The organism is Amantichitinum ursilacus (assembly GCF_001294205.1).
GTDB classification, from domain to species: Bacteria; Pseudomonadota; Gammaproteobacteria; order Burkholderiales; family Chitinibacteraceae; genus Amantichitinum; species Amantichitinum ursilacus.
Map to the genome: position 1 here is coordinate 286,578 of NZ_LAQT01000002.1, position 57,671 is coordinate 344,248.

Here is a 57,671-nt window from a genome sequence, read left to right on the forward strand (position 1 = left end):
TACACACTCCACCACCGACTATCGCCGCGCAACGGCTTAAAACTGCCGTTTGAAACGAACCAGGGCTTATCGCAATAAACCGGTTACTGCCTTTGTGCGTTAATACGTCGCCCGCGCTCGCGGCGGCAGTACCCGCAATAACAAATAAACGCGTTTTGAAGGACTTACCCCTTGTTGACCCAATCCACCGTAATTCGCGCAGTGGGCGCGCTGGCCATCAGCCTGGCATGCGCACTGCCTTCCATGGCGCAAGCCGATACGCTTGAAACCATCAAATCGTCTGGCGAAGTCAAAATCGGTTATCGCGAATCGGCGCAGCCGGTATCGTATCTGCCCAAAGGTCAGACCGAGCCGACCGGCTTTGTGGTGGCGTTGTGCAAGCAGATCGTGGCTACCAATATCAGCGAGGCCGTCAAAAAGCAGGTCAAGATCAAGTGGGTGCCGGTGACCGCGCAAAACCGTCTGAAGCTGTTGATGGATGGCTCCATTGATATGGAATGCGGCTCCACCACCATCACGCAAGACCGCCTGAAGCAGGTGGATTTTTCGTTGGTGACGTTTGTAACCACGTCGCGCATGGTCAGCCTGGCCAGCACCAACGCCGCATCGCTGAAAGGCCTGGCCGGGAAGACGCTGGCGGTAAAGAAGGGTTCCAGCCACGTTGATCTGATCGCGCGCATGATCAACAACGTCAAAGTGATGGAAGTGACTGACGCCAAGCAAGGCGTCGAGGCCGTCACCGCGGGTACCGCTCAGGCTTATCTGGACGATGAAGTGCTGATCCAGAGCGCCATTCGCAAAAACGAACAAGACCCGAAAAACTTTGCCTTCAGCACGCCATTCTCGGTGGAGCCGTACGGCATTGGCCTGCGTAAAGGCGACGAGGCATTTGCCAAGCTGGTGAACGCCGGTCTGCGCAGCACCTTTAACCGCTCGGAAAAAGCCATCGCCATGTTGGAAACCTATACCAACGAGCTGGGCATTCCGGTCAACAACCTGACCCGCGATGCCATCCGCAGCCCCAGCAAATCGCGCCAGTGCAGCTTGCTGGAACAAAGCGGCTGCTAAGCGCGCGCTGAATACCGGGTTTTACCGACGGGCCAATCCAGCTACGCAATGCGTGGCGGGGTTGGCCCGTTTTGCATGGTGGACTTGCCTGGCGCGGAACGTTTTTATGCGATGCTTGCCCGAAACTGAACCCAGCCCCGCGCTGCTTTTAACAGGAAGCCGAACGCATGAATGATCCGATCGAACAGGCGCGCCGCTTGTTGGCGATAGCCCAGACCGGGCTGCATTTTGCCAAAGACAAGTTTGATCAGCAGCGTTACCGCGAAATCGAACAAATGGCGCACGACCAACTGGGCCAGATGGCCGATCTGCCCGGCGAACAAGTGGCCAAGCTGTTTGCGCACGAAACCGGCTACGCCAACCCCAAGCTGGATGTGCGTTGTGCGGTGTTTAACGAACAGGGCCAGGTTTTGCTGGTGCGCGAGGCGGCCGAGGGCTTGTGGTCATTGCCGGGCGGCTGGGCCGATATCGGCTCAACGCCGGCGGAATGCGCCGCGCGCGAAGTGTTGGAAGAAAGCGGTTATCGCGTGCGCATTACGCGTTTGCTGGCCGTGTGGGACATGCGCAAGCATCCGCATGACCCGCAGTTGTTTCATATCTGGAAGCTGGTATTTGCCGGCGAAATTCTTGAAGCGGGCGAGGGCGACGGGCTGGAAACCGATGGCGTCGGTTTTTTTGCGCTGGATGCGCTGCCCGCGCTTTCCACCGGCCGCATCTTGCCGCAGCAACTGCGCCAACTGGCCGAATTGCATGAGCTGGGCGGTACGGTATTCGATTAAGCGGGGTGCGCACGTGGTCGCGCTTTCTGGCGGCGGTGGCCCGCATCGACGATAATCGCCGACCTTGCCTGTGCCGTTGTCAGTGATCATGTTCCGATTTTTGTTTGCTTTTTGCCTGTGCGCCGCCCGCGTGGTGCACGCGGACCCCGCCGCCGCGCCGATTCCGCCCGTGCGCTTTATCCTGACCTTTGATGACGGCCCCAGCTTGTGGCGCAGCGCGCCCACCGCGCGCATTGTGCAGCAGCTGCAAGACAACCCGGTCACGCCCAATATCAAAGCCGTGTTTTTTGTGCAGACCGCGCATCCCGCGCATGGTGGCAGCCCGGCGGGCCAGGCGCTGGAACGCCAGAGTTGCCAGCAAGGCCATCTGCTGGGCGTGCATTCCGGCAGCCCGCGCGGGCATATTCCGCATCCGCTGATGTCGCCCGAAGAATTGCTGCAATCGTTGCAGCAAGGCATCCGCGATATCGAGGCGCAATGCGGCACGCAAGCGGGCGTGGTGCGCCCACCCGATTGGGAATTTAACGACAGCACGCTGGCCACCTATCGCCAGGCCGGTCTGGCCATGTTGCAGACCGACGTTAGCGCCAACGACGGCAAGATTTATGGCTGGAATATCAGCCTGCGCCGCCGCAGCCATATGCATGACGCGTTGGCGGTGGTGCTGCGCGCGTGGCAAGCGGGCAAGCTGCCGGTGGTGGAGGGCGTAACCCCCGTCATCGCCGCCTTCCATGACGTTAATCCGTATACCGCCACGCACATGACCGAGTACTTGCAGATTCTGGTGGAAGAATCAAAGAACGTAGGTTTGCCGCTGGATGCGACGCCGTTCTACACCAACACCGAACAGTTGCGTGCGGCCACACTGGCGCGCGCCAATGGGCCGGGTTATGTCTGTGATGGCGCATCGCGCAGCGTAACCCTGCGCGAGCGCCTGTTTGGGCCGCCGGAAGCGATGACCAAAGGCTGCCTGCCGTAGCAGTTCGGTTGCCGCAGCGCGCCGCCCCCGACACGGCCTTGTTGATGCCGGCGACGTGCCACGCCGTCACAGGCTGGCGCGATAGCTGGCCTCCCGCTGGGCAACGCGCGGCAGCGGCTGGTTTTCAAACTCCGGCTGCAAGGTGCGCTGCGCGGTGGCCACATAATCGACATGCTTTTCGCGCGCATGGGCATCGACGTCGGGCGGCGGAGGCAGATTGCCGATCAGCTGCGCGATGGCCTGCAGGATGGTCTGCGCCTGGTGATCAAAAAAGTAGGTCAGGTCATGCTGGTCGGTTTCGGTGTACTGATACGCCAGGCCGTACTGTTTGGGCTTGGCCTTCAGTTGCAGGCTGATCGAGATATAGCGAAACCAGCGATACCGATGCTTGAGTACAAACCAGTAAAACAAGGCGCGCGCGGTGCGGCCGTTGCCATCGCGAAACGGATGTTCGTACGCCAGCATAAAGTGCAGCGTCATCGCCTTGATCACGTTGTCGATACACAACTCAGGCCCCGCCAGGATGCGCGCGGTGTGGTCGGTGTTGGCAAAGTCGCACAGCGCTTTCAGGCGCTGTTTTAGCTGGCTGGCCGGTGTGGGGCGATAGTGGCCTTCCGGGTCGCCCACATCAATATCGTCGGTGGTGCGCAACACGCCCGGTTGCACGTCATTGCCGGTCGTACCCGTGGTGGCGATGCGGTGCAGTCGCAAGATCAGCGCCAGGGTCAGGCGCTCATCGCGCATCTTTTCCACTTCGCGCAGCAGCATCAGATTGTTAAACACCATTTGTTCGTCTTCGGTGTGCGGCTGACGGCCCTCGGCCAGCATTTTTTCTGCATCGGCGCGCGTGGTGGCCGCGCCTTCCAGCTGGGCGCTGCTGATGGCTTCTTCCTTGTCGAATTCAGTGCAGTCGTCGTCCTCGGCGTTGATGGGCCAGCGGATATGCTCGTCGCGCACCAACTGGTTGATGTGATCCAGCCGCAACGCCAGCCGTGGATGCAGGCACCAGGTAAAGGGCTGGCCGTTTTGCGCCAGTAGCGGCAACGGCTGGCTTTGCAGCGCGCGTTTAAAGCGGATGGCCTGCCAGACATCGCGTGCCCTGGCGCGCGGCAAGCGCCATTTCAGTTGGCACCACGGTAGATAGCGGCCCTGGTGGTCAATGATCTGATGCTGCGCCAGCCAGGCGGGCAGATCGGGCAGTTGTTGCAGCCGGGCCAGATCGACCGGTGGCGCGACTTCGACGCGGGGTTTGCTCATAGGTGCGGCCTCGTGTTTTTCGGATTGTTACGATGGCAAAGCACGCAGCCTAATCCAGGGGCAAAGCAACGCGTCAAAGGCATTACTGCGCTGGCGAAAATAAAAAACCGGGTCCCCTTGCGGTGGACCCGGTCATTACTACAACAGCAAGTACCTCTCGTTTTTACCAGCCGATGCCAAACACCATATGTTCCGGTGTGGGCGACATGATGGTCGAGCTTTGATCCGACACGTCGTCATAGGCAAAGCCGTACGCCAGACCGCCCACGCTGTGGCTATGCCAGAACTTCGCGTAGAAGTTGGCCGGCGCCGCGCTGTACCACGCGGACGGGGTGGCCCACTTGCTGCTGTCTTGCATGATGTGGCGGTTAAACGCCGCGCAAATCTGGGCTTCAAGGGCCAGCTCGACCGAATTGCCGGTGGCCAGCGTGCCTTTGCCTTCCAGAATGTCTTGCGTGGTGGGTTTGCTGACGTTGTACGTGCCACCCTGATACGCGCCGTTGCCCAGATTGACTTCGGTGAACACCAGCGTATTACCTTGCACGCGGCCGCTGAAGCGACGGCTGCCGCCCCACATGTCCACGGTCAGCGTGTTGCTGGTGTAGTAGGTCCACATCTGGTTTACATAGCTATCAAAGTAGTTGCCGTTGGCCTGGCCGACATCAAACGTCGACTTGCCCGGGGCCATGATGCGCGGCAGGGCAGGGGTCGGCGTATGGAACTCGGCCGGGGTCTGGCTCACGTACTCGTTGTACAGCGCCGACACCGATTCGGTGATGCCGGTTTGAGCGTGGAACGTCTGGTTGGCGCCGTATACATCCAGCAGCAGCGGCACGCCGAATTCATCCACCTGGGTGGTGTTGATCCACAAACCCGTGGTGTTGTAGGTGAATTCATACCAGTCAAAGTTAACGGCGATATTGGGGTCGGTCGGGTTCAACGGATTGGGCCCGGCATAACCGATATTGCCGTTTACATCGCTCAGTACCTTCAGATAAACCGGTTCGCCCAGCGAGATGAAGACACGGCCGGAATCCATTTTCGGCAGTTTCAGCAACTTGCTTTGCGCCAGCGTGAAGGCGTAGTTGGGATAGTTGACGCCATTCTTGATCAGATGGCCGTTTGCATCGTTATCGGCCACTGCAGCATGGGTTAACGTTCCGTCCGGTTTCAGCCAACTGAACACGCCGCTGGCCGGATCGCGACCCAACACGGTCACATAGATCTGGTCATCGCGCCATGCGCCTTTGGTGTTGTTTTGCAGCTCGGTGCCCACAAAGCCCGGATAGACCGTGTACGCCGGATTGCTCGTACCCGTGCTGCCCGAATAGACCTCGAACTCCCACAACGAATAGCCGTATTGCGTGGCGCGCTGCGTGCCATACATGCGCACATAACGGGCCGTGGTGCTGGCAAAGCTGAGGTCTTCCACGCCGCCTTTACCGGCGGTTTGGGTATAGACCGTGCTCCAGTTGGCCTCATCGTTCGAGGTCTGGATCTGATACGCCTTGCCGTAGGCGGCTTCCCAGCGCAACACCACGCGGCCCACGGTTTGCACCGAACCCAGATCCACTTCAATCCAGCCTGGATCAACAAAGGCCGAACCCCAACGCGTGCCGCTGTTGCCATCGACGGCATTGGTGCCCGCCAGCGTGCCTGCGTTTTCAGTACCGCTGACTTTCACCACCTTGTTCAGCGCAAGATTGACGCTGGCATCGGCGGTGGTGGCGGCGGACGTGCTCTGGCCGCTGCCCAGCGTGCTGCTGCTGGTGGCGGTGCTGGCCGGGGCGGTGCTGCTGCTGGCCGATGTGCTGGTTTTGCTACCGCTGACGCTGGTGGCTGCGCCGGTCTGGCTGGCGGGCCCGAACACCTGGAATTCCCACAGCGAATATCCGTACTGCGTGCCGCGCGCGGTGCCATACATGCGCACGTAGCGGCCAGATACCGTGTTGAACGTCAGGGTTTCAGTACCCCCCGCGCCATTGGCCTGGGTGTACGCCGTGGTCCAGTTGACGTTGTCGGTCGAGACCTGAATCTGATAGGCCTTGCCATACGCGGTTTCCCAGATCAAAACCACCTTGTTGATCGATTGCGTGCTGCCCAGATCGATCGTTACCCACGACGGGTCTACCACCAGCGAGGACCAACGTGTGGTGGTGTTGCCATCCGCCACATAGCTGGCATCCGAGAACGCCGGGTTTTCGTTGCTGCTGGCCGTGGCGGTATGGCCCAGCGCCAGGTTGGTGCTGCCGCTACCGCTGCCGCCAGAGACGGTTAACAAGGCCTGATTGCTGGTGGTCTTGTTGCCGCTGCTGTCGGTGACGATGACGGTAAACGCCGCGCCATTATCGGTGGCGGCAAGGGCGGGGGTGGTGTAGCTGGCGCTGGTCGCGCCATTGATCACCGCACCGTTCTTGAGCCACTGATAGGTCAGCCCGCTGCCCGAAGCCACCACGCTAAACGTGGCGGTCTGGCCCACTGCGGCGGTTTTAGCGACCGGCTGCGTGGTAATGGCCGGGCCGCTGGCGGCGCCATACACCTCAAACTCAAACAAGGAATAGCCATATTGCGTGGCGCGCGCCGTGCCATACATGCGTACATAGCGGCCTGATACGGCGTTAAAGCGCAAGTCTTCCACGCCACCCACACCGGCCGATTGCGTATAGGCCGTGGTCCAGTTGGTGTTATCGGTGGACACCTGAATCTGGTAGGCCGTGGCGTATGCCGCTTCCCAACGCAGAATCACGTGGTTAACCGATTGCACCGAACCCAGGTCAACGCTGATCCAGCCCGGATCAACAAACGTCGAAGACCAACGGGTGTTGACCGCATCGCCATCGAATGCCGCGCTGGCCGGGTTGACCGTTGCGTTTTCGGTGCTGCTGGCGCTGGCCGGGCGGTTGAGCGCCAGGTTGACGGTGCCGCTGCTGCCGCCACTGGTGACCGTCAGCGTCACCGTGCTGCTGGTGGTGCTGCCTCCCGCTGCATTCAACACCACAACCTTGTAGGTCGCGCCGTTGTCTGCGGTGGTGGTGGCCGGCGTGTCATACGCGCCGGTGGTGGTGGTAGCGACCAGGCCGCCGTTCTTGTACCACTGATAGCTGGTGGCACCCGTTGCCGTCACCGTAAAGTGCGCGCTTGCGCCCACGGCCACCGTCAGATTGGTGGGTTGCGTGGTAATGGCCGGACCGGCAATCGAAGTCCCTTGCGTGCACAACGCCCATCCCGGGAAGTTGGTAGCCACGCCGATATTGGACGTCCCCGTTGACGACACCCAGTACGCATACGTGCTGTCTTGCTCGTAGCTGGTGGAAGTCCACGTGTTCCATGCGGCCGGGAAGGCGCAAGTGGAAGCATTGGCGCCAGAAATCGCCAGCGCTTCGTCCTTGGTCGGCAGACGCCAGCCACCGCCCATATTGGCGCAGTAAGCCGTTGCCAGCGGTTGGGTAAATTGCGCACCCGAATCGCTGAGGGTGTACTGCTGGCGTTTCCAGGTCAGCCCGGTGACGTTGTCTTTCACGGTGGCCGGATCGATCACCGTATAACGCTCGCTGGCATTGCCGCAATTGGCGCCGTTGTACACCTCGAACTCGTACAGCGAATACCCGTATACGGTGCCGCGGGTCTTGCCATACATGCGGATATAACGTGCTTTCTGGGTGGGGAAGGTAAAGTCCTCGACGCCACCCGCGCCCGCATCCTGGCCGTAAACCTTGGTCCAGTTGGCGTTGTCGTTGGAAACCTGGATTTCGTACGACGAGGCAAAAGCGGCTTCCCAGCGCAGGATGACGCGGTTAAACGTCTGCACCGAGCCCAGATCAACTTCAAACCACGACGGATCAACAAACGCCGAGCCCCATTTGGTGGTGGCGTTGCCGTCCACCGCATTGCTGGCCGGGTTGCCGGCCTGGTTCTCGTAGCTGCTGGCGGTCGCCACCTTGTTCAGCGCCAGATTAACGCCCGGCGGCGCCATCTTCAGCGTGACGGCTGCGCTGGTAACGCTGCCGGCCAGGTTGGTGACGGTAACGCTGTAGCTACCCGCGTCGCTGTTTTGTACCGCAGCGATGCTGAAGGTGGCGCTATCCCCGCCAATGGCCGCGCCATCTTTCATCCACTGATAATGGAACGGTGCGGAACCTGCCGCCACCACGGTAAACGTCGCGGGCTGGCCGGGGATGGCCACCACGGGCGTCGGTTGCGTGGCAATGGTGGGTACACGCGCCGCGTTGACCGTCAGCCGTACTTGCGCCGAAGTCACCGAGTTGACCGGGTTGGTCACCGTCACCGAATACAACGCGCCGTCATCGCTCAGAGCCAGGATCGGGGTGTCGTAAGTCGGGTTGGTGGCGCCCTGGATGGCGGTGCCGTTTTTCTTCCATTGGTAAGACAAGGTGGGCGAACCGCTGGCCGTGACGCTGAAATGCGCGCTCTGGCCCACATCCACCGATTGCGCGGCGGGCGCTGCGCTGAGCGTGGGCGCCGCAGCGGCAAATACCGACAACGCAGCGGTCGACGACGTCACCGTGCCCTGGCTGTTGGTAATGGCTACCGAATACGTCGCGCCATTATCGCCAGAGGTGGTGGCGGGCGTGTCATACGTTGCGCCGGTTGCGCCGCTGATGTTGGTGCCGTTTTTCTTCCACTGGAAGGTCAACGTGGCCGCACCCGTCGCCGTCACCGAGAAGTGCGCCGGTTGGCCCAGGGTGACCGACTGCGCCACCGGTTGCGCGATGATCACCGGCGCGCCTTGTACCGGCGTGGTGTGTGTCACCGGCTGCACCACAAAGGTGGTGGTACCCGTGGTCAGACCGTTGGCGCTGGCGCTGACCGTGACTGTGCCGGTGGTGAACTGCGTGCGCAGCGCCACCTTGGTCATGCCGCCTTCAGCCTGCAGTTCGTGATCGCCGGGCGAGTGGTACGTCAGCGCCTGGCCTGCCGTCACGTATTGCTGCGTGCCGCCCATATACGTCACCGGGCCGCTGACTGCAAACGTGATGTTGTTGCTGGCGGTGGGGACGACCACACCATTGGCGTCGGTGACGCGCGCTTCCACAAAAGCGGCATCCGAACCATTGGCGGTGGTGGCAAACGCAGTGCCATCCGGCTTGACCAGATTGGGCACGACGGTCAGCACGATTTTGGCGGCCGGGCCAGCGGTGGTTTTGCTGTCGGTGGCCACGACATTGCCAAACGAATCCAGACACTGCGCCGTTACCGTACCCGATTGCCACGTCACGCCATCCCAATGCACCTGGAACGGCATTTTGGTGGTGTTTTGCGACAGGTCGGAACGGCTGTCGCTGTTCCACGGGTTGGGCGTCTGGTCTGCGCCTTGTACGGTGCCGTTAACCAGCAGACGTACTTTGGGGCAGTTGCTGAACGCGTTTACGCGCACACTGCCGGAGCGGTTCCAGTGGTGTGCCAGTGCAACGACGGGCTTGGTGGCATACGGCGTCCACGCGGCCTTGTAGATGTAATACAGCAACTTGGGAAAGCGGTTCTGATCCACCATCGACGCACCCAGCGAGCGCACGTTCGATTGCGGAATATTCAGCGCCGGGCCTTCGGCAAAGATGCTGCTTTCGCCCGGAGTATCCGCGAAATACCACTGCGCCATGCCGAAGGCGTTGACCGCGACGCCTTGCCGCCAGCTATCCAGAAAAGGCGCGGCAAAGGCCAGTTCAAAATCCCATGCGCCACGCGCCGAGCCATTGCCCCAATATTCGGAGCCCCACGCCGGTTTGTTCGGATAGGTTTGTTTGGTCAGCACCTCGCAACCCTGGTTGGTACAACCGAGGATGTCGCCATTGGCCGGGTTGGGGGTGCGGTCTGCCTGCGCGCGCGTATTGATCGGGTCCCACACTTGCGACAGCGCCTTCAGGCTTTGCGCAAAGGTGGTATCGGTGGCGCCGTTATCGGCCTCCCACGCCAGAATCGACGGGTGGCTGCGGTCGCGCACGATCATCTCGCGGTGCAGTTCGGTCTTCAGAATCTGCTTGTTGCACGGCGGGGCAGTGCAGGCGTCGGCAAAGCCGTTTTCGCCATCCCCGCTGGGCTGCACGATAAACACGCCCAGCGCATCGGCGGCATCGACAAACTCGGGGCTGGAGCTGGAATGCCCAGGCCGCCACAGGTTGCCGCCCATGGCCGCCATCTGTTGCAGATCGCGCCATTGCTGTTCTTCGGGCACCGAGGTGCCGAGCGCCGGATAGTCATAGCGCCCCGAGCCGCCCCACAAAAAGTGGCGCTGCCCGTTGATCAGCGGAAAGTCCTTGTCCCACGTGATGGTGCGGATGCCCAGCGGGCTTTGTACCGCATCGACCACCGCGCCGTTGATGCTGACGGTGTGGAACACCTTGTACATATAAGGCTTGCCGTAGGGCGAATTGTTGGGATACCACAGCGTCGGGTTGGTGACCGTCAGCGTCTGGTCAAACAATTGCGGATGCAGGCCCGGCGCCACGTTGGCGGCCACGGTTTTATTGTCTTGCGCCGTAGCGACGACATTGCCGTTGGCGTCGACGATCTGCGTGGTCAGGGTGACCTGTTGGGCCGTCGTGCCTTCGTTGACCACGTTGGTCTGCACCTCGATCTGCGCCGAGGTGCTGCTGGCGCTGACGGTGGCCACGTACGTCCCCCACGTGCCCAGCCCCGCATACACGTTCTGCGGAATGTGCACCTTGTCGGTGATGTACATGTACACCGGCCGGAACAGGCCGGCATCGGACTGGCCAAAGCGGAACGCCTGCGAAAAGCCGGGCGAGGCAAACCAGTTGGCGTTTTTGGCGACGCGGATCGCCAGTACGTTGTCGCTGCCGTCAAACTTCACATACGGCGTCAGATCAACCACCACGGGCAGGAAACCCACCACGTGGGTGGCTTGCGGGTTGAGCTGGCTGTTGCCGGGCAAGAAGGTGCCGTTGATATACACCTGCACGCCGGTGTGTGCGCCTTCCAGTTCCACCAGCACCTTGCGCTGGGCGTACTGACTGCCCAGCGTAAAGTGCTTGCGATACCACTGCGTATTACCGCTTAAAAAGCCTTCACCACCACCTGATTCGGTGTTGATAAAGGTATCCAGCTGGTCGGCCGAATACGGGACACCCACTGAAATCCAGCCGCTGTCATCAAAGCCCGGCTGATACGCCGTGGCCGGGTCTTGATCCTTGATGTATTTCCATGGCGTTTCGCCAAGATTGATGGTCACCCGCTCGGACGGGGCTAACGTCACCGCTTCTGCGGTTGGCGCTAACCCCGCGAGCACATAGACGGCAGTCAGGGCGGCGCAAAGCCGCCCCCATGCCCTGGCTCGATAGTCTTTCATAAACAACCCAGCTCCTCGTGTGATTGGTCGGCATGGCCGGGCTGCGCCGGCCTTACCTGTACTGCAACTGCAACCCCGCCCGTAATGCGGCGAGGTGGGGCGCAAGCGATACGGCATGCTTGCGACAAGCCTGCAAAATGAAAGCGATTTCATATTTACGACGTAAGCGCACCTACATGATTTGCCTTATGCAGCCTTGAACACGGGCGATATATGGCAAATACAACCCGATACATGGGCTGGCGTTTTTGAAATCGATTTCACAAGTAGGCGCAATGAAGGCGTGCAGAAACGACGCCGGACATCGTGCTGGCCCGGCCATTCTGTGCGCCCCGATTTTGTGCGTAATGCGGGTACACCACGCTACATGCCGGGGATTCTAGTACATGGATCAGGCGTTTTTACGGTGCGCGCAGTGCAGCAAAATGCAGCTTTCTGACAAATGGTTGAACCGATGGTTTGCTGCGCCGCGCCAATCTGGCCAGATGGATGACGTTTTTATGAAAGCGATTTCATGAGCAAAGCCGCGTCAAATCTAGGCTTGATCCTGCACCGCGGACGGGGAGGCAACGGCTTGCTGCATCAGCACCGACTTATGCAACCGTTTCGACGCGCTTGATCAAAAAAAGGGGATTTTCAGCCGGGCGGCAGGGGAACTTTTCAGCGCTGCGACGGCGCTTATCGGTGGTACAAATCAAGCCGGTCCAGGACACCTATAGCGCAACAGAACCCGCTAAGATGCCCGGAGCTTATCGGTACTTACAAAAGGCAAGGCAGTGAACGGCTACAAGTCTAAAGTTCTGGCAATTCTGGGTGCGGCATGGCTGTTGGCTGGCGCAGTGGTCATGGCGGCGGAACCGGCCCCGGCCGCAAGCGCCAACGCTGTCGACAAGACGGTCGACAAGACGGTGGATAAAGAAAGCGCACAGGCGCGCGCCGCGTTTTATTTGCAAGACCCGGTGCCGGCGTGGATTACGCCCGCCAATGTGGCCACTCATAAAGCCGATGCCAAGGCCACCGATCCCAAGGTTTATATCCTGGCCGACACGCAAATGCAGGCGGGCGCCGCTCCCGCTTATTACGTGCACCGCGCCGAACAGATCAACAGCACCACCGAACTGGAAAACGCCGGCCGGCTGGAGATCGAATTCATCCCCGATTATCAACAGCTGCATCTGCACGGTCTGCGCATCTGGCGCGAGGGCAAATTGCTCGATCGCACCCAGAGCGCGCACATCCGCTTTCTGCAGCGCGAAGACGGGCTGGAGCAATCGCAGATGTACAGCGGGGCGGTCACCGTATCGATACTGATCAACGATCTGCGCGTGGGCGATACGCTGGAATATGAATACACCGTTACCGGGCAGAACCCCGTGTTTGGCGGCCAGTTTGTCGAGAACTCGGGCTGGGGCGACAGCGCGCCGGTGCAATGGCGCCGCGTGATTTTGCGCTCGCCGGTGGCCACGCCCATTTATTGGCGTTATCTCAGCGACAACAGCATTGCCGCACCCAAGCCGACCGAAACCGTGGCGGGTGGCTGGCGCACGCAGATTTTTCAGGCACGCAATCTGCCAGCCATTCGCAGCGAAGGCGATCTGCCGCCGGATTACATCGTGGCGGGCTGGCTGCAGTTTTCTGCGTTTGCCGACTGGAACGGCGTGGCGAAATGGGCCGAAGGCCTGTTTACCGTCAAAGAACCACTGGGCCCGGAGTTGCAGGCGGTGGTGGCGCGGCTAAAAACCTTGCCGACGCAAGAACAGCAAGTGGTGGCGGCGCTGGAAATTGCGCAAACCGACATCCGCTATTTTTCGGTGGCGCTGGGCGAAAGTTCGCATCGGCCCGCGCCGCCCAACGTGGTGTACCAACGCCGTTATGGCGATTGCAAAGACAAGGCGTTGTTCTTGCATACCTTGCTGGCGCAACTGGGCATTGCCAGCCGACCGGTATTGCTGGATGCCAGCAGCCAGACTTTGCCGCAGCGGATGCAACCCAGCCCGCTGGCGTTTAATCACGCCATTTTGCAAGTGACGCTCGACGGCAAAATCTGGTATCTGGACCCGACGCGCCAGGGCCAGCATGGCGCGTTGGCCAATATGGGCCAGACCTATGGCGACGCACGTGTGCTGGTGGTGGACCCGGCCAGCACCGAGCTGGCGCGAATTGCGCCAGACACCACGCAGCGCATCGATATGGCGCGCGATGAAGTGTTTACGCTGCCGCAGTGGGACGGCGTGGCGCAACTGACGGTGACGGAAACCTGGCGCGGCGAAAACGCTGAGAACATGCGCATGAGCGTGGGCTCAGCCTCGGCCAGCGACCTGGCGCGCTTTGTCACGGACCCGATTACGCTGCGTTATCCCAAAGCCACCTTGGTGGGCGCGCCAACCAGTCAGGACGATATCGCCAGCAATAGCTATACATTGGTGTCGCATTTCAGCGTGCCCGAACTGGCGCATGAAGAAGCAGGCAGCTGGCAAGTGGCGTTTGATGCGTCGAACTTCCGCCATACCTTTACGCGCTTAGCCACCGCCGTGCGCACCATGCCGTTTGTGGTGGGCGGCAATGCGCCTGAGCATCTGCATTACTCGGTGCAAGTCACCCTGCCCAGCGAAGTGGCGGGGCAGGTCGACCCCGTCGTGACCAGCCTGCATCGCAAATTGTTTAACTACGACGCCACCTACAGCATGCGTGGCAATGTGGCGCGGCAAGTGGAAGACCTGGTGCTGACCAGCGCCAATGGCGAGGCGGCGGATGCGTCGGCGTTTGTGAGTGACTTGCGCGCGCTGTCGCAGCAATCCAGCGACACCTTTATCATCGCCAAGACCGATCTGGCTGGCAGTAGCGCCACCGCCAAGGGTGATCCGATCCAGCAGCAAATCGCCACGCGCTCGCAACGGCTGGTGGACAACATCAGCAAAGCCATCGCGGGCGGCAAGCTGGGCAGTGACGATCTGGCGGCGGCGTATTGTTTCCGCGCCGCAGCGTATCGCGATCTGGGGCAGGGCAAGGCGGCCGATAGCGATATGGCGCTGGCGCAAAAACTGGGCGCCTCGGCCCCGGTGGCATTGCGTTGCCGCACCGAATATGACTTTAACGGCGGCCGGTTTCAGCAAGCGATCGAAAGCAGCAGCCGCGAAATCAGCCTGGGCGGCACCGCGCCACGTCTGTACTACAGCCGCGCTGTGGCGCAGTACTTTAATGGCAACGCCACCGCGGCGCTGGCTGACGTGAACCGCGGCCTGCAACAAGCCGACGGCATTACCGACCCGTATGACCAGATCTGGGCGGCCTGGCTATTAAAGCGCCAGCATCTGCCGCTGCCGAATGCCTTGGCGGCCAAAGCCGACGTCAACCAGGATTGGCCCGCGCCGGTACTGGCCTTGTTTGCCGGTAAGGCCACGCCCGAGCAAGTGCTGAACGCCGCGCAAAGCAAAGCCGGGCTGGAAGGACGCATGGCCAGTACCGAGGCCAGCTTTTATGTGGGCGAATTCTATCTGGCGCAAGGCGATACCGATCGCGCGCGCACGCTGTTTGAGCAGAGCCGCCAGCAAGGGGTCACCAATTTTTATGAATATGCGATGTCGGGGTTTGAGCTGAAGCAACTGCAGCGCTAAGCCTTGGCGGCGCAGCTTTGCGCCACGACCTGCCGCAGCCAGATCAGGCCCGCATCTTGCGCATGCGTGGCGGGCCACATCTGGCTGACTTCGTATTCGGGCACTTCAAACGGCAATTCGCAGATGGCCAGGCGCAAGGCCTGCTGCCACGCTTGCGCCACAAAGCTGGGCACGGTGGTAAGCGCCGCCATTTGCTGTACCAACAGCGGACTGGCGCCAAAATGCCGGCTGGATAAAATCACGCGCCGTTGCCGTCCCAGGTTAGCCAGATCGTCATCCATCACGCCTTGCAGCTCGCCATTGAATGAGGTCAGCACGTGCGGCCACGCCAGATAGTCCTCCAGCGAAATGCGCCCGCCCGATAACGGCAACTGCGCCGGGTTGTACACGCACTGAAATTTCCAGTTGAACAGCGCGCTGGCTTGCAGCCACGCCGGGCGCTGCAGAAACACGCCGATGGCGAGTTCGATCTCGCCCGCATCCAGCAACTGCACCGCATTCTGGCCATCGGCGTTGATCGCGATGATTTGCACGCCCGGCGCTTGCGCGTTGATGCGTTGCATGATGCCGGGCAGCAAGGCCACCTCCAGCGCGTCGCTAAGCCCGATGCGGAACACGCGTTGCGCGCTGGCTGGGGCAAACCCCGGTTGCTGTTGCAATGCCTGTTGCACGGTGAACAACAGCGGCTCGATCTGCTGGCCCAGGTCCAGCGCGCGCGGCGTGGGCACCATGCCGTGCGAGGTGCGTACAAACAGATCGTCGCCAAAGACCTGGCGCAATCGTCGCAAGGCGCCGCTGAGCGCGGGCTGGCCGATAAACAAACGCGCGGCGGCGCGTGTCACGTTACGTTCTTGCAACAGCACGTGCAGCACCAGCAACAGGTTCAGATCAAGCTTGCGGAAATCATTTTCATTGATGACGGGCATGATTCCAAACGATTGGAGTGATATCAGCGGTCAGCCTATTCTCGCTGCGTGGTCCGGGCAAGTTGCAATGGGCCAAGCCAATCAGGAGCGAGATCATGCAACAGCAACAACGGGTCGTGGTGATGGGTGGGTCGTCGGGTATCGGGCTGGCCAGCGCCAGGCGGCTGGCGGCGGCGGGGGCCGAAGTGATTGCCACGGGGCGCAGCCTGCCCCGCTTGCAAGCGGCGCTGGAAGGCGCAGAGGGCACGCTGCGTGGCGAAGTGGTCGATGCGACCGATCGTGCGGCGCTGGATGCGTTCTTTGCCGCGACGGGGCCGGTGGACCATTTGCTGCTGGCGCTAGGCAGTGGCGCCGGGGCGGGCGAATTTCGGCAGTTGGACCTTGGCGATTTGCACACCGGTTTCGCCGCCAAGTTCTGGCCACAACTCAATACCTTGCAGGCCAGCTTGCCGGTGTTGCGCGCTGGCGGCAGCGTCACCTTGGTCAGCGCGATTTCGGCGCGGATGGCGATGCCGGGCGTGGCGGGATTGAGCGCGATCAACGGCGCGCTCGAAGCCATGGTGGGCACGCTGGCGCGTGAACTGGCGCCCGTGCGGGTGAACGCGGTGTCGCCGGGCGTGGTGGATACGCCGTGGTGGGATGGCCAACCGGCCGCATTCAAAGCTGCAGTGTTTGAACAGCAAGCGGCCAGCTTGCCGGTGCGCCGCGTTGGTCAGGCCGACGACGTCGCACATGCAGTGCAGTTTCTGATGGAAAACGGTTTTGTAACCGGCACCGTGCTCGAATGCGATGGCGGCCTGCATTTGCTGTAACGCGCGCGGGCGCTGTGTCAGGCGCGCGGGTCGGCGGTCTGCACCGGGCCGTTACGGCAGAAACAATCGGCGGCGTGGTCATTGACCATGCCGACCGCCTGCATCCACGCATACACCACCACCGGCCCGACAAACTTGAAGCCGCGCTTCTTGAGGGCCTTGGAAATCGTCAGTGACAACTCCGTTTGCGCCGGCACCGGGCCGCTGTTCTGCAACGGTGTGCCTTCGACAAACGCCCAAGCCCAATCCGAGAAATCCTCGCCCGCCGCTTGCATCGCCAGATAAGCTTTGGCATTGCCGATGGCCGCTTCAATCTTTTGCCGCGAGCGGATAATGCCGGAGTCTTGCAGCAGACGCTCGACGTCGGCCGCGGTAAAGGCCGCTATTTTGACTGGATCAAAGCCAGCAAAGGCATGGCGGAAAGCGTCACGCCTGTACAGGATGGTCCGCCACGACAGGCCGCTTTGAAAGCCATCGAGGATCAGTTTTTCCCACAGCGCGCGGCTGTCGTATTCGGGTACGCCCCATTCTGTGTCGTGATACTGGCTCATTAGTGGGTCATTCTGTGCCCAGGCACAGCGGTGTGGTTGCGTCATGGTCAGGCTCTGCTTGCGATCAAGTGCCGCTAGTCTAGAGCACGAACCGGCCCGGGCAACATGCCTTTGAATGATGCCCGCAATTACGCCGTCAACAGGGGCGCGGCTTGCGCTTACTTCTGCGTTTTTTACCTGCAAAAGTTGCTTGCAGATCGACAAATGGGGGATGACTGATTTCGGGCCTTTTAAGCACCGCGTGCGTATTTTGCTTACAATCGGGTTTGTTGAGAAAGTACGTAATTTATACGCGCGTTTGGTCTTATATCGCCTTTTATGCAAGCTATTACGTCGGTTTGTCTGCCGACAACAATTAATTTGACTGGCTCGACGACTAGTAGCCCTCCTAGCCATTTGCTGAATTTTATATAATATTTAGCTGACTATAATCTGATAAATTGCACGCAATCAGACGCTTTAAAAACGACTGTCGGCGCTAAACGTCCGCTCAGGCAAAGAGGGCCGGTTGGGGTGTTTTCGGGGGGCAAATTCGCGGCATATAGTCTGGTCATGTAAGTAGCAAACACCCCACTACATACCGAGGGCCGCCACCATGAAAAAACTTCTGATCGCCATCGTGACTACATTGTTGGCCAGCGTCGCACAAGCCGATCCGCCGCATCTGAATACCGCGCCGTTTGTGGCGCTGCTGGACCGTATCGGCAGCGTGGCCACCAACGGCAATCTGGCCGATCCACATTATGTAGGCGCGGCGTTGCAATGCCAGGTGAGCGAGCGGCATCTTCCGGCGCAGAAAGTGCGGGGCACCGAATTGCCCGCCGTGGACTTTGGCTATCTGCTGTCCAACTGTCCGTTGCCGCAGGCGGCCAATCGCTCGTTTTTGTACACCACGCAGGGCGAAGACAATATGCAGCCCGGCAAGGTCACCATTTTGCTCAGCCCGTTTGATGACGGCAGCCGCTTGCCTTTGCAAAAGGTGGTGGATCTGGCCACCAGCGAATTTGGCACGCCTGAATGCAAAGGCGATGAAGACAGCCCGCAATACTGTGCTTTCCGGCTGAAGGGTGAGCACAAAGCCACCTTGCTGATTCTGGGTATGCGCGGCGTGTTGATGAATATCGCGCTGCAAAATCAATAAGCAAAGCCGGTTTTGATGCCCGTTGCTGGCGGGTGGCGGGCATCGATTCTGAAATTAATTACGGCAAGAGCGTTGACGCGGCCGGCATAAAAGGGGATAACGACGGTGCAGGATCTCAAGCGTGAAGTGATCGTTACATTGTCAGTAGCCCCGTGGCACCCCTTGTTACCTTATTTTCCTTGATGTTCGTGCGCTTCTTTTCTGAGCGGCATGCTCAATTACGTATCAAGGAATCAAAATGGAACAAGGTATCGTCAAGTGGTTCAACGACGCTAAAGGCTTCGGCTTTATCACCCCGGCTGACGGCGGCCCGGATCTGTTCGCTCACTTCTCCGAAGTGAAGGTCGACGGCTTCAAGAGCCTGCAAGAAGGCCAGAAAGTGACCTACTCCAAGGGCATGGGTCCGAAAGGCCCGCAAGCCACCAACATCCAACCGGCTTGATTGCTGCGTTGCTTGTTAGAAGAAAACCCCGCATTGCGGGGTTTTTTTTCGTCCAGTGTTTTCAGCATCGGCCCAGCCTGACGTTTGCGCCTAAGCGTCTTCAGCCACCACCGGCCGGGCGCGATGAAAATACGCCTTGAATGCGCGCTGCAGGATATCGCGCGCCGGCTCGTCCAGCTGCATGAACTGGATGCCGGTCCGAAACTGCCCCATCGCATTGTCATGCACCGTGTACACCACGCGGCAGGGCAGTTGCACAATCTGGCGCTCAATCACATCCGGTCGCGCTGGCACCTCCAGATGCAATAGCGCATCGGTCTGCATCTGCAAATACACGTCAAGATAAACCGAAGCGCCGCTAGCGGATAAATCGCCGGTGCGGCCAAACGCCTGGCGGCCGTCGGTGGTAACCAGCACCACGCGCCAACGCACGCCGTGCCGTGTGGCGCGCTGCGTCTTGTCTGAATAATCGTTCATGGTTCTGGCCTGCCCGGTGTTCCTGCGCACCGTGTTACCGCGTCATGCGGCTGTCATATATCAGCGTATTCTTATTTGACGTGTGCGGGCTCACTACCAGGAGCGCTCCTGGCTTGCCAAACGATAGGCAAAGAAAAGCCCGCCACCAGGGCGGGCCCAACCAAGCCAAAAGGAGAGAGTTAACGCACCTGCCAGCGCGTTAAGGGCATCATGCCAGCGCGCCTGGCGCTTGCCAGCCAGGCCTGCACCTGGGGGCCGCTCCTGGTCTACGCGCTGTGGCAGTGGCGCGGATACCACGCCAGCCGCGTGCATGCCCAAGCCTGCGGACACTTCGCTATATGATGGCTGCGGCTCAATTTGACCGGATGGTAGGCAATGCGATTGCGCGCAGAAAAACTGGTGCTGATGGCCGACCTGATCGGCACGGTGGTGTTTGCCATTGAAGGCGCCCTGACCGCGATGCGCGCGCACCTGGATTTGCTGGGCGTGATGGTGATTGCGTTTATCGTGGCCATGGGCGGCGGAGTGATCCGCGATCTGCTGATAGGCGATACGCCGCCCAGCGCCATCCGCGACTGGCGTTATCCGGCGCTAACCTTTGCCGCCGGCTTTATCACGTTTATCTTTAGTAGCGCGGTGCTGGCCTTGCCGCCGCTGGCGTATACGGTGCTGGATGCCGCAGGCCTGGCGCTGTTTGCGGTGGCGGGCGTGCAGAAAGCGCTGTTGCACGGCATCCGCCCGTTTATCGCGGTGCTGCTGGGCACCGTTACCGGCACAGGCGGCGGCGTGGTGCGTGACGTATTGCTCGCGCGCGTGCCGCTGGTGTTGTATGCCGATATTTACGCCACGGCCGCCTTTCTGGCCGGTGCTTTGGTGGTGTCGCTGCGCCGCTGCGGCGTGCCCGATACGATCAGCGCCATCAGCGGCGGCGTGGCGTGTTTTGTATTGCGCCTGCTGGCCGTGCACTATGGCTGGCACTTACCGCGCGCCACCTTGTAAACAGGAACCGATGTCATGACCCAGAACGACCCGCAAGCGCCCGACCTGCAGTTCCGTTTTGCATCGGTGGCCGATGTCAGCGCGCTGGCGATGCTTAATCTGCAATTGCTGCGCGACGAGGGCAATGCCCACAGCCTGAGCCTGCCCGAGCTGCAAGCGCGCATGGTGGGCTGGCTGTCAGACAAGGATTATCGCGCGGTGCTGTTTGAAAGCGGTGGCCATCTGGTCGGATACGCGCTGTTTGTGCTGGCGCCCGACCATGTGTTTTTACGCCAGTTTTATGTGTCGCCCGAATATCGCCGCAACGGCATCGGCCGCGCCGCCATGGCATGGCTTTGGGCCAATCCATGGCGCAAATCGGGCCGCCTGCAGCTGGAGGTGTTATCGCACAATGCCGCCGCGCTGGCGTTCTGGCGCGCGGTCGGCTTGTCGGATCATTACATCGCCATGCAGATGATCAAGCCTTAGGCGCGCTGGCGGGGCGCTCCATCACCAGCAAGGTTGAGGTGGCCGAGGCATACAGCTTGCCTTCGGCATCGGTGATTTTGCCCTCGGCGAATGCGGCGCGGCGGCCGATCGAAATCACCTTGCCTTCGGCGCGCAGCAAGCCGGTTTCAGCGGTAATCGGGCGGTGATAGGCCACTTTCAGTTCCAGCGTGGTATACGCCTGGGTGGCGCTCAGACTGGCATGCACCGCGCAGGCGCAGGCTGAATCCAGCAACGTGGCCGCATAGCCGCCATGCACGGTGCCGATCGGGTTATAGGCGTGATGGCCCGGCGTGCCGCTGAACACGGCGCGGCCCACTTCGACTTCGACAAAATCAAAATCGAGCGAGACCGCGATACCCGGCTTGCGACCCGCCGCCACCAGCGCTTTCAGTTGCCCCAAGCCATCCAGACCCGCGCCAACCTGTTCTGACATATTCATGTGCTTCTCCGGTTTGTTGTTGTGGGAGGCCGATCATAAATCGGGATGTTGACGGCCACTTAATCCAACGGTCGTTTTAAACGGATGCGGCAGCGGCGCAACGGCGGTTAACCGCCGTCCACTGGTAACTGTCCTGGCAGGCAAACCGCTATGCAGCCTGCATAACGACACGCTGATACTCGACCCGCGTGGAACGTCTTGATGAAGCATCCTGTTTTGCAGTGGCTGGCACTGGCCAGCGTCGCCGCCATTCTTTCCGCATGTGGTGGCGGTGGCGGTGACAGCAGCGGGGCAAGCGCCAGCGTGTCGCCAACGCCAACGCCAGCGCCGACACCGGTCGCTACGCCCACGCCAACCCCCACGCCGGTGCCGACGCCCACGCCTACCCCAACGCCCAGCTATTGGGTGCCGGCGCAGGACAGCACCTGGCAAATCCAGCTTAGCGGCACGCTGAACACCAGCTACGACGCGCAAATGTATGACGTCGATCTGTTTGATACGCCCACCGCCACCATCGCTGCACTGAAGGCACAGGGCCGCCACGTCATTTGTTATTTCTCCGCAGGGACCGCCGAGAACTGGCGCAGCGACTACACGCAGTTTGCCGCAGCCGACCAGGGCAACGGGCTGGCCAACTGGCCGGGCGAATACTGGGTCGATACCCGTTCGGCCAATGTACGCAGCATCATGCAAACGCGGCTGGCCTTGGCGCAAAGCAAAGGCTGCGATGGCGTCGACCCCGATAACGTCGATGGCTACACCAATACGCCCGGCTTGCCGCTGACTGCCGCCACGCAGCTGGATTACAACCGCTTTATCGCCGCCCAGGCGCATGCGCTCAACCTGAGCGTCGGCCTTAAAAATGATCTGGGCCAGGCCAGCAGCCTGGTGTCGAATTTTGATTTTGCGGTGAACGAGCAGTGCTATTCACTGGGCGAATGCGACCACTACGCCAGCAACTTTATCAGCGCGGGCAAAGCCGTCTTCAATATCGAATATGACTCGGCCTATCGGCAAAACACCAATGGCGCGCGCGATGCGTTATGCGCCGCCACACTGAGTGCGCATATCAGCTCGTTGGTGCGCAAGCTGCGGCTGGCCGACGACTACCGCTACAGCTGCGAAGGCTAGCGGACTGAGGCCGATTTGCGACGGATGTCATGCTAATGGCATCCGCTCGTCATCACGATCTTGGCGTTTTATATCTTTAGATATATCTTGCGACCTATATCGTAAGATAACTAAAAGCGCCTGACCGTGGGCCGGAGATTCGTTATGAGCATTCTGGAAACCGTTAAAACCTGGGTGAAACACGAAACGCAACATCGCGCGGCCGTCGTGCAGGTACGTACGCTGCAAGGTGTGTTGCGCCATATCACGCTCGAAGCCGAAAGCTTCAAGCACATGACCGATTACGCGCCGGGCCGCGCGGTGAGCGTGTATATCGATGGCGCCACACAGCGCGTGGGTCGCAAATATTCGGTATATCGCTTTGACGCCACGCGAGGTCGCATCGAATTGCTGGTGCATCTGCATGGTCGCGGCCCGGGCAGTGCTTGGGCCAGCTTGCTGACCGTGGGCGATAACGTGTGGCTGCGCGGTTTTTCGGGGCGCGTTACGCTGGATCTGGCGCGCCAGACGCACTGGTTTTTTGGCGACGCCACCACGCTGGCCCCGTTTGCCGCCATCAGCCGGGCGGCACAAGGCCGCTGCGAAGGCTTTATCGAAGGCGACACGCGCATCGCGAGCCTGCTGGACGAACTGGAATTGCCATTTACCTGGCTTGATCAGGCGGGCGGCAAAGCATCACGCCAGCCAGCGATGGCGCGCATGCTCGATTTGCCGACTCCCGCGGCCATCTACATCGCGGGCGCCGCACAAACCGTACGCGCCGTGCAAGACATCCTGCTGTTCGAACGCGGTCTGGATCGCACCAGCGTGCGGCCGAAACCATTCTGGGGCTAAGCCAGACAGCCTCAATCAAGACGCATGTGCCGGATTGAGCAAGGACGTCAGCACATGGTCGGCCCACTGCCCATTTATTTTGAGATAAGCGCGGGCAAAGCCTTCGCGCTCAAAACCAAGGCGGCGCAGCAATTGCGCGCTGCGCAGGTTTTCCGGGCGGTAGTTGGCCATGATGCGATGCAGATCGAGCTCGGCAAACGCGTGCTCAATCACGCTGCCGAGCGCCTCCGCCATCAGACCCTGACCCTGGGCGCTGGCGGCCAGGGCAAAGCCCAGATGGCAGGCCTGAAATAAGCCGCGCACCAGGTTGGTCAGCGCGCATTCGCCGATCAGTACATCGCGCTGTTTGCACACGATCAGCCAATGCAACGCAGCGCCCGAAGCGGTGGCGTCGGCTTGTGCCTGCAGCCTTGCGCGCTGCGCCTCCAGCGTATAAAACGCATCGGCGCGCAGCGGCTCCCACGCTTGCAAATGCGTACGATTGGCGCGCTGCCACGCCAACACGGCCGCCGCATCTTCGGCCGTGGCGGGGTGTAATTCCAGACGGACAGTGCTGAGCGGTGGGGCAGGCATGCGCTTCCTTGATGGTTGGGGGACGGACGATCAGACGGCGCACCGTGGGGTGCTTCGCGTCACTCGGCCGGATATTTGCGTCCCCACACCGCAAAGACGCGATGTGGCGTCAGCACGGGGTCGGCCGGAAAGTGCTGGCGCAACAGTTCGGCCAGCGCCGCGTCAAAACGGGCCACGCTGTCGGCATCCAGGCTGGCGGCCACGCCTGCGCTGGCGCGAATGCGGCCGCGCCAGGCTTCGTGGCTGTAGTAAACCGGTACATCCAGCGAGAACGACTGGATGCCGCTAAAGCCCGCGGTGCTGAGGTCAGCAAACCAGCGCGGATGGATGCCGGTGCCGCCCGCGGCGTTCCATTGCGGATTGAATTGCAGGATCAGATCTTCGGTGGCCGCCACCACGTTGCCCGGCAAGGGCAGCCAGTCAAAATGCGCCATCATCAAGGTGCCGCCGCGGCGCAACACGCGCCATGCTTCCTGCGCGGCGGCGGGGCGATCAAACCAGTGCCAGCATTGGCCTGCGGTGACGACATCCAGCGACGCGTCGGCCAGGCCCGTGTGTTCGGCGCGGCCTTCGCGATAATCCACTTGCACACCTTCTTGCTCCGACAGCGCACGCGCTTGTTCCAGCAACGCACTGGCCGGGTCCATGCCGATGACGGTGGCGCCGCGTTGCGCAAATCCGCGCGCCAGCGTGCCGGTACCGGTGCCGATGTCCAGAATCTGCTGTCCCGGCAAGCCCACCCCATGCGCTGCGGCCTGGATAAAAAAATCGGCCGGAAAGCCCGCGCGATAGCGTCGGTAATCTGCAGCCGTATTGCCGAAATTGATCGTAGCCATGCCGTGCTCCGTGCGAGTGAGGGGGGAACTCAGTGTCGGGGATGCGTGTGGCCGCCACTATAAACAGATCGCGCCTGGCGCGTACGTAACAGCCCGCCATTGCGCATAAAAAAGCCCCGCCCGGGGCAAGCCGGACAGGGCGGGTTCGCACGCGAGGGCGTGCGCTTAGGCCGGCAGATGCGGACAGACCTTGGCCAGATCAATCCCCAGCGCACTGGCCACACCGCGGCCATAGGCCGGATCGGCCTTGTAGCAGTTGATGATGTGGCGCAGCTGGATGTCTTGCGGAACGCCGCCCATGGCGCCCGCGGTGTTTTCAAACAGCGCTTGTTGCTGCACCGGCGTCATCAGGCGGAACAATTGGCCCGGTTGCGAATAAAAATCGGTGTCTTCGCGGTTATTCCAGTGATCGCCCGCGCCGTCGATGGCCAGCGGCGGTTCGCGGAATTCCGGCTGTTCGGCCCATTCGCCCTGGCTATTGGGCTCGTACCCGATCCGGCTGCCGTTGTTGCCATCCACGCGCACCGCGCCATCGCGGTGGTAGCTGTTAAACGGGCAGCGCGGCGCGTTCACCGGAATCTGGTGATGGTTAACGCCCAGGCGATAGCGTTGCGCATCGCCATAGGCAAACAGCCGCGCTTGCAGCATGCGGTCCGGCGAGAAACCGATGCCCGGCACCACGGCAGCCGGGTTAAAGGCCGATTGTTCGACTTCAGCGAAGAAGTTTTCCGGATTGCGGTTCAGTTCAAAATAGCCGACTTCGATCAAGGGGTAGTCGCCGTGCGGCCAGGTTTTGGTCAGATCAAACGGGTTGTACGGCACGGTGGCGGCTTCGGCCTCGGGCATGATCTGCACGTACAGCGTCCACTTGGGAAAGTCACCGCGCTCAATGGCTTCGTACAGATCGCGCTGATGGCTTTCGCGATCTTTGCCGATCAGCGCTTCGGCTTCGGCGTTGCTCAGGTTCTTGATGCCTTGTTGCGTCTTGAAGTGAAATTTGCACCAGTAGCGTTGGTTGTCCGCGCTGATAAAGCTGAACGCATGGGAGCCAAAGCCATGCATATGGCGATAGCTGGCCGGAATGCCGCGATCGCTCATGATGATGGTGACCTGGTGCAGCGCATCGGGCATCGACGACCAGAAGTCCCAGTTGCTGGTGGCGTTGTGCATGTTGGTGCGCGGGTCGCGCTTGACCACCCGGTTCAGATCGGGAAACTTGAGCGGATCACGCATAAAGAAAATCGGCGTGTTGTTGCCACACAAATCCCAGTTGCCTTCTTCGGTGTAGAACTTGAGCGCAAAGCCGCGGATATCGCGTTCGGCATCGGCCGCGCCGCGCTCACCGGCCACGGTGGTAAAGCGGGCGAACATCTCGGTTTTCTTGCCAATTTGCGAAAATATTTTCGCGCGGGTGTAGCGAGTGATGTCATGCGTGACGGTAAACGTGCCATATGCGCCCGAGCCTTTGGCATGCATGCGGCGTTCCGGAATCACTTCGCGGTTAAAGTGCGCCAGTTTCTCCAGCATCCACACATCCTGCAGCAGCGCCGGGCCGCGCGGCCCTGCGGTCATGATGTTCTGGTTATCCACTACCGGTGCGCCAGCGGCGGTGGTGAGCTTTTTGTGATCGGTCATGAACTGAGTCCCATAAAAAGTTGAAACCCGGGCAGTGGGGCGAGAACGTAAGGGCAGGCCACAAGGCGATGGGTTTGATAGTTAATAGCAATCAAATTTCGTAAATCGATTGCCGTGTTGTATTAAGTCGTAGCATGGCCATTCAAACTTTGACGTGGATCAAGTTTTACAAGGATCGGCCTGCCTGACCTCCGCCAACCGGTGGGTCGATCTGCCCGCTGTTTAACCGGTGACCTGGGGCCAGTCGGGTGCGGTAAACGGCAACGGCCGGCGGCCAGCGGCAGGCGAAGTGCGGTTTGTCGCCCGGCCACGGCGTGTCCGCCTGCGCCAGCTACAATGCCGCGTCGCACCTTTGCCAACTGGCCCGCCGATGTCTGATGTCGTTCAGCAAATCCGTTTTTTCCGCAATCGCATTCCCGGCTTTGCCTGCAAACCGGACTGTCATGATTGCTGTGGGCCCGTGACTGCCACATCGACCGAAGTGCAACGCCTGCCGCCCAAATCGGCGGCTGAGCATGCCGCCGCGCTGGAGCATCTCGACTGCGTGTATCTGGGCCCGCAAGGCTGCACGGTGTATGCCGAGCGCCCGCTGATTTGCCGCCTGTTTGGCACCACGCCCAGCTTGCCCTGTCCGCATGGCCTGGGGCCGCTGCAACCGACCGACCCCGCCGTCGAGACCGCCTTGCACCAGTTTCAGCGGCAGCACCGCCAGGTGTTGCTGTAAGCGCCGTCGCTGGTCATCTGGCGTAGTGTTGCGGCGCTGCGTCGCCTATAACGGGCATCACCACCCCCACGGCTGCACCGCCAGGACCGACGTGACCGCCACGCCCGCTGAGACTAGTCCAGAGCAAATCCGTATTCAGCGCCACGGCCAGCTGGTGCTGCGCGGGCTGTGGCTTGGCGTGGCCACGCTGCTGCTGTTGTTTACGCTGGCGCTGGTGGCGTGGTGCCGCTTTTTGCTGGATGACACGCTGGCGCGCCTCGCGTTGCGGACGCAGGCACATGTCGAGCGACTGGCTGAAGCGCGCAGCATTTACACGCATTTTCTGGACACCACCTCCGGGCTGCTAAAAGAACCATCACAGCCCGCTGGCGCCGACAGCGCGCAGCGCTGGGCCGGATTGCTCAATCAGGTGCCGGTAGGCGGCTGGGGCGCAGTGCGCATCGAAGATTCCAGCACGCCGTTCCTGCTGTTGCGCAGTGCTCAGGCCGCGCCGATCAGCACCTTGCAGGCGCGCGCACTGGCGCGGCTGCATCTGATCAGCCGGATTTCGTTTCCCGGCGACGCCGACGGTTATCTGGTCTATCGCAGCGAAGACGGCAAGATGGCCGCGTTGTTCGCGCAGCCCTCAGTGATGCGCCATTTGATGCAGCCGCCACTGGATGCGGCCGCCGCGTTGCAACATCTAACGCAAGCGGTGCTCAGTGCGGACCCCGCGCATGAAACACAGGTACAGCACGACGCCATCAGCGGGCTGGCGGTCTTGCGCCGCGTTACGCATCTGAATAACGCGCAAGGCCAGCCCCAAGGCATGTTGATTGGCAATCGACTGATCAGCCTGATGCCACTGCAATTGCGCGAGACCATCTATGACCACGCAATCAACGGCAATCTGGTGCTGATCGATCCGGGCCATCACGCACCCGCACTGTTGTTTGATGCCACAGGCGACGGCCGTAACATGCCTTCGCCGGCACTGCTGGCACGCAATGGGCCCTTGTACGGTCCGCCGGGACACGCCTGGGCGGGCGATACGTTGTGGATCGGCACGCATGCGCCGGGCTCCGCCTGGCAAGGCATCGCCGGGTTCGCCGCTTTGCCGGTATTGCAGGCGATGGCGTTGCCTGCCGCGGCGGCGCTGGCGCTCTATCTGGTGGCGCTGCTGCTGGTGTTGCTGGGCGGGCGCTGGGTGGCGCGCCGGGTGTTGCTGCCCGACTTGCAAGCACAACACGCCATCGCTGCCGCCGGGCGCGCGGCGCAAGCCGCCAATGCGGCCAAATCGTCGTTTCTGGCCAGCATCAGCCACGAAATCCGTACCCCGTTATTTGGCATGCTGGGCACGCTGGAGCTGCTGGCGCGCAGCCCGTTGCAGGCATCGCAGCAGGCGCAACTGGCGATGGCGCAGGCTTCGTCCACGGCGCTGATGCATATCATTGACGATTTGCTGGATTACTCACGCATCGAAGCGGGGGCGATGCCGCTGCAGCTGGCGCCGTTCAAACTCAGCAGCCTGATCGACAGCACGCTGGATGGCTATCAGGCGCTGGCGCTGCAAAAAGGGCTGGAATTGCGCCGCGATTACGCCAGCGATCTGCCCGTCGTACTGAGCGACGCCACGCGGCTGCGGCAAATATTGGCCAATCTGTTGGCGAATGCGCTCAAGTTCACGCCTGCGGGCACGGTAACCGTAGCGGTGCACGCCACGCCTTTATCTGAGCAACAGGTGGCGCTGCAGCTTGCCGTGAGAGATACCGGCATCGGCATCGATGCGGCGACGGCGGCGCGCTTGTTTCAGCCATTCCAGCAAGCCGACGCCAATCCGGCTAGTCGTTTTGGCGGCACCGGCCTTGGCTTGTCGATCAGCCAGCGCCTGGCGCATTTGCTGGGTGGGCAGATTAGCTTGCAATCCACGCCGGGGCAGGGCAGCACGTTCACCTTGGCGCTGCAAATGCCGTTGGCACAGTTGACGCCAGCGGCGGTATCGCTGGCGAACACGCCGCGCCGCTTCGACGCGCATGTGCTGGTGGCGGACGATCATCCCGTCAACCAGCAGTTATTGGTGCAACAGCTCGAAGCGCTGGGCTGCACCGCAGAGGCCGTCGCCGATGGCCAGCAGGCGTCGCTGCGGTTGCAGGGCGATCACCGCATTGATCTGCTGATGACCGATTTCAATATGCCTTTGCTGGATGGGCTGGCGTTAACGCGACAATTGCGCGCGCAAAGCATCATGCTGCCCGTGATTGGCATTACCGCCAGTTTGATGTCTGGCGAAATCGAGCAAGGCCGGGCCGCCGGCATGACTTTATGCCTGGCCAAGCCGCTGCTCCTGGAAACGCTGGCGCAAGCCCTGGCGCAGATCGGCCTGCCCAGCCACGCCAGCGCCACAGCCCCGCCGACGGATGCGCCGCGCCATGATCTGAACGCATTGCGCGCGCAAACGCTGCGCAGTGACCTGGCGGCCGTGCAGCACGCGCTGCAAATGCATGATCTGGCCGAAATCCAGCGGCTGGCGCATCGCATCCGCGGCGCGTTTGTGCAGGCGCCCGAGGGGGAGGACATTGCGGACGCTTGCGCCATGCTGGAAGCGTGCGCCAACACGGCGCGCGAGGGCATCGAATTACACGGCGCGGCGCTGGTGGATTACGCGGCGCTCTGGCTTGAGCAATACGCGCAGTCAGCGGCGGATCCCAATTTCCGGTTTTAAGAATTAGCTGATTAACGCGGCGCAGGTCGACTGCCCAGAATGATGCTCTTTCCTTCGTTGCGTCCGCCATGGTCGCAAAGAGAGCGCACCGTGTTCCGTCCCCATTTTCCCCGCCATCAACCTCCCGCCGCCCGGTCCGCAAGGAGCCAGCCATGAATCGCCGCGCCTTGCTCGACAAATGGCCTGCCTTGTCCCTGTCCGTGCACCAGATTCGCGTGCTGGTGATGGCGTTTACCTTGCTGGGTGGCGCCATCGGTCTGGTTTCCGCAGGCGTGGTGCTGCATTACCAGGTCCGCGCCGCCATCGAACAATATGCCTCCAGCTTTGACGTCAACAGCCGCAACGCCGCAGCCCGTCTGGCCAGCAGCCAGGCCATGCTGCAACGTGCGCGCGCCGCCATCGACGATCTGCCGCTGCACGCCGCTTTGCCGTTGCGGCCATCCGCCAACGCCAGCGTGGTTTTCCGCGTACCGCCCGTGGCAACTGATCCGGCCACGCCGGATGCTGTGCGCCCACTGGCCGATATTATTGCGTTCTCGTGGCGTCAGACGGGCGCGGCCGAAGGCCAGGATGGCAATACCTGGCTGGTGGGACAGGGCGATGCCCCGCTCTATGTGATTCCGCAAAACCCGGTGCTGGGACGGATCAAACTGTCGGACGCCGGCTGGCAAAAGCACTTTGGCGACAGCATGCGCCGCGAGTTGGGCGATCCGGCCCTGGTGGCGCGGCTGGCCGCTGCGCCAGAACGCACCCTCCTGCTGACACCCGCGCACGATGCATTCAACAACGCGCCCGTACTGCGCATCGCCGCCTTGCTGCAGTCGCCCGAGCACGCGCCCGTGGTGGTGGGGCTGGATCTTCCCGCCAGCCAGATTGCCCCGGCCGACGCGCGTTTTGGCGATGACTTCGACCTGATACTGCAACACGGCGCTAACTGGTTGCCGGTTAAAGACACCTCGCCCGCGCTGCGTGATTTGTACACGCGGCTGGGCCAGCAACAACATGGCTTGGCGCAACAGACGCAATGGCAATGGGTGCGCGGCAACGGTCTCGACTTGAATGTGCTGTTGGTCAGCCCGCTGGGGCAGCCCGACTGGTATGCCGTGGCACGCATCAGCGCGAGCCAGATCGCCAGCGATGTCCGCGGTGGCGCGATGGCCCTGGCGCTGTTCGCACTGGTATTGATCGCGGGCCTTAGCGGCTGGCTGTACTGGATCGACCGCACCTTGTTGCGGCCCACCGAGCAACAATCGCAGCGGGTGCAGGAAAGCGAAGCGCTCAATCGCAGCATCTTCCAGACCGCGCCGGTGGGCTTGCTGGTGGTCGCGCGCGAAAGCGGCGAGGTGCTGGAAATCAATGCGCTGGCGCAGCACTACCTCAGCGTGGGCGAGGCATGTACCGATCTGATTGCGCTCAGTCGCGAACGCATGCGCAGGCAGCCCGAAACGGCAGTGACCGAATTTGAAACCGTACTGCCGGATGGTGGGCATGGTCGCGTTGTGACCGTGCGGCTGATTGCCACACTGGCCGATGCCAAGCCCGCCAAGCTGATCACGCTGCACGACACCACCGCCATCCGCGCCAGCGAGACCCGCATGAAAAGCGCGCTGGCCGAAACCGCACGCGCCAACCGCGCCAAATCCGAGTTTCTGGCCACCATGAGTCATGAAATCCGCACGCCCTTGAACGGCATGCTCGGTGGCATCGAGCTGCTGGGCTTGACGGCGCTGGATGTCCAGCAACGTGACCGCCTCGGCATCATCCAGCGCTCGGCGCACGCCTTGCTCGGCACCATCAACGACGTGCTGGATTTCAGCAAGATCGAAGCGGGCGAAATGACGATCCATCCCACGCGCTGCAATCTGCTGGAATTGCTGGAAGACGTCGCCCGCAGCTTCGAACCGGCCGCTACCGCCAAACGCCTGGCGCTGTATCTCGACATCGACCCTGCGCTGCCCGCCGAAGTGGACATTGACGGTGGCCGCGTACGGCAGATGTTGAGCAATCTGCTGGGCAACGCCATTAAATTTACTGCGCGCGGGCGCATCCGCTTGTCCGCCATGCAGGAAGATCAGGTGCTGATTTTGCGTGTGATCGACAGCGGTCCCGGCATTGCGCCGGTGGACCAGGCTCGCTTGTTTGACCCGTTTGTGCAGGCCGATCAGTCCGACACACGCCGTTATGACGGCACGGGCCTCGGCCTGTCGATCTGCAAGCGGCTGGCAGGCTTGCTCGGCGGCAAGATCACCCTCACCAGCGAGCCCGGCCTGGGCGCTTGTTTCAGCCTGTATTTGCCGTGGACAGCCGTTGCAGCGCAAAGCATTGCGGCGCGCCCTGATCTGAGCGGCATTCGCGTGCATGCCGCGCTGGAACACAGTGGTTTGTATGCCGAGACCACGCGCTGGCTGCAAGCCTGCGGCGCCCAATGCGTCGGCCCCGATCAGGACGCGGTGGTGCAGATTACCGATACCGCCGCCACTACCGCGCCTTGCGGCAATCCGCCAGTGCCGCAGATTGTGTTGAGCCAGAACGGCCCGGTTTTGCTGGATCGGCACACCCAGCCCGTGCAGTGTTCCAGCCTGGCGCATCTGCAATTGTTAACGCTGGTGCAGCAACTGGCGCAATCAGGGGATGAGGGCGCATTGCCATTGGCCGAACCAGCCGCGCTCGCCAACGTACCCACTGCGGCCTTAACCGGGCGTGTGCTGTTGGTGGAAGACCACCTGATTAACCAGACCATCATGCGCCAGCAACTGCAATCGCTGGGTGTGGCGGTGGATGTGGTGGCCGACGGCGCCGCAGCGCTGCGGCAGATTGAACAGCAGCAATACGACTGGGTTATCACTGATATCCAGATGCCGACCATGGATGGTTACGAGTTGGCGCGACGTCTACGCGTGCAAGGCGTACAACTGCCTTTGATTGCGATCAGCGCATGTGTGCTGCAGGACGAGCGCCAGCGCTGTCGCGATGCCGGCATTGATGTTTATCTGAGCAAGCCGGTCAACACCACGCAACTGGCCGAAGCGTTACAGCTATTTGATCCGCGCCGTCTGCAAGCGCCCGTTGAGCCACAAGCGCTGCCACCCGGTATCGAAGTCGAAACCATCGAGCCCGGCACCATGGACACGCTGGTGCGCGCGGCATTGCTCAACGACATGCAGCAACTGAATGTGGCCTACGCCAACGCCGATACCAGCTTGTGGCGCAGCAAGCTGCACGCGCTGGCGGGCGCGCTGGCGGTGCTGGGGTATCCGGTGGAAAGCAGCCATTGCCGCGACATGGAACACAAGTCCGTCGCCGCCTTCAGCGAATTCGCCTCCGACTGGGACGAGCTGCAGGAGATGGTGGCCGACATCACTGGCGTGCCGTGCCCCACCGCCGCGCTGGTGTAGCAACGGGGCAGGGCGGCTGCCCGAGCTTAGTGATGTGAATGAGATCGCGCGGCTGCGTTACGTTTGCGCGTCTCCGCACCTTTGCGGGCAGACGCAGAACGTTCCGCCGCAGTGCGATGCGCCGATGCGGCACCGCCCAGGCGTCCACCTTTATGTTCCGGCTCGTGGTTTTCGGCCTTGCCGACGCCCGAGCCTGACTTTTTGCCGCCCCCTGTGGTTTTGTTGACGGTGGCCCAGGCGCGACGTTCTGCCTCGCCTTCCGACAGACCGCGCTCTTCGTAGCCTTCCTCGATATGTTCCGCTTGCCGTTTTTGCTTGTCGGTATAAGCCGATTTATCGCCGCGTGGCATGGTCCTGCTCCTTTGGGTGAACAGGCTTTCAGCATGCAACCACGGCGCGCGGGCTGCAGTCAGACTGGCCCGGCGCGTGGTGTAGGCGAATACGGTAGCGACGTTCTCACGCGCGTCAGGGATTAACGATGGGCGCGGACGCATAGCGGTTCTTGCCCGCGCGCTTGGCGGTGTACAACGCTTCGTCGGCCATGTTGACGCACATGCGCGCGTCCTGTCCGCAGGACTGGAAGCTGGCGATGCCGATGCTGGTGGACAGCGTTAACGCCTGGTCATAGGCCATCAGCGGTTCGCGCATTGCGTCGATAATCTTGCGTGCGACGTTTTCGGCATCGGCCATGCCCTGGCTTAAAAATTCCAGCACCACCACAAACTCGTCGCCGCCCAGGCGGGCCGGGATATCGGACTGGCGGATGCATTGAGTCAGGCGTGCGGCAAACGCAATCAGCACCGCATCGCCCACGTCATGGCCGTGGGTATCGTTAACGCCTTTAAAACCGTCCAGATCGAGATACAGCAATGCACATTCTTTGCCCACGCGCTTGGCGCGCTCGGTGGCGCGGTGCCAGTGTTGCTCAAAGCCGCGCCGGTTGGACAAGCCGGTCAGCGCATCCTCCATGGCTTGCCGCGACAAGGAATGTTCCAGCTCTTTGCGCGCGGTGATGTCCTGCACCATCACGTAATAGCCGCCCACCTTGCCGTCGGCATTGGGGCGGGGCACTGCATCGTAATGTTCCCAATGCTCGCCGTCTTCCTGCAGCGTTTGCACTTCCAGCGTGGCGTACGGATTTTCGTGCAGCCGCCGCAGATATTGCTGCAATTGCGGGCTGTGCTGCAGCGGCGGCGCTTCGCCAAATTTAAGCCCGATCAACGAGCCCGGTTCAACACCATACCAGCGGTGCCAGGTGGCATTGGCAAAGCGATATACGCCGTCGGTATCAATTTCGGCGACGAGCACGGGCAGGCTGTCGGTAATGGTGCGCAATTCTTGCTGGCTGCGGCGTACCGCGGCTTCGGCTTCTTGCCGCGCCGACACATCGCGCAGAAACGCGTTAAAGCGCACCTGGCCATCCACCGAAACGTGCGAAATCGTCATCTCGACCGGCACATCCACGCCATCGCGGCGGCGCGCGGGCAGTTGCAGCACGCGGTCCAGCACCACGGCCTGGCCTGTCTGCAAAAAATTAACCAGCCCGCGCGTATGCCGTTGCCGATAGGTAGGCGGGATCAGCGTTTCTTCAATCAGCTGGCCCAGTACTTCCGCGCGCGACCAGCCGAAAATTTGTTCGGCTTTACGGTTCCATTCGATGATCAAACCGTGGGCGTCGATGCTGATAAACGCATCGGCGGCGGTCTCCAGTACGCTGCGATGCAGCGCCTCGCTGCGGCGTAATTGCGCCTGTGCTTCCAGTTGCTGGTTAACGGCGATCGACAGGCTTTGATTGGCCTGTTGCAGCGCGGCGGTGCGTTCGCCCACGCGTTGCTCCAGCGTATCGCGCAGGTTTTTCAGCGCCGATTCCGACGCTTTGCGCCGCTGGATATCTTCCACCACCGAAATAAAGTGCTGCGGCGTGCCATCGGCATGATGGCGCAACGACACGGTCAGCTTGGCCCACACCACCTGGCCATCTTTGCGCACATAGCGCTTTTCCAGCGTGTAGTGGTCGATCAGGCCCGCCAGCAAATCTTCCAGCGACTGCAGATCAATGCGCAGATCGTCGGGATAGGTGATGTCCTGGAAGGTCAGCGCCATCAGTTCCTGGTTGGTGTAACCGAGGAAATCACACAGCGGCTGGTTAACCCGCATCCACGTGCCGTCCAGCGCCACCCAGGCCAGCCCGGTGGCGGCTTGCTCGAAGGTCACGTCCAGATCGGTACGGCTTTCGAGCACCTGCTCCAGCCCTTTGGCGTGCGATTGCATGGCGATGGTGGCGGTTTCGCGATGGGCAAACTCGCGTTCAACCAGCGCGCCCAGGTCTTTCAGCATCGCGGCTTCGGACGACGTGAGATGGCGCGGGCGCGAATCGAACACGCACAAGGTGCCCAGCCGCACGCCTTCCAGCGATTTGATCGGGTAGCCCGCGTAAAAGCGGATAAAGGGCGCCTGCGTGACCAGCGGATTATCAAAAAAACGCGGGTCTTGTTGCGCATCGCCAATCACAAACAGCTCGTCGCTGAGGATGGCGTGGCCGCAAAACGAGATATCACGCGGCGTCTCACACGCCTCCAGGCCGATTTTTGATTTGAACCACTGGCGATCGGTGTCGATCAGCGAAACCAGCGCCGTCTGCACATTCATGGCCTGGCGCGCCACCCGCGTGATACGGTCGAATTCTTCTTCGGGCGCGGAGTCGAGTATGCGCAGACTACTTAACAGCAGTAATCGGCTGGCTTCGTCAAAGGGGATGTCAGGCGCAATCAACGGCCTTTCCTTCAGGCGTCAGAACAGGATGTAAGCATAAACGAGACGCAGTGCATCTGGGGCCGTGATGGCATTTGCATAACGCGATGTGTGGCTGAACGGCGTCAAAAGCCCGCCCGGCTGCGATTTGTTTCACAGGTTTCTACGCGAAACTACAGCATGAAAGCGCTTTCTGTGGAGACAGCTCGGCGTGCTTTATCTTGGTGCAATTCTGCATTATTAAACTCTAACATACTGATTTTGCAAGGCTTGGCGGCGCGCTAATGTGCGGCGCAGCCGCGGCCTTCGACGCACCGAAACATGACGTTCGTCGGCTGTACACGTGTAGTCAAATTCTGCCGCCTACACGTCCAGGCCGCGCCGCGTCACGCTTTGTATCTTGTTTTTAGCGTCAGGTAGGGTAAAGCATTTACTTGTCTCCACTATGCGTTCCCACAACCATGAAAGCGATTTCATGGCTGTACCGTAGTACCCGAAAAACCGGAGGAGACAAAAAATGCAAAGTAATACGCAGTACAAACAAGGCCGCCAGCGCGTGCTGGCGCTGGCGCTGGCGGCAGTCACCGCCATGCCCGCACCGTTGGTGGCAGTCGGCCTGATGGCCATTACCCCCAGCGCGCAGGCGGCGGCCACCACTGGCTATACGCAGCAAGCGGGCGGTAGCGTGCAGTTTTATGTCAATGGCGCGGCCTGGGCGGATATCCACTACACCATTAATGGGGGTGGCCAGCTCAATGTGCGCATGACCAACAGCGGCACCAACAACACCTATACCGTGACGGGCATTCCCGCCAACGCGACGGTCAAGTTCTTCTACACCGTGGGCTCGAGCGATGGCTCAGCCGTCGACACGGCGTGGACGACCTTCACTTATACCGGCGCGGCGACCCCGACGCCAACACCTGCACCGACCCCCGCACCGACGCCAGCCCCCACGCCCGCGCCGACCCCCGCGCCAACGCCGGCGCCGACACCCGCAACCAGCTATGGCGCAACCGCGCTGGCCGGTGGCGTCGTGGCGTTCTATGCCAATGGCGGCACGTGGGCCGACGTGCATTACTCGATCAATAATGGCGGCCAGATCAATGTGCGCATGACCGCCAACAACGGCAACAACAGCTACCAGATCACCGGTGTGCCTGCCGGTGCAGTGATCAAGTATTCGTTCACCATCGGCCAGGCCAACGGTTCGGCTGCCGATACCCCGCAACAAACACTGACCTACGCTGGCTCGACGCCGACCCCGGCGCCGACCCCGGCGCCAACGCCTGCGCCGACGCCAGCCCCCACGCCCGCGCCGACCCCAGCGCCGACACCGGCTCCAACACCCGTGCCGACGCCGGCCCCGACGCCTGCGCCCACACCCGCCCCGACGCCTACTTCGGATAACCCTGACTTTGGCGTCAATGTGAAGGTGTTTGACAGCAGCACGCCGATTGCCACCATCCAGGCCGCGTTCAACGCCGCCTTCGATGCGCAGAACCAGAGCCCGACCGCGCAGTTTGGCGCGCAACGTTATGCCTTCCTGTTCAAGCCGGGCACCTATACCGGCGTGTACGCCAACCTCGGTTTCTACACCTCGGTGCTAGGCCTGGGGCAGAACCCGGATGACGTCACCATCGGCGGCAATATCAATGTCGATGCGGGCTGGAACTACGGTGATACCTCCAACGCCACGCAGAACTTCTGGCGCTCGGCGGAAAACCTGTCGATCCTGCCCGATGGCGGCACCGATCGTTGGGCCGTATCGCAGGCCGCGCCGATGCGTCGTATCCACGTCAAAGGCAATCTGACGCTGGGTCCGTCCAACCAGGGCGATGGCCAGGGTTATGCCAGCGGCGGTTATATCGCCGACAGCAAGGTGGATGGCCAGATCACCTCGGGCTCGCAACAGCAGTGGTACACGCGTGATTCCAATATCGCCGGTTGGCAGAACGGCGTGTGGAACATGGTGTTCTCCGGCGTAGTCGGCGCACCGGCGCAGTCGTTCCCGGCCACATGGGGCGCAGCCGCACCGTACACCACGCTGGCCACCACGCCGGTCTCGCGTGACAAGCCGTATCTGTACGTGGATAGCGCCGGCAAATATCGCGTGTTCGTGCCTTCGCTGCGCACCAATGCCTCCGGCGCAAGCTGGGCCAGCGGCGCAACGGCCGGTACTTCGCTGCCGATGAGCCAGTTCTACGTGGCCAAGCCAGGCGATAGCGCCGCCACCATCAATGCCGCCCTGGCCAATGGTCTGCACCTGTTCTTTACGCCGGGTACTTATCATCTAAGCCAGTCGCTGCATATCACCAACGCCAACACCGTGGTGCTGGGTATCGGCTTCCCGACCCTGGTGCCGGATAACGGCGTCACGGCGGTGACGGTGGATGATGTCGATGGCGTGCGTCTGGCTGGTCTGTTGTTTGATGCCGGCACCACCAACAGCCCGTCGTTGCTGCAAGTGGGCCCGACTGGCGCCAGCGCTTCGCATGCCAGCAACCCGACCACCATCCAGGATGTGTATTTCCGCATCGGTGGCGCGGTGGCCGGCAAGGCCACCAACAGCCTGACGGTCAACAGCAGCAACGTGATCATCGATCACATCTGGGCATGGCGTGCGGACCACGGCCAGTCGGCTACCGGTTGGAACATCAACACGGCTGACACCGGCGTCATCGTCAACGGCGCCAACGTGCTGGCCACCGGCCTGTTCGTGGAGCATTACGAGAAATACAACGTGCTGTGGAATGGTCAGGGCGGCAAGACCATCTTCTTCCAGAACGAGCTGCCGTATGACGTGCCGGATCAGGCCTCATGGATCAGCCCGGCCGGCAATGGTTATGCCGCGTACAAGGTGGCCGATAACGTCACCACGCACGAAGGTTGGGGCATGGGCAGCTATTGCTTCTTTAACGTCAACCCGGCGGTCAATGCGCTGCATGGCTTTGAAGTGCCGAACGTGGCGGGCGTGAAGCTGCACGATGTGTTTACCGTGTCGCTGGGCGGGGTGGGGACGATCACGCATGTGGTCAACAACACCGGCACCACCGCACAAGGCACCTCGACCATTCCGCAAAACGTGGTCACTTATCCGTAACCGTTAGTGTGCACCCCGGCGCCCGGCGCGCCGGTGGTAAACTCTGCAGCCCGCATCTTTGGTGCGGGCTTTTTTTATGCACACGCCCTGACTACGGTAAGACCATGCGCCTGCTTCGCACCGAACGCCTGACCCTCGAACCGCAACTGGCCAGCCATGCCGAAGAGATGTTTCCGGTGATGTGCGACCCCGCCATTTACGAATTCGAAAACGCGCCGCCCAAATCGGTGGACAGCCTGCGCGCGCTATACCAGCGGCTGGAATCGCGCCAGTCGCCCAATGGTTTTGAGCAATGGCTTAACTGGATATTGCGTTTGCAGGACGGCACTGCCATCGGCTACGTGCAAGCCACGCTGGATGCACCGGGCCGCGCAACCATCGCCTATGAGTTGGGCAGCACGTGGTGGGGCAAGGGTTATGCCAGCGAAGGCGTACGCGCAATGCTGGATGAGTTGCTGGCCCACTACGGCGTGTTTGATTTTTACGCCACGTACAAGGCGCGTAATCATCGCTCGGCCAGATTGCTCAGCCGGCTGGAATTCCAGACCTGTCGGCCCGGGCCGGAAACCCCGCACCTCTTGAGCGATGAAGTGTTGATGTACAAGGGCATGTGACCCGTACATCGGCCCGCCTCACAGGCACTTAAGGCCCTTGAGCGTGGCGCGCACGGCCTCATCCAGCGGCGTATGCGGCTCGCTGCCTAATTGCGCCAGCAACTGGCGGTTATCCATATGCACCGATTGCTGCCACAGATAACGCATCTCGCGTAATTCGCGGAACACCGTCACCACCGGCGACGCCAATGTCACCAGCCACCACGGAAAGCGCTTGATCGCGGGCGCCTGGCCAGTTTGTTGTTGCACCACGCGCTGGATGGCCGTCGCCATTTGCGTGCCATCAGCATCCCAATGTCCGCCAAAATGGTAATTGGCAAACGGCGGCAAGTTGTCTTGGGCCAGCAAGCGCAGCACCGTCCGGGCCGCATCGGGCACATAGGCCCATTGATGGCCGGCACCGGGGCGGGCCGGATTGGCGATCGACGTCACCGCTTTACCCGGCTTGACCAGGCCTTGCGCAAACCAGCTATTGCCCACTTGCGGACCAAAGAAATCGCCAAAGCGCACAATCAGCACGGGCGTGCCCGCACTGGCCGCCTGGCGCAGACGGCGTTCCATTTCGGCGCGGATTTTGCCTTTGCGTGTTTGTGGATTTTGCGGCGCGCCTTCCAGGATATGGGCCCACTGGTCCGGACCAAAGTTGTAGACCGTGCCGGGCAAGACCACGCGTGCCTGGTTGACCGCAGCGGCGGCCAGCGTGTTGTCCAGCATCGGCAACACCAGTTCGGACCAGCGCTGATAACCGGGCGGGTTAACCGCGTGCACGATCACCTCAGCGCCCTCTGCCGCGCGCAATACATCGGCGCGTTGCATTGCATCGCCAGTCATCCACTCGATGCCACTCTGATCCGGCCCGCCGGCTTTGCGACGCAGGCCACGTACGCGCCAACCTGCGGCGACCAGCTGTCTTGCGATTTCGCCGCCGATGCCACCGGTTGCGCCCAATACCAATGCTGTTTTTGCCATGACTTGTGTTCCTTGTGGGGGAGTTGATGCAATCAGTGTGGCTTGTGCGCGGTTAAAAGAAAATTGACGAAAAACGGATGGTTGATATACAAATTTGTATGGCCGATCCAATCTCACCCATCCAGCCCGACTGGACCCTGTACCGCACGTTTCTGGCGGTTTTGCGCGAAGGCTCGCTGTCGGGCGCGGCGCGGCAACTGGCCTTGACGCAGCCGACCGTGGGGCGCCACATCGAGGCGCTGGAGGCCGCGCTGCAGATTGCGCTGTTCAGCCGCTCGCCGTCGGGCCTCGTGCCGACCGAAGCGGCGCTGGCCTTGCGGCAATATGCCGAAGAGCTGGACGCCACCACCGCTGCCCTCAGCCGCGCGGCGACCCGCTTGGGCGAGGGCGTACGCGGCACGGTGCGCATCAGCGTTAGCGAAATGATTGGCGTTGAAGTGTTACCGCCAATGCTGGCGCAGCTCCGCGCGCAGTGGCCCGAGCTGGTGCTCGAAATCATGCTCAACAATCGGGTGGAAGATTTGCTGCGGCGTGATGCCGATATCGCCGTGCGCGGGGTGCGGCCGCAGCAGGATGCCTTGGTGGCGCAGTTTATCGGCACCATCAATATTGGCTTGCACGCCACGCCGGACTATCTGGCCCGCCACGGCGCGCCGCAGAGTTGGGATGAATTAGGCCGCCATGGCCTGATCGGCTTTGATAGCGAGACGCCGTTTATTCGTGAGGTGCAAAGCCGCATCGGCGGGCTGCGGCGCGAACGTATGGCGCTGCGTGCGGATAGCGACGTGATGCAACTGGCGGCCACGCGCGCGGGTTTCGGCGTGGGCGTGTGCCAGGTGGGGCTGGCGCGGCGGTACGGCTTGGTGCAGGTGATGGCCGATCAATTCAACTGGCCGATGGACACCTGGCTGGCCATGCACGGCGACCTGCGCAACCACCGCGCCTGCCGCGTGGTATTCGACGCGCTGGTCACCGGCCTGCGCGATTACGCCAATGCCGCATAGGGTGGGTCATGACCCACCAAACAAAGTGGCACGCCAAGTTCATTGCGCTTGGCAGTCCACATTGTTTAGTAATTCATGACCCACCACTCAAAGTGGCACGCCAAGTTCATTGCGCTTGGCAGACCACCTTGAGAGGTGGGTCATGACGGGGACGCCGAGTCCCACCCTATCCCTTAGATGCGGAATTCCGCGATGATCTGGCGCGCGTTCACGGCCATATCGTTCACGGCGGAGGCCTGTGTCGCGGCGGTGCTGGTTGATGCGCCGTTGCGTTCGCTGGTCTCAGCCAAATGCTCGACGTTGTTGGCGATCGCATCGTTAGCGCTGCTTTGCTCCGAGACCGAATTCGCCACTTCGCCCATCGCGCTGACGATCTGTGCGCTGGCTTGATGCAACTGGCGCACCAGGCCACCGGCATCGCTGGCTTGTACGCGGCATTCATCCACACGCGCCACCACCGTCTGCATCTGCGCCACTACCACGCCCACGCTTTGCTGAATGCGCTCGATGGTCTGACGGATTTGCCCGGTGGATTGCGTGGTGTGTTCGGCCAGTTTGCGCACTTCGTCGGCCACCACGGCAAAACCGCGGCCATGTTCACCAGCGCGTGCCGCTTCAATCGCGGCATTCAGGGCCAACAGATTGGTTTGCTGCGCCAGCGACTGGATCACGTCCGCCACCGTCGAGATCTCGGCCGAATGCTGGCCCAGCGCATTCACGTCGCCGGATGCGTTGCCCACCAGCCCGGCCACGCCGGTAATCGATTCAGCGGTGCGCTCGAACAGTTCGCTGCTGCGCGCCGTGTGGGCGCCGGCTTCCTGGCTTAACGCATGCGCTTGCTGCGCCTGATCGGCCGTGTGCGCCAGGCTGACGGCAATTTCTTCCACCGCGGCGGCGATGCTGCCGGTGTGCTGGTTATGCTGCGAGGCGTTATCCGCCAGTTGGCTGGCCGCGCCATCGAGCTGGCGCGCACTGTCGGCCAGGCCGTTGGACACCACGCTCAGCCGTTGCAACGCGTGCTGGATATGCGCCAGGCATTCATTCAAGGCCTTGCCCAGACGGCCGATTTCATCGCGGCCGGTGGCGTCGACGCGCACGGTAAAGTCGCTGTCGCGCGTCAGGTTTTCTACCTGGCGAGTAACTTGCGCCAGCGGGTTGATCACGCTGCGGGTGGTCAGCAAAAAGAAGCCGATCAAACCCACCACGATGGCGGTACACATGCCACCGATGCCCAGATACAGCTGATGCTGCGCCAGCGCATGCGCATCGGTTTCGATGGCGGCGGCGTCTTCGCCAATGCGGGCGACGGCCTTGGTCAGCAGGGTGGTGGGGGGGCGGTCGATGCCGGCCACGGCGTGGTCACCCGCAGTGGAATCAAAGCTGGCTTGTTCAAACGCAGCCGAGCCTTTGCGATAGCCTTCGCCCAGGGTTTTATGCGCGTCGGCAAACTGGCGCATCAGATCGGCGGCTTCGCCCGGCGGCAGCTCTTGCGCCAGATGCGCGGCGGCTTGCTGCACGGCGGCTTCCTGCTTTTCAAACGCGCCCCAATGCTTGGCGCGCAGCGCCGGATCACGCCCGCGCAACAGATAGTCTTTCCATTCCTGCACCTGAATCTTGAACTGCACTTGCATGCTCAAGACTTCGACCTGGGCCTGCTGCAGCGCCTGCACGTCGACGGCATAACGCTGGATACCGGTCTGCATGCCCGCCAGGCCAATAAAGGCGGCAGCGGTCAGCAATGCGGCGGCAAACAGATACGACAACAAGATTTTGGTGCGGACGCTTTGCATACCCATTGGAATATTCCTGGTGCGAGGTTAGCAACGGTTATATCTGGTCAGCCGTAACCTTAGTACAGGGAGCATTCCTGGGTGGCGCGGAAAAGCCGCGATGCATAGGGTGGGGCAGACGGGGACGCCGAGACCGCCCGATCAAAGCCGGAGAGAAGAATGCACGCGATCTCGATTCCATCACTGGCTTTGAATGGTGGGACTCGGCGTCCCCGTCTGACTCACCCTATGGCGGCAAGGCAGGTTTTATTTCGCTGCGGCCACCAACTGCGCGGCAGCCTGCGCGGGCGTCATGCTGTCCGTGGTCCAGAATTTGGTCAGCACCTGCACCATCGCATTTTTGGTGCTGGCTTTAACCGCCATATCGTGGGCAAACGAGGGCACCAGCGTGCCTTTTTTGTCGTCGGCTTCAAAGTCGCGCGCGGATTGCTTGCCGCACGCGTCAAAGCGGCTCATGTCGGAACCGAGCTTGACCGGAATCGAGCCCTTGTCCAGGTTGAACTGCTGCTGAAAGCGCGCGCTTAACAGGATTTCGGCCAGATCGCCCTGCGCCTTGGCGGCTTCGGGATGGCTTTTAAAGAACACAAAGCTATCGATGTTGAAGGTGTACGAATCCGCCGTGCCCGGTGCAGGCACGCACATAAAGTCCTTGCCCGGCACTTTGCCCGCGGCCAGGAATTCGCCCTTGGCCCAGTCGCCCATAAACTGCATGGCCGCTTTGCCGGTGATGACCATGCTGGTGGCCAGGTTCCAGTCGCGACCGGCAGCATTGTTGTCGGTGTATTGCTTGATGCGGCGCCAGGTTTCCAGCGATTTCAACATGGTCGGGCTTTTCAGCGCGGCGGGATCGCGTTCCACCAGGGCCTTGCGATAAAACTCGGCGCCACCCACGCCCAGTACCACGGTTTCGAATACGGTGGCGTCCTGCCACGGTTGTTGGCCATAGGCCACCGCGGTAATGCCGGCTTTTTTGAGTGCGGCGGCGGTGGCGAAGAATTCATCCCATGTGGTCGGCGTTTTGGCGTTGACCTTGTTCAGCAAATCCTGGTTAACCCACAGCCAGTTAACGCGATGCACGTTGACCGGCGCGGCCACATAGTGGCCTTGGTATTTCATGACGTTCTGCACCACTTGCGGCAGGGTCTGGTCCCAATGATCACGCAGCGCCACGCTGTCGACATCCGCCGTCAACCCGCGTTGTGCCCAGTATTGAATTGCCGGGCCTTTGGATTGCGCCACGTCGGGCAACGCGCCCGCAGTGGCCATGGTGTTGAGCGTGGTGATGGCGGCATCCGCGCCGCCCGGAATCAGAAAATCTTTCCAGTGGTCGCCTTTTTCCTGCAGCGCGGCTTTCAGCGCCGACGCGGCTTTGGCCTCGCCACCCGAAGACCACCAATGCAGCACCTGCAAATCGGCGGCGCCGGCCGCGCTGCCCAGCAGCATGGATGCGGCTGCGCATGTTCCCAATAATTGCTTCATATAAACTGCCCCCACAGATCGTACTGAAAGTTATGGTTTTATTTCTGTACGGCCACTTTATTGAAGCGCGCGCGGGCCGCCCCATGAGGTATTCACCTGGTTGCCGCGGCGCGCAATCACTGATCAATCCGGCACAGCGCTGGTGCGTTGGCGTAAGCATTGCACCAGCGCGGCACATGTCGGCGTTTTTGCCGAGGTTCCATGCAAACCCCATCCTTTATGCCCACTGGCCCCGAAGCTGACGCGCTGGAAACTCAGTGGCAGCAGCAAGGTTTTACTTTATGGCCGTAGGCGGGCCAGTTTGTGCCCGCCATTGCGCGGGTGTTTGCGCAACGCATTGAGGGCGGCGTGTTGTTTAAATGGCTGGCCACGCCCGCGCATTGCAACGGCGGCGGCATCGTGCACGGCGGCATGCTGAGCACGCTGGCTGATACCTGGCTAGCCAACAACGTGATGGCGCAATTGCCTGCGCACAGCAGCATGGTGACCACCAATCTGGCCGTCGATTATTTGCGCCCGGTGTGGCCGGGGCAGGTGGTGGAGTGCGCGATCGATCGGATGAAGATCGGTTCGCGCTTGTGTCATGCGGCGGGCGTATTGCTGGTGGACAACGAACCGGTGGTGTCGATGCGCGCCACCTTTGCGCTTATTCCGTCGACGGAGCGGGCCGCGAAGAAGGATTGATATTGGGCGTCAGCAAGGCGCTTACCCAATCGATAAACACGCGCACGCGCGGGGCCAGATGGCGGCCATGGGGGTACAACACCGCGACGGGCAACGGGGGCGGCGGAAAATCATGCAGCACCGGCACCAGTTCGCCGCGCTGCACTTCGTTCACCAGCCCGGCGCAGGGCACCTGGATCATGCCCAGCCCGGCCTGACAGCACGCCAGATACGCCTGCGCACTGCTGACCGCCACTTTGCTGGGCACCGCCAGCGTATGCAGCTGACCGTCGCGCACGTATTCCCAATCGGCGTCGCGGCCGTGGCGGGTTTGATAGCCGACGGCAAAATGGCGCGATAAATCATCCAGCGTGCGCGGCGCGCCGTAGGTATCGATATAGGAGGGCGCGGCGTAGTTGCATTGCGGATATTCGCCCAGCCGCCGCGCCACCAGCGTTGAATCATTAAGCTGGCCCACGCGCACCACGCAATCGATGCCGCCTTCCACCAGATCCGCAAAGCGATCGGATGCGCCCACAATCACGCGCAAATCGGGATATTGCTGTAAAAAGTCGGGCAGCGCCGGAATGATGGTGAGCGTGGCCATGCGTTCGGGCAGATCCACCTTGATGGTGCCGCGCGGGCCATTGTGGGCGCTCTGGAACATGGCTTCGCTGGCATCGAATTCGCGCAACACGGCCTGGCATTGCAGCAGATACGCCGAGCCTTCCCGCGTCAGGCTGACTTTGCGAGTGGTGCGCTGGAACAAACGCACGCGCAAGCGGGTCTCGAGTTCTTGCACCGCATTGCTGACACTGGGGCGCGGCAGTTGTAACTGTTCTGCTGCGCGGCTGAAGCTGCCCAGTTCGGCCACCCGCGCAAAAATGCGCATGGCTTGCAATCGGTCCATCGGCGTGCCTTATATATAGTGCTGTGAGATTTGCTGTGGTGCTGACATCAAGGCAGCAAGTGTAACGACGCCAGCTTACCGGCGAGCAGCCAGTATTGTTACCCGAGGCTACAATGCAACAACGCGCCACCTGCCAAAACCATGTCAGGATTCGCTAAACTGCACCAGGCGTGGGTCATCGGGGGTAATGCTGCCGGGATCATTACGCTACATGCAGTGTCATGAATGGGAGGACAGTGCCGTGCCTGAAAGCATGCTGTCAACATATTGCTGACAAAAAATGCCAAAGACGCAGGTGCTTTCCCTATAATTGCAACATGTCAGCGGCAGGAAAACGATGTGTCGGCCGCACCGACACCGCTGACGGCGCGCGGAAACTGTGGCTGTTTCCGCAACCGTTTGCATCCTGCCTGGCTGTTTACAACGTGTCGGATTAGGCGAAGCCTTTCTTGATCAAATTGAAATTTCGGTTCGCACTCTTAAACGGGCTGGCTGGTGGCTGGCTTTATCTCGTCTGTGCCGCCCCGGCGCATGGCGCGTCTCTGGGCGCGCTGCAGGTTCGCTCCGCATTGGGTGAACGCCTTGACGCGTCGATTCCGGTCGCGCTGGTGGACGGCGAGAATATCGCCAGCAATTGCTTTCAGCTGGTGGCGGCTTCAGACGAGGGCATGACCAGTTTGCGCAGCGCCCGCCTGGTGTTCGATGCGCAAAGCAGTACCCGTGGCGTGTTGCAGATCCGCTCTAATGAATCGGTGCAGGAGCCCCTGCTGGCCATCGCCGTCCGCTTGCAATGTCCCGGTGAAAGCGCCGCCAATTTCCAGCGCGAATATCAGATCATGCTGGATCCGCGCGAAATGATGCCGGCCAGCAATCTGGCGCCCGCGGGCAATGGCAATAGCGGCGCACCGGTCGTGCCGATGCGGCGCAGTCGCCCGCTGGCGCCGGCCGTCGATGCCAATGCTGGCGATAGCGGTGCAGCCAGTGCGGTCGCACCGCGGCGCAAAGCGCGTCGCGCCACCGAGGGCGCAGGTTATAGCGCACCGTTGCGCGCATCGGGCTCGCGGCTGAATCTACAATCCGTACCCCCCGCCAGTTTGCCGCCCGCCAATGGCCAGCCGGGCCAGCTGCAATTGCGCTTGTCCGAACCGCAGTTGCCGCCCGCTGCACTGGTGCCACTCAGCCCGGCCGACGCCCAGAAAAAACGCCAGGAACTGGCCGCGATTACGCAAGACCAGACCGCGCAACTGGCTGCCATGGAAACCCGCCTGGCCGAGCTGAACGCGCGCCTGCTTACACTGCAAGCCCAACTTAATGGCGCCAGTGCGCCAGTCGCCGCGCAGGGCGCAGCCGCCACGTCTGCAGCGCCTGCAAACGGCAATGCCAGCGATCTGGCCAATACGCCGCCCGCGCTGGCGACCACTGCGGGCAGCGCTACGGCGGCGGCCTCTGTGCCCGCGCATCGCATCATTCATCACGCACCGCCGCAGGCCGCGACGCCCACTGATGCCGGCATCGACTGGTGGTGGTGGCTGTTGTTGCCTGCTGCCTTGGTCGCGCTGCTGGCGGCGTTCTTCTACTGGCGTTCGCGCCAACAGTGGCGTCATGTGGGCGACGACGAAACGCTGGATGACGCTCTGGACGCCAACACGGTCTGGCCTGAACCAGTACGCCGCAATGCGGTGGCCGCGCCGGTGCTCGACGCGGAGGACGCCGGCAGCGTCGCGCCCGTGGCAGCTGCCGCCACGATTGCCACGCCCGCCGCACTTGCCGCGCAAGACTGGCATGGCGAGGCCGATGTCAGCGTGGTGCAGCCGGACAATGTGTCGGAAGAAGCCCAACTGCTGATGGACCATGGCTTGCCCGAACATGCGATCAGCCTGCTGACGCAAGAAGTGGATCAACGTCCCAATTCGCTGGCCTTGTGGATGAAGCTGTTTGAGGCCTATCGCATGACGGGCCAAAAAGAAGAATTCCAGGAACGCGCGTTGGGCTTTGGCATGCAGTTCGCCAGCGACAGCCTGTGGCAGCAAGTGCAGGAAATCGGCCGCACGCTCGACCCCGCCAACCCGCTGTATCACAGCGTGGATGAGATTGAAGGCGAGGACGGGATCGAAGCCGCTGCGCCTGCACCGCAGATTCCGCCCCACCTGATTCCGCATGACACCAGCGCCTTCGATCCGATGCCCGCGCTGGACCCCGATGCGCCGCTGGTGCTCAACCATACCTTGCCGGATGCGGCAGACACGCGGGACCAGATGCAAAGCAATCCGGTGCAGCCGGTCAGCGACACCATCGAGTTTGTCTATACCTCGCCCGAAGAAGTCGCCGCCACGCTGCCGCCCGCACCGCCAGCGGCCGATGCCACGCTGGTGGGTGAAGCGCTTGAATTTGATCTGCAGCCCCATGAGATGCCTGCCGGCCTGAACGCGCCGGAATTGTCGTTTGACGACTTGTCGTTGCAACCACAAAGCACGCTACCCGCCGCGCACACCCCGGCGCTGGAAGACCCGTTTGCCAGCCTGTTGGCCGAAGCCGCACCGATGACCACGCCAGAAGAGGCACGTGCCATTCTGGATGAAATCGCACCGCTGCCTGCGGCCCACGCTGAATTCGATCCGTTTGATCTGGATGGGTTGGATGGGTTGGAAGGCGAATCGCTGGAAGCCGCCGCGATCGAAGAACCGCAAGACGCGGGCGAGATGTTTGATCTGGCTCCCGCCGCATTGCCCCCCGCGGATGAGCTGGATCTGCAACCGCCAGCGCCGCCCCCGGTGCCCGCCGATGCTGGCTGGAAGTCCAACGACCCGGCCATGCAGAAAATTGCGGCGATGCTGGAAAAAGGCGAAACCGAACCCGCCTTCCGCTTGCTGGAAGAGCTGCTATATACCGGCAATGGCGAGCAGCGGCAGCAGGCGCTGAAGTGGCTGGAACGCTTGTATCCAGCCAAACGCGCCTGAGCCGGTTAACGCTCACCATCGCGTCACGCCCAGCGCGTTCGCATAAAAACAGCCCCGAGCTGGCACTGGTTTAAAACCGGTGCTGACTCGGGGCTGTTGTCTTTGCTGGCCTTGCGCAGCGGGCGCAGGCCCGCCGCGATCAGAACGCTACATAAGGCCCGGTGCCTGCGCTGGTGCTGGCGCCTTCCAACGCATTGAACACCCAACGACCGTAGAAGAACGGCATGCCCAGATCGATGCTGTTGGGGATGGCCGAGTTAACCACGCCCAGATTGTTGAACGCGTGCAGCGAGCTATCGCTGGTCAGCGTCTGGGTGTTGCCGATGTTGATACTGGCCGTGGTGCTGGTCGCTTGCGTGGCGCTATAGATGGTCAAGCCCAGCGTGGTCTGCGCGCTGGGGCAGTAATAACCGCTCAGGCTGCTGGACGAACACTGATTGATGCTGATGGCGCTGGGCAAGAAATACAGATTGGAACCGCTATCCACAAAGCTGTTGGGATAGGTGGTGCCGTTGTACGCAATCGGCGTATAGCTGCCGGTGGCATCCAGCGCTTTTTCGGTGCCGATGGTGTTATTGGTTTGCGTGCCTATGCCAAAGATCAGCGCACCGGTCACGCTGCTGGCGCCGCTATCGGCGATGGTGGGGAAGGCCAGTGCGGTGCCGTTGTTATCGGTGGTGAAATACGACACCGGGTTGGCGATCTGGCTGCCGGTGGCCAGGGTGGTGGCGGTGCAGCTGCTGGCGCTGGGGCAGACGTAATACAACGAGCCCGACGCCGTGTTGGCGCAACTGCTGCCGCAATCCTGCACTTGCGGCGCAATGCCCAGCACGCCGTTCGCACCCAGTTCGGCCACGGTATTTTCGTTAACGCCAACGCCGGAGCAGGTGCTGGGCACGGTCGAATCCGGATAGCTGGCGTCGCCGATCACCTGAATGGGCAGATTGCTGGCGGTTTCGCCGCTGATGGTCAGATCGACGCGTTTGACCGGGCCCCAGATATCGCCGTCGGCAAAGTTAAGGCAAGCCGCCAGCACACCGCTGCCCTGGCTGGTGGTAACGCGCTGCACCGGCAGGTTGCCATTGAGCGTGCCCAAGGCGCTGGCCACCAGGCGCAGGCCGGTAGAGGCGGTATCCACCAGCACATGGTCGATGGTGGCGCAGGTGGTGGACGACGGCAGGCACACCGTCACGGTCACGTACGGCACGTTGATGGTGCGGGTGACCGCTTGCACGGCGCTGGGGCCCGCGTCGACCACCACGGTGGCGACGTTGTTGGCGGCGGCAGGCAGCGCGCGGCCGGTGTTGACCGGTGTCGGGGTAGGGGTGGTGTCGCCCGAGGTGCCGTCGACCACGCCATTACACCCGCTTAGTAACGCGCCCAGGCCGAACAGGCCCACGATCAGCGCAATCATTAGTTGTCGCATTTGGGGTTCTCCGTCCGCTTACTGGATATCTTGAGTGTTAACGCCTGCGGGCACTTGCGCCGGCAGCCAGGCGCGGCCGATAAAAGCGCGCGGGCGGCCGCCCGATTGCACCACCAGATCAGCGTTGCTGACCAGCGTGTTGCTGCGCGCCGTATGCGGACCACGCGCGGCGCTGCTGACCTGGCTGTAATACTGGCCCAGTTCGCTGCGCAAATCCGGCACGCGCGGGCCTTGCCATGCCAGCGCGAACACGATGCCGGATGCGTTGATATATTCGCGTAAATGCGTGCCGCTGCTGTCGACGGATTCCTGCACGCTGTAAGCGCTGGAAGTGGCCGCTTTGGCAGATGCCACTAGATTGCTGGCAGGCACACTGTGAGGAGCGCCGCCGAGCACGGCCAGGGCCGGCAAGGGGGCAAAAATAGCGCTGGCAAGCAGACTGGCCAGAGCAATACGTGCGGTCAGCATGGAGGTTCTCCGCAAACAGACTACGCTGGCCGCCGTGGCAAGCCAGCTGGGATAAGGGCAGGGTGCTGAAAATATAGCCGACGGCATCGTGCAACGTGCACTGCTCCGGGGCAAGCGCGCGCCCGATTGCGCCATCCTGGAACGCCACGGGGTACTGCGGCAACACCTTACAACGTGGCTGTCAAAGGGCAAGCTGTGGCGTTTTTGTCGTCAGACGAATGGCAGCTTATCGATAGTCGCAGCAGAAATCCAATGTATCCGCGGCGTAGCGGAGCATTAACTTTTGCTCATATTTGTAGTTTTACTACCGTTTGGCGGCGACGATCCGGACGCGTTTTGTAACAGGAACGCTCCGTGCTAATTTTGTCCTGCCGCGCTTGCGGCACAAATTTACCGGTGGGCGGGGTGCAGGAATTCTGTAACAACTCGCGCCTAATCTGGACGGCAAGCGATGTTGGATCGCACCTTGAGCAGGAGACAACTTCCATGAGCAAGATCACTTTGCAAGCGATTGATACCCTTGAGAGCGACGGCCACGGCATCCGGCTGGAATCGCTGGAATCCGCGCTGGACTACGTGTTTGAGCGGTTTGAATCCGATTCCGCGCAAAACAAGGAAATCTGGGCGGCCACCTACAATGCGCTGGCCGAAGCCGCAGATTCGGGCGCGCCTGCCGAGATCGAGGCCGCGCGTGAGCGTCTGGTGCAAACCATTGGCCACTTCCAGCGAGTGGCGGCTTGACCCTGGCGACAAACTCATAGGGTGGGCCGCAACCCGCCGCCCGAAGTGGCGTTGCATGCGCCATGGATGGCGGGCTGGTGCCCACCTTGTGTTTCGATCGTTTCTACCTTCTTGCCAGGCGCGAGGGCGGCGGTGAAGCCGCTATAATCCGCGCATGACTGCGATCACCCCAAACCCACAGACCGCGCCGCCGTCGCCCACCATCTGGGTCGATGCCGATGCCTGCCCGCGTCCTGTTAAAGAAATGCTGTTTCGCGCGGCCCAGCGCACGCAAACCCTGACCATTCTGGTCGCCAATCAATTATTGAGTGTTCCGGCCTCACCATTCTTGCGCGCCTTGCAAGTGCCGGGCGGCTTTGATGTGGCCGATGCCGAGATCGTTGCGCGCGTGGCGCCGGGCGATCTGGTGATTACCGCCGATATTCCGTTGTCGGCCCAAGCCATCGAAAAGGGCGCGGTGGTCATCGACCCCCGCGGCGAACGCTTGAGCCTGGCCAATATTGGCGAGCGCCTTAATATGCGCGACTTCATGCAAGGGCTGCGTGATAGCGGCGTGGCCACCGGCGGGCCCGCGGCATTGTCGGCAGCGGACAAACAGGCCTTCGGCCGGGAACTGGATCGCTGGCTGGCGGCCAAAGCGCGAGGCATTCCGTTGCCAGCACGCAATCCCTGAACCATCCAGAATCGATAAAAACAGCACCACCACACACCCACAGGAGCAACTCATGAATTCAAGCTGGATCGATATCCAGAGTACCCATGGCGACAGCTATTCCGGTTACTTGTCATTGCCACCGCGCGGCACCGGCCCAGGCCTGGTGTTGATCCAGGAAATCTGGGGCGTTAACGACCACATCCGCACCGTGGCCGACCAGTACGCGCTGGAAGGCTTTGTGGTGCTGGCGCCCGACGTGTTCTGGCGGCAAGAACCCCGCGTGAACCTGGCCTATGACGAAGCGGGCACCAAACGCGCTTTTGAATTGATGAATGGGCTGGATGGCGACAAAGCCGTGCAGGATCTGGTGGGCGCGGTCAATACGCTGCGTAGCCGCGATGACGTGACCGGTTCGGTGGCAACGCTGGGCTTTTGCATGGGCGGGCGCTTGTCGTTCCAGACCGCCGTGGCGGGCGATGTGGATGCCGCAGTGTGCTATTACCCGGGTGGCATCCAGAACGTGATTGGCCAGGCCGACCAGACCGATACCCCGTTGCTGTTCAACTTTGCCGGCAAAGACCACATGATCACGCAAGAAGTGCGTGATGCCGTGGCCGCCAAAGTGGCCGAACGCGACAACGTGGAAATCTATCTGTACCCCGATAGCGACCACGGTTTTAACCGCTGGGCGGGCGCACCATGGAACCTGCACGACGCCATGCTGGCGCGCGGCCGCGTGCTGCAGTTTCTGGCGCACAACGCGCTGTAATTGCGCGGTTTGACGCTTGTTCGACAACGCCGGCCTTTGTGCCGGCGTTGTTGCATCCGCACGCGTCTGGCCAGCCTGGCCGCTTGCGCGTAACGCCATGTAGATTCGGTTTGACCAGACCGCCCGGACGCTGCTGTAATCTGGCCACGCCAGACTGGCCCTCAGTCGCGGCGGCCAGCAATTACAAGAGCGATCAACCTGATTGAATAAACAGCAACGGTTATGGGCGGCATTGATCTGGGCGGTGCTTTTGCATCTGGCCCTGTTGCTGATCCCGGTCACGTTTAAACGCGATGCGGCCGATGCCGACAGCGCGCCGTTGACCATCGTGCTGAACAACGTGGCCCCGCCGCCCGAAGTGACGCCCGCACCGACGGCGCCGACGCTGGATGCGCAATTGCAGGCGATCACGCCGCCGCCACAACCGACCCCCGCGCCGACCCCTGCGCCAAAACCGCACAAGGCGCGTCGCGCCCACTCGCATCCGGCGAAAGCGCTGGAAGCGCCGCCCGTGGCCGACCCGACGCCCGCGCCAGTGCTGAGCGAGCATGTGGAACAGCAGGCCGAAATCCATGAGACGCCGCGCAGTGTGTTGAAACCAGCGGCAGTGGCTTCGGAACCCGATGCGGAAGCGGCCAGTGAGGTGGCTAGCGCCGTGACGCCAACGCCCGTGCCGACACCGACACCCACGCCTACACCGACGCCAACGCCAACGCCAACGCCAACGCCAACGCCAACGCCAACGCCAACGCCAACGCCAACGCCAACGCCGACGCCAACGCCAACGCCAACGCCAACGCCGACGCCGACGCCGACGCCGACACCAACGCCGACACCGACACCGACACCGACACCGGTCGCGACGCCCAAGCCCACGCCCGCGCCGACCCCGGTGCCGACGCCGATCGCCACACCGCGGCCGACGCCGGTAGCTACGCCCGTGCCGACTGTAGCGCCAACGCCCGTCGCCACCCCGAAACCCACGCCGGTGGTAACTGCCGTCCCCACGGCCGCGCCTACCGCCGCGCCAACGGCCGTCCCCACGCCTGCGCCTACCGCCGCGCCGACGCCAGTGGTAACGCCACGCCCGGCCGCGCCCGCGCCCGCTCCGGTGCCTGCCGCCACGCCAGCGCCAGCGCCAGCGCCAGCGCCAGTACCAGCCCGCACCAGCACGCCCGTACCGAGCGCACCACCCGCCGCGATCAAAGCCAATCCGGCCCCGACCCCGGCGCCTGCGAGCAGCGATATCCAGATGGCGCAGCCGTTCCCGGCCGCCACGGCGGGCGCATCCAGCAATGGCGGCGTCACGTCGGGCGCCAATACAGGTGGCAAGAGCGCGGCAAACGGTAAGGGCAAAGGGGCGGGTAAAGGCGGCAATAGCAATGCTGGCAATAGCGGCGGCAGTGCCGACAAGGGCAGTGGCAAGAGCACTGGGCCAGCAGATAAAGAAGCACCCCCCGCGCTGGCGCTGCATCTATCCGATCTGCGCCCGACCATCAATCTGCCGCCGCCGCTACCGCCCGCGCAAAACAAGCTGGACGATCCGCAATGGCGTTTTGTCTACGATCATTGGGCCGATGGCATCCGCCAGAAGGCCAGACATATGGGCGAAATGCTGTCGCCGCGCGACGCCAACGACAAGGCGCTCTATGGCAGCGTGCGCTTGCGGCTGATCTTTGATCAGTTTGGCGCGCTGCTGGATGCGACGGTGGTCGACGGTTCGGGCGACCCGACCTTTGACCGCGCGGTGGTCAACTTTGTGAAGCTGGGCTCGCCCTACGGCCCGGTGCCGCCGGCTTTGCTAACCAAGGGCCAGGTCACGCTGATCCAGACCTTTACGCACGAGAAGGGCGGCAGCGCGCTGGATTTGCGCTAACGCACCGCTAAACATTCGATGGCAATTCCGCATCTGCCCATAAGGGCCCGCAAATCACGCGTAGGGTGCGTTACCCCCGGGCTTTTGCGGGGGCAACGCACATTTCGGGGCCAAAGGCCCCGGCCCCGCACGGGGTCATACAGCATGCAGTACGTTCGCTGACCAGCGCGCCCCATAGGGTGGGTCAAGACCCACCTTGCAAAGCCACACGCCAATATTGCAGCAACGGGTAATGGCTTTGATGGTGGGTCTAGACCCACCCTATGCGTGCCTGGATTATTTGCGATCACGCGTAGGGTGCGTTACCCCAGGGCTTTTGCGGGGGCAACGCACATTTCGGGGCCAAAGGCCCCCGCCCCGCCCGGGGCCATACAGCATGCAGTGCATACGCTAACCAGCGCGCCCCATAGGGTGGGTCAAGACCCACCTTGCAAAGCCACACGCAAATATCGCAGCAGGGGTCACGGCTTTGATGGTGGGTCTAGACCCACCCTATCCGCGCCTCGATGATTTGCGATCACACGTAGGGTGCGTTACCCCCGGGCCTTTGCGGGGGCAACGCACATTTCGGGGCCAAAGACCCGGCCCCGCACGGGGCCATACAGCATGCAGTACGTTCGCTAACCAGCGCGCCCCGCATAGGGTGGGTCAAGACCCACCTTGCAAAGCCACACGCCCATATTGCAGCAACGGGTAATGGCTTTGATGGTTGGATCAAGACCCACTTTCAACGCCACTCGCCGATATCGTAGCGATGGGTGATGGCTTTGATGGTGGGTCTAGACCCACCCTATCCGCGCCTCGATTATTTGCGGTCGCGGTCCACGGCCAAAGCCGAGAACGACTGGCGTACCGGCATGATTTCGATGGTATTGACGTTAACGCGGTCAGGCCGCGACGCAATCCAGTAAATCGCGTCGGCGATGTCATCGGGCATCAGCGGTTCGGTGCCTTCGTAGACTTTGGCGGCGCGGGCGTCGTCGCCGTTAAAGCGCACGTTGGAGAACGCGGTGCCGCCCACCATGCCGGGCTCGACGTCGGTTACGCGCACCCGCGTGCCGGCCAGATCGGCGCGCAGGTTCAACGAAAACTGGCGCACAAACGCCTTGGTCGCGCCATATACATTGCCGCCCGGATACGGCCAGCGGCCCGCTACCGAACCCAGGTTTACCACCAGGCCGCGATTGCGCTCCACCAGGCCCGGTAGCACGGCGCGCGTGACATACAGCAGGCCTTTGATGTTGATATCGACCATCTGCTCCCATTCGTCCAGATCAGCGCGCTGCGCCGGTTCCAGCCCCAAAGCCAGGCCCGCGTTGTTCACCAGCACGTCGATGGCCTGCCACTCGGGCGGCAGCGCGGCCAGCGCGACGTTAACGGCGGCGTTGTCGCCCACGTTCAGCGTTACCGGCAGCACCTTGCCCGGGTATTGCTGCGCCAGCGCCTGCAGCGCGTCGCCGCTACGTGCCGCAGCGATCACTTGATGGCCTTCGCTGACAAAGCGGTGCACCACGGATGCGCCGATGCCGCCGCTCGCGCCTGTAACCAGAACAATCATGAAAAATCTCCTGTCGGGATGGGGGTAGGTTTTTGATACAGCCGTTATGGTGTTGCGGGGTATGGCCCAGCTTGATCAATGCACGTGCTGCGCTGGCGCGGGTGTACATCCAGCCGCATCCACGCCGGTAACGCCGCCTTCGTGGCGGTGATAGCGCTCGATGCAATCGTCCATTTCAATCTGCACGGTGACGTGGTCCACCTGAAACGCATCGCGCAGCCGCGTCTGGATGGCGCTGACCACGGCGGCGGCATCGGTGCCGGGCGGCACGGCGGCATGCAGCGTTACCATAAAATGCTCGGCCGTCATCGACCACGCGTGCACATGGTGGACATCGCTGATGCCGTGGATATTGGCTTCGAGATCCACCTTGATATCGTTGAGCTTGATATGCGATGGCGTGCCTTCCAGCAGGATGTGCGCGCTTTCTCGCACGATGCCCCACGCGCTTTTCAGCACCAGCAAGGCCACCAGAATCGACAGCAGCGGATCAATCGGCATAAAGCCGGTGTAGCGGATGACCAGTGCAGCGATGATGGCCGCCACCGAGCCCAGCATATCGCCCATCACATGCAGCCAGGCGCTGCGCATATTCAGGTTTTCGCGACTGCCGCCATTCAGCACGTAGAAGGCGGCGATATTGGCGGCGAGGCCCGCTACAGCCACCCACAGCATCGTGCCCGACAGAATCTGCACCGGTTTGGCAAAGCGGATGACGGCTTCGACGGTAATCCAGCCCGCAATCACAAACAGCGCAATGCCGTTGACGAACGCGGCCAGAATTTCCAGCCGTTTGTAGCCGAACGTGAGTT

General features: G+C 61.9%; 42 protein-coding genes (1 of these 42 only partly in view). 23 read left to right on the forward strand and 19 right to left on the reverse strand.

All coding sequences use genetic code 11. The annotated features are described in order from the left end of the window. Positions 1-171 precede the first annotated feature (171 nt). From WG78_RS03630 to WG78_RS03640, 3 genes are all read left to right on the forward strand, one after another. Positions 172-1,068 carry a transporter substrate-binding domain-containing protein gene (locus tag WG78_RS03630; protein ID WP_053936420.1) on the forward strand — a complete coding sequence of 299 codons (897 nt, stop codon included), beginning with the start codon at positions 172-174 and terminating at the stop codon, positions 1,066-1,068. 167 nt (positions 1,069-1,235) lie between these two features. Then, the gene (locus WG78_RS03635) at positions 1,236-1,847 is read left to right on the forward strand and encodes an NUDIX hydrolase (protein WP_053936421.1); all 612 of its coding nucleotides are present in this window, start codon (positions 1,236-1,238) and stop codon (positions 1,845-1,847) included. Positions 1,848-1,935: 88 nt separating this feature from the next. Beyond that, the gene (locus WG78_RS03640) at positions 1,936-2,826 is read left to right on the forward strand and encodes a polysaccharide deacetylase family protein (RefSeq protein ID WP_053936422.1); all 891 of its coding nucleotides are present in this window, start codon (positions 1,936-1,938) and stop codon (positions 2,824-2,826) included. A 66-nt stretch (positions 2,827-2,892) separates the two neighbouring features. Here WG78_RS03640 and WG78_RS03645 read toward each other — a convergent pair whose 3' ends face one another. Then, a complete protein-coding gene (locus WG78_RS03645) occupies positions 2,893-4,083 on the reverse strand; it encodes a Fic family protein (protein ID WP_053936423.1) in 1,191 nt (396 codons plus the stop codon). 163 nt (positions 4,084-4,246) lie between these two features. After that, positions 4,247-11,407, reverse strand: coding sequence for a galactose-binding domain-containing protein (locus WG78_RS03650; RefSeq protein ID WP_053936424.1), 7,161 nt, complete (start codon positions 11,405-11,407; stop codon positions 4,247-4,249). A 776-nt stretch (positions 11,408-12,183) separates the two neighbouring features. On the opposite strand from WG78_RS03650, the gene WG78_RS03655 reads away from it, so the two are divergent. Then, positions 12,184-15,021 carry a DUF3857 domain-containing protein gene (locus WG78_RS03655; RefSeq protein WP_053936425.1) on the forward strand — a complete coding sequence of 946 codons (2,838 nt, stop codon included), beginning with the start codon at positions 12,184-12,186 and terminating at the stop codon, positions 15,019-15,021. Here the strand turns inward: WG78_RS03655 and WG78_RS03660 are convergent. Beyond that, on the reverse strand, positions 15,018-15,947 hold the full coding sequence (locus tag WG78_RS03660; RefSeq protein ID WP_053936426.1) for a LysR family transcriptional regulator: 930 nt from the start codon (positions 15,945-15,947) through the stop codon (positions 15,018-15,020). The two genes, WG78_RS03655 and WG78_RS03660, sit on opposite strands and share 4 nt — an antisense overlap. 95 nt (positions 15,948-16,042) lie before the next feature. Here WG78_RS03660 and WG78_RS03665 point away from each other — a divergent pair, with 95 nt between their 5' ends. Beyond that, positions 16,043-16,759 carry an SDR family oxidoreductase gene (locus tag WG78_RS03665; RefSeq protein ID WP_053936427.1) on the forward strand — a complete coding sequence of 239 codons (717 nt, stop codon included), beginning with the start codon at positions 16,043-16,045 and terminating at the stop codon, positions 16,757-16,759. Between the two features lie 17 nt (positions 16,760-16,776). Here WG78_RS03665 and WG78_RS03670 read toward each other — a convergent pair whose 3' ends face one another. Further along, complete coding sequence (locus WG78_RS03670; protein WP_053936428.1) at positions 16,777-17,355, reverse strand: DNA-3-methyladenine glycosylase I; 579 nt, start codon at positions 17,353-17,355, stop codon at positions 16,777-16,779. A 550-nt stretch (positions 17,356-17,905) separates the two neighbouring features. Here WG78_RS03670 and WG78_RS03675 point away from each other — a divergent pair. Further along, the gene (locus tag WG78_RS03675; RefSeq protein ID WP_053936429.1) at positions 17,906-18,451 is read left to right on the forward strand and encodes a hypothetical protein; all 546 of its coding nucleotides are present in this window, start codon (positions 17,906-17,908) and stop codon (positions 18,449-18,451) included. A gap of 238 nt (positions 18,452-18,689) precedes the next feature. Then, positions 18,690-18,893, forward strand: coding sequence for a cold-shock protein (locus WG78_RS03680; protein WP_053936430.1), 204 nt, complete (start codon positions 18,690-18,692; stop codon positions 18,891-18,893). 90 nt (positions 18,894-18,983) lie between these two features. On the opposite strand, the gene WG78_RS03685 is transcribed toward WG78_RS03680, so the two are convergent. After that, positions 18,984-19,370 carry a PilZ domain-containing protein gene (locus WG78_RS03685; RefSeq protein WP_053936431.1) on the reverse strand — a complete coding sequence of 129 codons (387 nt, stop codon included), beginning with the start codon at positions 19,368-19,370 and terminating at the stop codon, positions 18,984-18,986. Positions 19,371-19,745: 375 nt separating this feature from the next. Here WG78_RS03685 and WG78_RS03690 point away from each other — a divergent pair, with 375 nt between their 5' ends. Further along, a complete protein-coding gene (locus WG78_RS03690) occupies positions 19,746-20,369 on the forward strand; it encodes a trimeric intracellular cation channel family protein (protein ID WP_053936432.1) in 624 nt (207 codons plus the stop codon). A 15-nt stretch (positions 20,370-20,384) separates the two neighbouring features. Next, entirely contained in the window at positions 20,385-20,837 is a 453-nt protein-coding gene (locus WG78_RS03695) for a GNAT family N-acetyltransferase (RefSeq protein ID WP_083458752.1), read from the forward strand. Here WG78_RS03695 and WG78_RS03700 read toward each other — a convergent pair. After that, a complete protein-coding gene (locus WG78_RS03700; RefSeq protein WP_053936433.1) occupies positions 20,827-21,297 on the reverse strand; it encodes a PaaI family thioesterase in 471 nt (156 codons plus the stop codon). The genes WG78_RS03695 and WG78_RS03700 overlap by 11 nt on opposite strands. A gap of 201 nt (positions 21,298-21,498) precedes the next feature. On the opposite strand from WG78_RS03700, the gene WG78_RS03705 reads away from it, so the two are divergent. Further along, positions 21,499-22,428 carry an endo alpha-1,4 polygalactosaminidase gene (locus tag WG78_RS03705; protein ID WP_053936434.1) on the forward strand — a complete coding sequence of 310 codons (930 nt, stop codon included), beginning with the start codon at positions 21,499-21,501 and terminating at the stop codon, positions 22,426-22,428. Positions 22,429-22,572: 144 nt separating this feature from the next. Beyond that, the gene (locus WG78_RS03710) at positions 22,573-23,262 is read left to right on the forward strand and encodes a siderophore-interacting protein (RefSeq protein WP_053936435.1); all 690 of its coding nucleotides are present in this window, start codon (positions 22,573-22,575) and stop codon (positions 23,260-23,262) included. Between the two features lie 15 nt (positions 23,263-23,277). On the opposite strand, the gene WG78_RS03715 is transcribed toward WG78_RS03710, so the two are convergent. The 3 genes from WG78_RS03715 to WG78_RS03725 form a co-directional block, all read right to left on the reverse strand. After that, positions 23,278-23,835, reverse strand: a complete 558-nt coding sequence (locus tag WG78_RS03715) for a GNAT family N-acetyltransferase (protein ID WP_053936436.1) — start codon at positions 23,833-23,835, stop codon at positions 23,278-23,280. 59 nt (positions 23,836-23,894) lie between these two features. Next, entirely contained in the window at positions 23,895-24,671 is a 777-nt protein-coding gene (locus tag WG78_RS03720) for a class I SAM-dependent methyltransferase (protein ID WP_053936437.1), read from the reverse strand. A gap of 165 nt (positions 24,672-24,836) precedes the next feature. Beyond that, on the reverse strand, positions 24,837-26,306 hold the full coding sequence (locus tag WG78_RS03725; protein ID WP_053936438.1) for a catalase: 1,470 nt from the start codon (positions 26,304-26,306) through the stop codon (positions 24,837-24,839). 370 nt (positions 26,307-26,676) lie between these two features. Between WG78_RS03725 and WG78_RS03730 the strand changes: the two genes are divergently transcribed. From WG78_RS03730 to WG78_RS03740, 3 genes are all read left to right on the forward strand, one after another. Continuing rightward, positions 26,677-27,030, forward strand: a complete 354-nt coding sequence (locus WG78_RS03730) for a YkgJ family cysteine cluster protein (RefSeq protein WP_053936439.1) — start codon at positions 26,677-26,679, stop codon at positions 27,028-27,030. Between the two features lie 91 nt (positions 27,031-27,121). Next, complete coding sequence (locus tag WG78_RS03735) at positions 27,122-29,731, forward strand: ATP-binding protein (protein ID WP_053936440.1); 2,610 nt, start codon at positions 27,122-27,124, stop codon at positions 29,729-29,731. A gap of 152 nt (positions 29,732-29,883) precedes the next feature. Further along, positions 29,884-33,126, forward strand: a complete 3,243-nt coding sequence (locus tag WG78_RS03740) for an ATP-binding protein (protein ID WP_053936441.1) — start codon at positions 29,884-29,886, stop codon at positions 33,124-33,126. A gap of 26 nt (positions 33,127-33,152) precedes the next feature. Here the strand turns inward: WG78_RS03740 and WG78_RS03745 are convergent, their stop codons facing one another. Both WG78_RS03745 and WG78_RS03750 read right to left on the reverse strand, forming a co-directional pair. Next, positions 33,153-33,476, reverse strand: coding sequence for a hypothetical protein (locus WG78_RS03745; RefSeq protein ID WP_053936442.1), 324 nt, complete (start codon positions 33,474-33,476; stop codon positions 33,153-33,155). A 115-nt stretch (positions 33,477-33,591) separates the two neighbouring features. Continuing rightward, a complete protein-coding gene (locus WG78_RS03750; protein WP_053936443.1) occupies positions 33,592-35,898 on the reverse strand; it encodes a PAS domain S-box protein in 2,307 nt (768 codons plus the stop codon). Positions 35,899-36,394: 496 nt separating this feature from the next. Here WG78_RS03750 and WG78_RS03755 point away from each other — a divergent pair, with 496 nt between their 5' ends. Both WG78_RS03755 and WG78_RS03760 read left to right on the forward strand, forming a co-directional pair. After that, positions 36,395-38,980: a pectate lyase-like domain-containing protein gene (locus tag WG78_RS03755; protein ID WP_053936444.1), complete on the forward strand. Its 2,586-nt coding sequence runs from the start codon at positions 36,395-36,397 to the stop codon at positions 38,978-38,980. Positions 38,981-39,084: 104 nt separating this feature from the next. Continuing rightward, positions 39,085-39,594 (forward strand): GNAT family N-acetyltransferase, encoded by a 510-nt coding sequence (locus WG78_RS03760; protein WP_053936445.1) that lies wholly within the window; start codon positions 39,085-39,087, stop codon positions 39,592-39,594. A gap of 18 nt (positions 39,595-39,612) precedes the next feature. On the opposite strand, the gene WG78_RS03765 is transcribed toward WG78_RS03760, so the two are convergent. Further along, positions 39,613-40,563, reverse strand: coding sequence for an NAD-dependent epimerase/dehydratase family protein (locus tag WG78_RS03765; RefSeq protein WP_053936446.1), 951 nt, complete (start codon positions 40,561-40,563; stop codon positions 39,613-39,615). Between the two features lie 98 nt (positions 40,564-40,661). Between WG78_RS03765 and WG78_RS03770 the strand changes: the two genes are divergently transcribed. Next, complete coding sequence (locus WG78_RS03770; RefSeq protein ID WP_053936447.1) at positions 40,662-41,567, forward strand: LysR family transcriptional regulator; 906 nt, start codon at positions 40,662-40,664, stop codon at positions 41,565-41,567. A 173-nt stretch (positions 41,568-41,740) separates the two neighbouring features. Here the strand turns inward: WG78_RS03770 and WG78_RS03775 are convergent, their stop codons facing one another. Beyond that, positions 41,741-43,363, reverse strand: a complete 1,623-nt coding sequence (locus tag WG78_RS03775) for a methyl-accepting chemotaxis protein (RefSeq protein WP_053936448.1) — start codon at positions 43,361-43,363, stop codon at positions 41,741-41,743. 240 nt (positions 43,364-43,603) lie between these two features. Next, the gene (locus WG78_RS03780; RefSeq protein ID WP_201782354.1) at positions 43,604-44,800 is read right to left on the reverse strand and encodes an ABC transporter substrate-binding protein; all 1,197 of its coding nucleotides are present in this window, start codon (positions 44,798-44,800) and stop codon (positions 43,604-43,606) included. A 339-nt stretch (positions 44,801-45,139) separates the two neighbouring features. Between WG78_RS03780 and WG78_RS03785 the strand changes: the two genes are divergently transcribed. Continuing rightward, entirely contained in the window at positions 45,140-45,520 is a 381-nt protein-coding gene (locus WG78_RS03785; RefSeq protein WP_053936450.1) for a PaaI family thioesterase, read from the forward strand. On the opposite strand, the gene WG78_RS03790 is transcribed toward WG78_RS03785, so the two are convergent. Next, a complete protein-coding gene (locus WG78_RS03790) occupies positions 45,483-46,409 on the reverse strand; it encodes a LysR family transcriptional regulator (RefSeq protein WP_053936451.1) in 927 nt (308 codons plus the stop codon). The genes WG78_RS03785 and WG78_RS03790 overlap by 38 nt on opposite strands. A gap of 458 nt (positions 46,410-46,867) precedes the next feature. On the opposite strand from WG78_RS03790, the gene WG78_RS03795 reads away from it, so the two are divergent. Next, positions 46,868-49,366 (forward strand): type IV pilus assembly protein FimV, encoded by a 2,499-nt coding sequence (locus WG78_RS03795; protein ID WP_444541698.1) that lies wholly within the window; start codon positions 46,868-46,870, stop codon positions 49,364-49,366. A 139-nt stretch (positions 49,367-49,505) separates the two neighbouring features. On the opposite strand, the gene WG78_RS03800 is transcribed toward WG78_RS03795, so the two are convergent. Both WG78_RS03800 and WG78_RS03805 read right to left on the reverse strand, forming a co-directional pair. Then, positions 49,506-50,792, reverse strand: coding sequence for a DUF3443 family protein (locus WG78_RS03800; RefSeq protein ID WP_053936453.1), 1,287 nt, complete (start codon positions 50,790-50,792; stop codon positions 49,506-49,508). An 18-nt stretch (positions 50,793-50,810) separates the two neighbouring features. Continuing rightward, on the reverse strand, positions 50,811-51,260 hold the full coding sequence (locus WG78_RS03805) for a DUF2844 domain-containing protein (protein ID WP_053936454.1): 450 nt from the start codon (positions 51,258-51,260) through the stop codon (positions 50,811-50,813). Positions 51,261-51,746: 486 nt separating this feature from the next. Between WG78_RS03805 and WG78_RS03810 the strand changes: the two genes are divergently transcribed. From WG78_RS03810 to WG78_RS21980, 4 genes are all read left to right on the forward strand, one after another. Continuing rightward, positions 51,747-52,001: a hypothetical protein gene (locus WG78_RS03810; RefSeq protein WP_053936455.1), complete on the forward strand. Its 255-nt coding sequence runs from the start codon at positions 51,747-51,749 to the stop codon at positions 51,999-52,001. A 154-nt stretch (positions 52,002-52,155) separates the two neighbouring features. After that, on the forward strand, positions 52,156-52,674 hold the full coding sequence (locus tag WG78_RS03815) for a YaiI/YqxD family protein (RefSeq protein WP_053936456.1): 519 nt from the start codon (positions 52,156-52,158) through the stop codon (positions 52,672-52,674). Positions 52,675-52,726: 52 nt separating this feature from the next. Continuing rightward, a complete protein-coding gene (locus tag WG78_RS03820) occupies positions 52,727-53,425 on the forward strand; it encodes a dienelactone hydrolase family protein (RefSeq protein ID WP_053936457.1) in 699 nt (232 codons plus the stop codon). Between the two features lie 202 nt (positions 53,426-53,627). Further along, positions 53,628-55,301: an energy transducer TonB gene (locus tag WG78_RS21980; RefSeq protein WP_083458754.1), complete on the forward strand. Its 1,674-nt coding sequence runs from the start codon at positions 53,628-53,630 to the stop codon at positions 55,299-55,301. Positions 55,302-56,106: 805 nt separating this feature from the next. Here WG78_RS21980 and WG78_RS03830 read toward each other — a convergent pair. Beyond that, positions 56,107-56,859, reverse strand: coding sequence for an SDR family NAD(P)-dependent oxidoreductase (locus WG78_RS03830; protein ID WP_053936459.1), 753 nt, complete (start codon positions 56,857-56,859; stop codon positions 56,107-56,109). Positions 56,860-56,934: 75 nt separating this feature from the next. After that, positions 56,935-57,671, reverse strand: partial view of a cation diffusion facilitator family transporter gene (locus tag WG78_RS03835; protein ID WP_083458755.1) — the 3' portion only. Its footprint extends 403 nt past the window's final position; 737 of the gene's 1,140 nt are visible here — the last part of the coding sequence; its start codon lies off the right edge, out of view; it ends in the stop codon at positions 56,935-56,937.

Bases quoted from the DNA above. Each gene is read 5' to 3' on its own strand.
- WG78_RS03635 (WP_053936421.1), top strand. From the start codon at position 1,236: ATGAATGATCCGATCGAACAGGCGCGCCGCTTGTTGGCGATAGCCCAG.
- WG78_RS03640 (WP_053936422.1), top strand. From the start codon at position 1,936: ATGTTCCGATTTTTGTTTGCTTTTTGCCTGTGCGCCGCCCGCGTGGTG.
- WG78_RS03645 (WP_053936423.1), bottom strand. From the start codon at position 4,083: ATGAGCAAACCCCGCGTCGAAGTCGCGCCACCGGTCGATCTGGCCCGG.
- WG78_RS03650 (WP_053936424.1), bottom strand. From the start codon at position 11,407: ATGAAAGACTATCGAGCCAGGGCATGGGGGCGGCTTTGCGCCGCCCTG.
- WG78_RS03660 (WP_053936426.1), bottom strand. From the start codon at position 15,947: ATGCCCGTCATCAATGAAAATGATTTCCGCAAGCTTGATCTGAACCTG.
- WG78_RS03665 (WP_053936427.1), top strand. From the start codon at position 16,043: ATGCAACAGCAACAACGGGTCGTGGTGATGGGTGGGTCGTCGGGTATC.
- WG78_RS03670 (WP_053936428.1), bottom strand. From the start codon at position 17,355: ATGACGCAACCACACCGCTGTGCCTGGGCACAGAATGACCCACTAATG.
- WG78_RS03675 (WP_053936429.1), top strand. From the start codon at position 17,906: ATGAAAAAACTTCTGATCGCCATCGTGACTACATTGTTGGCCAGCGTC.
- WG78_RS03680 (WP_053936430.1), top strand. From the start codon at position 18,690: ATGGAACAAGGTATCGTCAAGTGGTTCAACGACGCTAAAGGCTTCGGC.
- WG78_RS03685 (WP_053936431.1), bottom strand. From the start codon at position 19,370: ATGAACGATTATTCAGACAAGACGCAGCGCGCCACACGGCACGGCGTG.
- WG78_RS03690 (WP_053936432.1), top strand. From the start codon at position 19,746: ATGCGATTGCGCGCAGAAAAACTGGTGCTGATGGCCGACCTGATCGGC.
- WG78_RS03695 (WP_083458752.1), top strand. From the start codon at position 20,385: ATGACCCAGAACGACCCGCAAGCGCCCGACCTGCAGTTCCGTTTTGCA.
- WG78_RS03700 (WP_053936433.1), bottom strand. From the start codon at position 21,297: ATGAATATGTCAGAACAGGTTGGCGCGGGTCTGGATGGCTTGGGGCAA.
- WG78_RS03705 (WP_053936434.1), top strand. From the start codon at position 21,499: ATGAAGCATCCTGTTTTGCAGTGGCTGGCACTGGCCAGCGTCGCCGCC.
- WG78_RS03710 (WP_053936435.1), top strand. From the start codon at position 22,573: ATGAGCATTCTGGAAACCGTTAAAACCTGGGTGAAACACGAAACGCAA.
- WG78_RS03715 (WP_053936436.1), bottom strand. From the start codon at position 23,835: ATGCCTGCCCCACCGCTCAGCACTGTCCGTCTGGAATTACACCCCGCC.
- WG78_RS03720 (WP_053936437.1), bottom strand. From the start codon at position 24,671: ATGGCTACGATCAATTTCGGCAATACGGCTGCAGATTACCGACGCTAT.
- WG78_RS03725 (WP_053936438.1), bottom strand. From the start codon at position 26,306: ATGACCGATCACAAAAAGCTCACCACCGCCGCTGGCGCACCGGTAGTG.
- WG78_RS03730 (WP_053936439.1), top strand. From the start codon at position 26,677: ATGTCTGATGTCGTTCAGCAAATCCGTTTTTTCCGCAATCGCATTCCC.
- WG78_RS03740 (WP_053936441.1), top strand. From the start codon at position 29,884: ATGAATCGCCGCGCCTTGCTCGACAAATGGCCTGCCTTGTCCCTGTCC.
- WG78_RS03745 (WP_053936442.1), bottom strand. From the start codon at position 33,476: ATGCCACGCGGCGATAAATCGGCTTATACCGACAAGCAAAAACGGCAA.
- WG78_RS03755 (WP_053936444.1), top strand. From the start codon at position 36,395: ATGCAAAGTAATACGCAGTACAAACAAGGCCGCCAGCGCGTGCTGGCG.
- WG78_RS03760 (WP_053936445.1), top strand. From the start codon at position 39,085: ATGCGCCTGCTTCGCACCGAACGCCTGACCCTCGAACCGCAACTGGCC.
- WG78_RS03765 (WP_053936446.1), bottom strand. From the start codon at position 40,563: ATGGCAAAAACAGCATTGGTATTGGGCGCAACCGGTGGCATCGGCGGC.
- WG78_RS03770 (WP_053936447.1), top strand. From the start codon at position 40,662: ATGGCCGATCCAATCTCACCCATCCAGCCCGACTGGACCCTGTACCGC.
- WG78_RS03775 (WP_053936448.1), bottom strand. From the start codon at position 43,363: ATGGGTATGCAAAGCGTCCGCACCAAAATCTTGTTGTCGTATCTGTTT.
- WG78_RS03780 (WP_201782354.1), bottom strand. From the start codon at position 44,800: ATGCTGCTGGGCAGCGCGGCCGGCGCCGCCGATTTGCAGGTGCTGCAT.
- WG78_RS03790 (WP_053936451.1), bottom strand. From the start codon at position 46,409: ATGGACCGATTGCAAGCCATGCGCATTTTTGCGCGGGTGGCCGAACTG.
- WG78_RS03800 (WP_053936453.1), bottom strand. From the start codon at position 50,792: ATGCGACAACTAATGATTGCGCTGATCGTGGGCCTGTTCGGCCTGGGC.
- WG78_RS03805 (WP_053936454.1), bottom strand. From the start codon at position 51,260: ATGCTGACCGCACGTATTGCTCTGGCCAGTCTGCTTGCCAGCGCTATT.
- WG78_RS03810 (WP_053936455.1), top strand. From the start codon at position 51,747: ATGAGCAAGATCACTTTGCAAGCGATTGATACCCTTGAGAGCGACGGC.
- WG78_RS03815 (WP_053936456.1), top strand. From the start codon at position 52,156: ATGACTGCGATCACCCCAAACCCACAGACCGCGCCGCCGTCGCCCACC.
- WG78_RS03820 (WP_053936457.1), top strand. From the start codon at position 52,727: ATGAATTCAAGCTGGATCGATATCCAGAGTACCCATGGCGACAGCTAT.
- WG78_RS03830 (WP_053936459.1), bottom strand. From the start codon at position 56,859: ATGATTGTTCTGGTTACAGGCGCGAGCGGCGGCATCGGCGCATCCGTG.